Genomic DNA, 56,101 nt, shown 5'->3' with positions numbered 1-56,101 from the left:
GGTGCGATGAAACAGCCGCGTCCAGTGCAACGGGATCGGCGCGATCAGCGTATCGGGGCGCAGCAGATCGCCCGCCGCACGCTCCAGCCAGCCCGCTGCAGCGCGCGCCACTTCCATCCGGCCGCCGTGCTTCAGCGCAAGCACCATGCGCCGTGCGCCGTCCTGATACAGCAAGGCCGCGCGGCCCGCTTTCCAGGGGCGCGGCATCTCCATGCAGTCGTCGCATTGCACGGTCTGACCATCGGATGACCCGTGCAGCGGCAGACCGCACCCGTCACAGACCAGCCCCGTGATGAACGGCGTCTGCACCCAGCAGGACCCGCAGAGCTGGAAATCCGTATCCACAAGCGATCCGCACCCAACACAGCGGGGTGGGAAGATCACGCTTAACGCCGTTTGAAACTTGCCCTGCATCGCCTTAGGTTGCGCCCATGTCTGAACCGCCAAAACTGATTGATCGCGCAGCCCTGCGACTGCACCGCGCACGCGCGAACACGCAGGACCTGTTCCTCCACAAGGCCGCGCTGGATGAGGTGCAGGATCGTCTGGCGATGGTTAAGAAGACGTTTACCGACATCGCAATTGTCACACCCTTCCCGCAGATCTGGGAGCAGGCCTTCCCGAAGGCGGTGATTGTCGCTGATGACGACACCCTTGCGCTGAACGAAGGCGCCTTCGATCTGGTGATCCATGCCATGTGCCTGCATTGGGCGAATGATCCGGTGGGTCAGCTGATCCAATGCCGCCGCGCCCTGCGACCCGACGGGCTTTGCCTGGCCGTCAGCCTGGGCGGACAGACCCTGAACGAACTGCGCGCCGCCCTCTCTCAGGCCGAGATCGATCAGACAGGCGGGCTGTCGCCCCGTATTCTGCCCATGCCGGAAATCCGCGATCTGGGTGCTTTGCTGCAACGCGCGGGGTTTGCGTTACCAGTGGCCGATAATGCCGTGCTGAACGCCGAATACCGCGACATCTTTCACCTGATGCAGGATCTGCGCGCCATGGGCGAAACGAACGCCCTGACCGACCGGCTGCGCCATCCCACCCGGCGCAGTGTTTTTGCGCAGGCCGCCGCGCTTTATCAAAGCCACTATGCAACCTCCTCGGGCAAGACTAGGGCCAGCTTCGAACTGATCTCTCTCACCGGCTGGGCACCGTCCGAAAGTCAGCCGAAACCGCTGCGCCCGGGATCGGCCCAAGCCCGTCTGGCCGACGCACTGGGCACACATGAAACCAAGTTGCCGGATTGACCCCCGGGCAAAAGCGTTTATCTGAACGCTCAAGCAACCAATCGGAAGCCATGATGCTGGATACGACAAAGAAAGCTGTGTGCCCTGTGCATGCGCCGGAAGACCACCCACCGGTTCCGGCCGCCAAGATTGGCATTCTTCTTGCGAATCTGGGGACACCGGACAACTACGACTATTGGTCGATGCGCCGCTATCTGAATGAATTCCTGTCAGACAAGCGCGTCATCGACTATTCCGCCTGGATCTGGCAGCCGCTGCTGCAGCTGGTCATTCTGACGAAACGCCCCTTCAGCTCGGGCGCGGCCTATAAGTCGATCTGGAATGAAGAGGCGGGCGAAAGCCCTCTGATGACGATTACCAAGCAGCAAACGGCCAAGATCAAGAAAACCATGCATGACCGTCACGGCGATCAGGTCATGGTCGATTTCTGTATGCGCTATGGCAACCCGTCGACCAAGTCGAAGGTGCGCGAGATGGTCGAAGCCGGGTGCACGAAGATCCTGTTCTTCCCGCTTTACCCGCATTACGCCGGCGCAACATCAGCCACCGCGAATGACCAGTTCTTCCGCGCGCTGATGGAAGAGAAATGGCAGCCGACCACGCGCACGGTTGAACCCTATTTCGAACATCCGCTTTATATCGAAGCCTTGGCGCAGTCGATCGAACGCGCGTATGCGGACCTTGAGACGCGGCCCGATATCCTGGTGTGTTCCTATCACGGTGTGCCGAAACGGTACCTGATGGAAGGTGATCCCTACCACTGCCAGTGCCAGAAAACGACACGCCTGCTGAAAGAGCGGCTTGGCTGGGACGACACCGAAATCACCACGACCTTCCAGTCCCGCTTTGGGCCGGAAGAATGGCTGAAACCCTATACGGTGGAAGAAGTCGCCCGGCTGGCCGAAACCGGCAAGAAGAACATTGCCGTCTGCGCGCCAGCGTTCTCAGCCGATTGCATCGAAACGCTGGAAGAGATCAACGAAGAGATCAAGGAAAGCTTCGAGGAAGCCGGCGGTGAAACCTTCACCTATATTCCCTGCCTCAACGACGACGATGCACATATCGAGGCCCTGTCGGCAGTGATTGATGACAACCTGAAAGGTTGGACAGGCTAAGTCAGCCTCCAGGCAGCAGAAACAACAAAAAAAGGCGGTGGAAACCCACCGCCTTTTTCTTAAGCGTTGTGCCGTAGATTAGTCGGCTGCAACTGCAGCTGCGACCAGCAGAAGCAGGATCAGCGGCAGCAGGATGCCTTGCGACGAACCGCCGGTTTCTTCGACGATCACGGGTGCTTCAACAACCGGCTCCGACAGGTTGCCAGCATAGGCGGTCGAAGCAGCAGCAGTCATAGCAGCGGCGAGAACGAGTTTCTTCATGTTAACCTCCAAATTGGCACGGTTTGACAGAACAAACCATGCACCCAAGACTTACCTCGTACCAAGTTTGTAATCAGCATTCCCGCGCGAATGCAATTGCTTGTTCGCGATTCTCTGCGCAGCAGCGTTAAAATGTCGTCAAATTAGCAACACTTGCGTCCCCACACGGGTCATTGAGAACAATTCAGCGATATGCTCGTTGTAAAGCCCGATGCACCCGTTCGAGGATTTTCTGCCGATTTTGCGCGTATCGTGGGTGCCGTGAATGCGATAATACGTCCAGTTGAGGTAAAGAGCGTGCGTGCCCAAAGGGTTATCCGGCCCCGGCGGGATATAGGAGGGCCATTCCGGGTTGCGCTGCATCATGGACGGTGTCGGACGCCAATCAGGGCCTTCGACCTTACGCACGACACGGGCGCGGCCACGCCGCGTGAGGTCTTCGGTCAGTGGAACGGATGAAGGGTAAAGCCTGTATGTGCGACCATCCGCCCCCCAGAAATGCAGCGCTCGCGAGTCGATATCGACCAGGATCGCGCCACCCTGCAGGGTGCTGAAATACGGCCGCCAATCCAGGATCCTGAAGCCCGAGATGTTGCGCCGCACGCCCGCCACAGCCCCTTGTGCGAATGCAGGCTGGCCCAGAACAGGCGCACCGGCAAGCGCTGCACTGCCCGCCAGAAATGCGCGGCGCGACGGCCGCTTACGGGGAAATCCGCTCATCTGCCTCTCCGTTTTCTGCCGTTTTCGGCATTGTTTTGCGGATGATATGGCCCGAAAGCCTCATTTCCAAACCAAACAGACGCATGGGAACGGATTAACGGATTTGTGGGTTGGACTGGCAACGCTTCACGCGGTATCAGCAAGATCGGAAATTGGCAGAGGTCCACAATATGGTGCGTTTGGTTTCGCTTTTACTGGTTGTTGTCTTGGGTTTGGCTGCATGTACGGCCCCCAATCCTGGCAGCACTGCGGTGGGGGCTGATGGGAAGCCGCTGCCAACAGTTTATCGCATTCGCCCCGGCGACGCGGCCAAGATCCAGTTTCGCATGGTTGATTCCGTCAACGCGCTTCGCTCGGCAAGCGGGTTGACGCCGGTAGAGCTCAACAGTCAGCTGAATGCCGCCGCGGCCACTCATTCCCGCGATATGTCGGTGCAAAACCGTCCGTGGCATTTTGGGTCCGATGGCAGCTCTCCCATCGACCGGGTGCGGCGTGTGGGTTATTCCGGTGCGATGCTGGGCGAAGTGATCTCGGAAACCTACGAGACCGAGCTTGAAACACTTGCTGCCTGGATGGAAGAACCGGGCACGCGCCGCGTGATCATGGACCGGAATGCCCGCGATATCGGGTTTTCGTGGTTCCAGGAATCAAATGGCAAGATCTGGTGGACTCTGGTGATGGGCGGCGGCCAACCGTCTCTGGTAGGTCTCTGAGCCTCGATCAGGGACGGATCGTGATGACCGTCCCGTTTCTGACCATCGCATAGATCTCTTCGATTTCGCGGTTCGTCACTGCGATGCAGCCCCATGTCCAATCATCACCCAGTGATTTGCGGCGTGCCTTGAACGCGTTGGGTTGGCCATGGATGAAGATATCCCCGCCGGGTTTCTTGCCCAGCGCCCGCGCTTCGGCAAAGTCCTGCGCGTTGGGATATGATATGCCAAGCGACAGGTGGAACTGGCTGTTGGGGTTACGTCGGTCGATGATGTAGGTGCCTTCAGGCGTCTTGCCGTCCCCTTCGATCTGCTTGTCGCCGACCGGTGCAAAGCCCAGCTCGAACTCATACTCACGCAGAATTTGTTCGTTGTGCAGCAGATACATCTTGCGCGCGGCCTTGTTCACCACGATCGAGGTGACTTCGGGCCCGTTGTAGGTTTTGAACTTGCTGGGCGAACAGCCCGCGACAATCGCCGCGACAGATGTCGCTGCCAAAAGCCCGAATGTCCGACGGTTCATCATCACTGCCTCATACGCTTTTTTTGCGATCCATAGCGCGACAGGCGCGATCCGCAAAATCACTTTTTATTTTGCTGCGCCGCTAATCTTTCTTCAATGGCTTCCAGCCGAGCCAGAACCTGATCGCGATAGCTGTCTGTCGCGGCGTTGGTTTCCTCGGCATGGGCGTCCTGCATCGAATTAACGATCAGACCTACCAGAAGGTTCACCACGGCGAAGGTCGTGACCATGATGAAGGGCACAAAGAACATCCAGGCATAGGGATACACCTCCATCACCGGGCGGACGATCCCCATGGACCAGCTTTCCAAAGTCATGATCTGGAACAGCGAATAGGCACTGTCACCCAGCGATCCGAACCAGTCGGGGAAGGACTTGGCGAACAGCTTCGTCGCCATAACCGAGGCGATATAGAAAATGATCGCCATCAGAAGAAAAACCGACCCCATGCCGGGCAGTGCCGTCACAAAGCCTTCCACCACGCGCCGCAGTCGTGGTGCCACGGAAATGACGCGGAGCACCCGCAGGATGCGCAGTGCCCGCAGAACCGAAAGGCCATGCCCCGCCGGTACCAGCGCGATGCCCACGATCGCGAAGTCAAAAACATTCCAGCCACTGCGGAAGAACCGTCCGCCATGGGCGATCAGCTTCAGAACAATCTCGACCACGAAGATGCCAAGGCAAATCCGGTCGATCATCAGGATCAGCGGCCCCGCTGCTTCCATCAGGGCCGGAGAGGTCTCCATCCCCAATGTGATCGCGTTGACGATGATGACGGCAACGATCGCGTTGCCAACCCAAGGCTGCGCCAGCCACAGGGCCAGCTTTTCGCGGAAATTCATGGAGTGACTGCTCCTTACTCTTCGTTGAGTGCCATATGGGAAAGGGTGAAGCTGGCGGCAAGTTCCACATGGGCCGACCAGCGGAATTGATCGACCACCTGCACCCAATCCAGGCAATAGCCCGCCGCGATGAGCGTTTTTGCATCACGCGCAAAGGTCACCGGGTTGCAGGACACAAAAGCGATGCGCGGGATCTGCGCGGCGGCAAGCTGTTCAGTCTGCGTCTCGGCCCCGGCGCGTGGCGGGTCGATAACGGCGGCATCAAAGCCAGCCAGGTCTTCGGCAATGATCGGGTTGCGAAACAGATCGCGCGCCTCGACCGTGACGCGTTTCAGACCCGTCGCATGGCGCCAGCCTTTGTCCAGCGCGGCGGTCATGGCGCGGTCACCCTCGACCGCGTGCACTTCGGCGGTCTGCGCCAATGGCAGGGCAAACGTCCCGCAGCCGGCAAACAGATCAATGATCCGTGACGCGCCTTGGGTTGCCTCCTTGACCGCGGAGAGGAGCCGCGCTTCGCTATCCTGGGTTGCTTGCAGAAACGCTCCGGGTGGCGGTGTCACGCGCGCCGCGCCAAAGGTCTGTTCTGGATTGCGACGGGTGACGATCACTTCGTCTTCCCATGTCAGCCGCGCCAGGTCGTGACGATCTGCAATCGCAGCCAAAGTTATCTGCAGCGGTCCGTCCAGCGGCTTGCCGCCCCGCACCAGCAGGTCCAAACCCTGATCCGATTGGGTGACCGTCACAGCCATAGCGCCCTTGCGACTGGCACCAGCCATCGCCAGATCGGCAATGGCCGGTCGCGCCGCCAGAAGGTCTGGTGTCAACAGGTGGCATTCGGGGATTTCCGTGATCGTGTCCGATGCCCGCGCATGAAATCCGACCAGCACGCCCTTTTTCGTCCGCCGCGCCGCCAAGGTGGCCCGCCGCCGCGACCGGGGTGGAGAGGTATGGATGCCGCGGATATCCGCAGCGATCCCCTGCGCGTCAAGCGCCTGCCGGACCACGCCGACCTTGAAGTCTGCCACGAATGCATCCGACGCATGCTGCAACGCGCAGCCCCCGCAGGATTTGTAATGCGGGCAAGGCGGCTTCACCCGATCGTCCGAGGGCATGTCGATCCGTATATCGGTCAGCACCTTGCCGTCAAGCTGGCCCGACACGACCTCACCCGGCAGGGTGCGTGGGGCGAAAACGGGGCCTTCGGCGATCCCGTCGCCCTGATGGCCCAGCCGGATGATGGTGAATTGTTGCATCTGCCCCTTCACGCGGAACGCTGCGCCTATTCCGCAGCCTCGGTCCGGATAAACCCTCCGGACTGGCGGTTCCAGTACTGTGCGTAAAGTCCGCCCTGGGCCAACAGGTTGTCATGCGTGCCTTCTTCGACCACCTGACCCTGATCCATCACGATGATGCGGTCCATCTCGGACAGGGTCGACAGGCGGTGCGCGATGGCCAGAACGGTCTTACCTTCCATGACCCTTTCCAGCGCGGATTGGATCGACGCTTCGACCTCGCTGTCCAGGGCGCTGGTCGCCTCGTCCAGCACAAGGATGGGCGCGTCTTTCAGGATGGCGCGCGCCAGGGCAATCCGCTGGCGCTGCCCACCGGACAGTTTCACACCCCGTTCGCCCAGATGCGCGTCATACCCCTTGCGGCCCATGTGGTCGCGCAGGTCGGTGATAAATTCATGCGCTTCGGCCTTTTCGGCGGCGGCAATGATCTCCTCCTCCGAGGCATCCGGACGGCCATAGCGGATATTTTCCCGGGCCGAGCGATTGAACATCGCTGTTTCCTGCGTGACCATGCCGATATGGCGGCGCAGGCTTTCCTGCGTGACGTCCGACACGTTCTGACCGTCGATGCGAATGGCCCCGGTTTCCGCGTCATAAAGCCGGATCAGCAGGGACACGAGTGTCGACTTCCCAGCCCCCGATGCACCCACGATGCCCAGCTTTTCGCCGGGCTTAATGGTCAGCGTCACATCCTGAATGCCGCCTGCCTGCCGCCCATAGGCAAATCCGGCCGCGTCAAACGTGATTTCACCAGCCGTCACGCGCAGGTCGGTCGCGCCGGGCTTGTCGGTCATCGCATGAGCGGGGCTGAGGGTGCGCATGCCGTCCTCGATCTCGCCCAGATCGCCGTAAATGCCCATCAGCGTCCAGCTAACCCAACCGGTCATCTGCGACAGCCGGATCGACATCGCGCCAACGGCGGCCAGATCGCCGGTTGTCACGGCACCTGCATTCCACCGCAGCAACCCGTATCCCAGCATCGCCACCGGCAAAACACCGGCCAGAACGATCAGCAGAAATCTGAACCACACGGCCAGCGCGGCCCAATCGACCGCCTTCCAGCGGAACCGTTCGATGCTGTCCAGCGCAGCGCGGTCTTCATGTTCGTCATGGGCAAACAGTTTTACCGTCTTGATATTGGTGATCGTATCCACGATCTGCCCTGTCACACCGGCGCGCGCCGCAGCCCTTGCGGCCGACCGCACACGGATGCGTGGCAGGTAATAGCGCAGCAGGAAGACATAGCCCGCAAGCCACAGCAGCAGGATCGCGACCATCCCGTAATCGACCAGCCCGCTCAGAACCAGCATCCCCAGCACGGCCGAGACGGCAAAGGTGATGGCGTTCACCGTCTCCTGCGTGACCGACACGATGCTGTTGGCGGTCTGCATCTGTTTCTGCGCGATGCGGCCCGCGAAATCATCGTCAAAGAACGTCACCGACTGACCCAGCGTGTGGCGGTTCAGCCGGCTCATCACCTGGGCAAACAGATTGGGCATCACGGTGATCGACTGAAACGCCGTGGCCAGCGCGAAGAAAACAGGCCGGAACAGAACCAGCGTGGCCGCCGACAGGATCAGCAGCCAGGCGTTTTCGGCCCAGAAGCCCGCCCCGCCCGCAACCGTCGCGTCCACGATCTGGCCCAGCAGATACATGACCAACGCTTCGAAAAACCCGCCGACCGCAAAGCCCAGCGCAGCGAGGCTCAGCGCGGGCCAGCAGCCCTTCAGCGCCCACAGCATGAACCGGCCCAACTGATTGGGCGGCGGGCCATCTGCCGGGGCTTCCGGGTCAATCCGGCCCGCAAACCAATGCTTTACATCCGTCAGGGTCATTCGGCTGCATCCACATCCAGGAACCCGCCCGATTGGCGCGCCCAGAATTGCGAATATAGCCCGCCCTGCGCCAAAAGCGCGGAATGGGTGCCCTCTTCTACGATGTGGCCCTGATCCAGGACCAGAATGCGATCCATATGCGCGATGGTGGACAGGCGGTGGGCAATCGCAATCACGGTCTTACCCTCCATCATGCCATAAAGCGTTTCCTGAATGGCGGCCTCCACCTCACTGTCCAGAGCACTGGTTGCTTCGTCCAAAAGCAGGATCGGCGCATCCTTCAGGATCACGCGGGCAAGGGTCACGCGCTGACGTTGACCGCCCGACAGTTTCACACCGCGTTCGCCCACATGGGCATCGTAACCGGTGCGCCCCTGCGGATCCTCCAGATCCAGGATGAACTCGTGCGCCTGGGCCTGTTTGGCGGCGGCGATCATCATATCTTCGCTCGCATCGGGGCGACCATACAGCAGGTTTTCCCGGACCGACCGGTGAAGCAACGCACTGTCCTGCTGCACCACCCCGATCTGTTGGCGCAGGCTGTCCTGAGTGACCTTGGTGATGTCCTGCCCGTCGATTTCGATCACACCCGTTTCCGGGTCATAGAACCGCAACAGCAGCTTGACCAGGGTCGACTTACCCGCGCCCGACCGACCAATCAGACCGATCTTTTCGCCCGGTTCGATGGTCAGGCTGATCTTGTCGAGCCCACCTGCACCGCGACCGTAATGGTGGCTCAGCCCTTTCAGCTCGATCCGTCCATCGGTCAGGGCCAGCGGCTTCGCGCCCTTGTCATCGACCAGATCGATGGGTTGCGCGATCGTCTCCATCCCTTCGGCGACAACGCCCAGCTGGCGGAAGAATGTCGTCAACGCCCACATGATCCAGCCGGTCATGGCGTTCAGCCGCAGCGTCAGCGCCGTCGCCGCCGCGACAACGCCGACACTCGCCTGCCCTTGCATCCACAAGTAAATCGCCCAGCCGACAACGCCGACGATCAGCAGACCGTTCAGCATCACCAGACACATGTCCATGATGGTATAGATCCGCATTTCTGCCGCGAAGGTCTGGCGCGTGTGTTCGATCGCGTCTTTGGCGTAATCCAACTCGCGGTCGTGATGCGCGAACATCTTGACCGAATGGATGTTGGTATAGCTGTCGACGACACGGCCCGTGACGGTCGACCGCGCATCGGACGCGGCCTGCGATGCGGGGCCAACGCGCTGCACCGTCCAGCCCACCAGAATGCCATATAGGACAAACCACGCGATCAGCGGCAGCAACAGTCGCGGATCGGACGTGGTCAGCAGGATCGCCGCGCCCACCAGATAAGCGACCGAGAAGGTGATCGCGTCGAACACCTGAAACACCACCTCCCCCGCAGCCGGAGGGGTCTGCATGATCCGGTTTGCGATGCGCCCAGCAAAGTCGTTTTCGAACCAGCCAACAGACTGGCGCAGCACATGTTTATGCGACCGCCAGCGGAAAATCGTGCCAAGGTTCGGCATGATCGCGTTGTTCAGCAGCAAGACATCCAAAGCCTGAATGGCAGGCCGCAGGAACAGGATGAACACCGCCAGAATGATCAGCTCGGTCCCATGCGCGGCCCAGACCTGCGCAGGTTCTCCCGACAGCAGGTCAACCACGCGACCCATGTAATAGATCAGACCAACTTCAATCGCGGCGACTGCAACCGACAAGAGCGCCGTCCAGACAAAGAGCCTGTTGAACGGTTGCGTGTAATCCCGAATGAACGGCCACAGGCGCGTCGGCGGCACATCTTTGGCGTCATAGGGCTGATAGGGGTCGATAAGGTTTTCGAAAAAGCGAAACATGAACGGTGCTCCTGATGAGCAGAAATAGGGACAATTGCAGACAAGGGTAGCGCCAGCGCTCCCCCGTCGGTCACGGGGCGTCTGGGCTTAGTAAAACCAGATACCGTGATACATGCAGTGTCCCTCCGTCATGGATGGGGTGGGGATACGCCAGAACGGCGATCAAGTCACCCCTTTTTGTGATCCTCGGCTTTTGCCAGCAGGTCATCGCGGGTCAGGGCGAAGCCCGATGCAATCCATGCGCCTTCAAGATCCTTCAGCGCCGCGCCCAGTGCGGGGCCCTCAAAGTCCGGCATCAGATCACCAGCTTTTACCGGAAAGACCTGGGTTGCGGCGTGCCGGGCCACTTCCAGATCGCTGTCCTCAAGCGGCTGTTGCAGAAGGGCGGCGCGCAGGGCGAGTGCGGCGCAGGCATCCTCTGCCCCCATGCGATAGCCGAGTTCGGCGGGTGTCCCCTCTTCAGCGGCATGGCGCAACGCCTCGGCCCGCCGTGCATCCGCTTTGCTCAGCCGCAGTGCTTCGTCAAACCCCCGGCCCAACGCGGCGAGGCGCAAGGTCGCGTTCGCCTCGGGCCACAGATGCACCAGCGGGCCCAGTGCGGTATCATCCGCCCCCGGCAATATCGCCTGCAACACGCCGGTCTGGCGCATGCTGGCCACCGCCGGTGCAGGATCGGGGGCCGCAAGAAGCTTCATCACCTCGTGGCCGATCCGTTCCTTTGACAGGATCGCCAGCCCCTCAAGATGCTCGGCAATCGCGGCCAACGCATCGGCATCCATCCCGTGCAGCGGGTCGCCATACCACGCATGAAACCGGAAGAACCTGAGCGATCTCAGATGATCCTCGCGAATGCGATCCTCTGCCCGCCCGATGAAACGCACATGCCGCGCCTGCAGGTCTGGCAACCCGCCCAGGGGGTCGATCACCTCCCCCTCCGGGTTGGCGTAAAGCGCGTTCATGGTGAAATCCCGCCGTGCGGCATCCTCGGCCACATCGGTGGAAAAGGCGACCACGGCACGCCGTCCGTCCGTTTCCACATCGCGGCGGAAGGTCGTCACCTCATGCGGCAGACCCCCCGAGACGACCGTGACAGTCCCATGATCAATGCCGGTCGGCACCGCCTTGAGCCCGGCCTTTTCCGCCAAGACCACGACCTGTTCCGGCAGGGCATCTGTGGCAATGTCGATATCGGCCACCGGTGCCTCAAGAAACGCGTTGCGGACACAACCGCCCACAAACAGCGCCTGCGCCCCGGCATCGGTCAGCATACGGCACACGGCTTGCGTTTCGGCCCGTGCGATCCAGTCAGAAGTCAGTTTGGTCATTCACCCATCCGTGCCGCGAACCCGCGCAGGATACGCGCGGTTGCGCCCCAAATGTAATAGGGGCCGTAGGGCACAGTGAAGTAATGTCTGCGGGTTCCGCGCCAGCGACGGGATTCCACCAGATAATTCGCCGGTTCCAGAAGGTGAGAGAGCGGGGTCACAAACACCTCCTCCACCTCTCCGGGTTCTGCGATAATGTGAAACGGCGCGTCGATCAGGGCGATCACGGGTGTGACGGTAAAGCTGGTGACCGTTTCATGGCTGGGCAATGTGCCAATCACGCGCGCCGCGCCATCGGGCAGACCGATCTCTTCCCGCGCTTCGCGCAGGGCGGCGGCGACAACATCTGCGTCGCCCTCATCCTGCTTGCCGCCAGGAAAGGCGATCTGGCCCGGATGGTGTTTCAGCGCGGACGACCGTTTGGTCAGGATCACGCGCGGCTCATCGTCGAATGTGGTAATCCCCATTAACACGCCAGCGGGCCGCAAGCGCCGCCCCTGGGGCAGAACGACGTCCGGATTCAAATCGAAATCCGACGAATCGTCCCCTGGGCGGGCGATAGCGGCCCGCAGCTGTGTTTCCAGATCACTCACCTTTGGGCTGCTCTTCCGCCTCGAAGCCCAGCGTCTTTGGGTCCAGGTCGTAATGCGCGCCGCAGAATTGGCAATCTGCTGTCACGCGGCCCTCGTCAGTGGTCATCTTCTCGATATCCCGCGCGGAATAGATCGACAGGCTTTGGCGCACGCGATCTTCCGAACAGGTGCACCCAAAGCGCACCGCCTGGGCGTCATAGACGCGCGGCTGCTCTTCATGGAACAGACGCACCAGCAGATCCATCGGCGGAACCGACGGTCCGATCAGCTCCATATCCTCGACCGTGTCCAGCAGGATGTTCACACGATTCCAGTTCTCACCATCATCGCCATCCACCAGATCAGACGCCGTCAGGATATCGCCCGTGCCCTGCCCCGACGCCACAAAGGGCGAGGCTTTAGGCATGTGCTGCAACATGATGCCGCCGGCGCGCCAATGCGCGGCCTCTCCGGGTTCCTGCGACAGGCCGAAGGACAGCGAAAACCGCGTGGGCAGCTGTTCAGACTGGGCGAAATACGCTTCGGCACAAGAACTGAGCGAAGCGCCCGCCAAAGGGGTGATCCCCTGGTACGGCGCCATGCCAGTGCCCTGGTCGATCATGATTGCGAAATATCCTTCGCCCACCTGGTCGAACGGCGCGCCGTCGGTCAGCCGATCCGCGTCATAGCTGGCATAGGCGCGGATCTGCGCCGACCGGCCTTCTTCCTGCGGGGCATAATAATCGGTGGCGATCATGCGCACGGGACCCTTTGACTGGACCTGCAGCGACAGTTTCCAGCGCAGCTTGATCGTTTGCCCGATCAGCGCGGTCAGCAGGGCCATTTCCGCAACAAGCGCTTCGACCTGCGGGGGATAGTCGTGCTGTTTCAGAATACCGGACAGCACGCCATCAAGGCGCGCGACGCGGCCGCGCATATCCGACGCATCAAGTTGAAAGGGCAGGACGGTGTCGTCCCACACGATTTGAGATCCACGTGTCATGGGGTTTTCCTAGTGCCTGTGTCTTGGCATACCGCGCCTATATAAGGGCATCAAGCAGGCTGAAAAGGGCAAGGCTGGTATGATCAGACGTTTTGGCTCCCCGCGTGAGGCCGACAGGCGCTATACGCTAAGGCCCGGTGCCTATGCGGTTTTGCCGCGGGACGGGCAACTTTTGCTGACCGTCCAGATGGCGGATATCCCGGATATCCAGCTCCCCGGCGGTGGCATCGATCCCGGAGAGACGCCGATAACCGCACTGCATCGCGAAGTCTATGAGGAAACCGGCTGGCGCATTGCCACGCCGCGCCGTCTTGGGGTGTTCCGCCGCTTTGTGTTCATGCCCGAATACGACATCTGGGCCGAAAAGGTCTGCCATATCTACCTAGCCCATCCCACCCGGCAGCTTGGACCACCGGTCGAACCGGATCACGAAGTGCTTTGGGCCGCGCCGCACACCGCGGCGCAGATCCTGGGCAACGCGGGCGACCGGCATTTCGTGACACGGGCGTTTCTTTAGCTTTCCGGCCCGTGATATTCGAACAGGGTTGCCGAGATATCATCTTCGATCCCGCGATCCGGATGCATCCGCTGTGTCAGCTGCCAATACAGATCTTCCAGAAACTCACGTCCATGCGCGGTTTTGGCACCTTCGATCAAATCCAGAAGGCCATTTTCTTCCAGCATCTTACCATCGCGCATCCGGCAATCCGTCAGACCGTCGGAATAAAGAAGCAGCCGGTCACCGGGTTCCATCTGGAATTCGATCTGCTCAAAGCCTGCGTCGCTCAGAAGACCGATCGGCGCGCCACCATCGCCCAGAAATTCAACGCTCCCGTCATGGCGCAGCAGCAAGGGATGCGGATGACCGGCCTGCACCATTTTCACTCGCCCGGTTGCCAGATCAGCAACCGCATAGGCCATGGTAAAGTATTCCTCGATCCCGGTGTCGGCATCCAGACGGGTGTTCAGCCGCGCGGCCACATCCACCGGGTCGCGCAGCGCGAAACTGCCATCCGCGCCACGTTCGACACCCACATTCTGTTCCAGATGCGTACCAGAGAGATAGCTTCCCAGCCGGGCCGTCATCATGGCCGACGTGATGCCATGGCCCGACACATCCAGACTGTAAAACCCAAGGCTGTTGCGCGCCGGGGAAAACATGCCGACCAGGTCACCGCCGATATGGCCGCAAGGTTCAAACAGAAGGCTGACATGGTTCGGACCAAAATCATGGTCCAGATGCGGCACGAGTGAATTCTGAATGTTCCGCGCCTGCATCAGATCGGCGTCGATCTTGTCGTACACCTCCTGCAAACGCTCCAGCGTTTCGCGCACAACGCGGTTCGATTCGCTCAGCTCCCGCTGCATTTTCAGGATGCGATCCCCCGCCGCGATCCGGGCGCGCAACTCCTGCGGGCTGACGGGTTTTGTAAGGAAATCATCAGCCCCGGCGTTCAGACCATGCGCAACCTCATTCGATTCGCTTTTCGAGGTCAGAAGGATGAAATACCCGTAATCCCCTTCGGACATATCGCGGAAGGCCTGGCAGAATTCAGGCCCCGAAAGCCCCGGCATCATCCAATCGCTTAGCACCAGATCGGGGAACTGATGCTGACACATCGACAGCGCGGATTGCGCATCGGACGCTTCCATCACCTCATATCCCCATTTCCGAAGGGAGGCGGCGACGATCCGACGCTCCAACAAACTGTCATCGACCAGAAGCACCCGCCGCACCGACCGTGTGGAGCCCTGACCGCCCCAATATCCTTGCTGTGAACTTTTGTTTACCGACACTGTCTTCTCGCCGTTCTGCAATCAATTTGGTCAACCGTGGCAGGTAGCCCTTAAGCAGAAGTGAAGCCGCGAATTTGAATGTCTAAAATCCGCGCCTTAGCGAAGAGGTAAGGCTTTGGCCCGATCATTTCGGGCACGTGACACAAGGCCGATTGGACATGATTGACTGGGACCGGGTGAAAGACCTCCGTAACGATGTTGGCGCGGAAGACTTCGACGATATCGTCGAAATCTTCCTCGATGAGGTGGCGGATACCGCCGCAAAACTGCGCGACGCCGATACCGCTGACCTCGAAATGCTGGCGCATGCCCTGAAGAACAATGCGTTGAATCTGGGCCTGTCGCAACTGGCGGGCCTTTGCCAGGAAGGCGAAACACTGGCGCGGTCAGGTCAAGCGGTGGATACCCCCCGCATCATCGACGTCCTGGATACGTCCCTGACCGAATTCAAGGCCAGGCTGCCCGCCATGCTGGCTGATTAAGCGTTACATCAGCTTGTAAAACTCGGTCAGCTTCAGCTCGCCGAATTCACGCAGCGCCTTGGCACGCAATCCGCGCATGCCTTGCAACCACCGCTCCCGATCCATGGCGCGCATGTTGACGAATTGGGCAACCTCTTCGTGCGGCAGGATCAGAAACCGTTCCTCGGCAATGCCTTCCATCACGGTCTGCGCCACCTGCTCCGGCGTGCGCAAAGCGGGCGTATTGGCGGCGTCTTCGGCACTCAGGCCGATCAGGGGCGTCGCCACATATTGCGGGCAGATCACCGACACTTTCACCCCGTCCGGCCCGTGCGCGATCGCCAGCGATTCGGCAAAGCTGACCGCGGCATGTTTGGTTGCAGAATAGGCCGCGTCGCCAATCTGGCTTAGCAATCCGGCGGCCGAGGCCATGTTAACCAGATACCCATCCCCGCGTTCGATCATCGCAGGCAACACCGCGCGCGCAGCATAGACGTGGCTCATCACATGCACGTCCCAATTCAATTGCCAGACCTTATCGCTGGCCGAGGCCGCATGCGACGGTTCCCCGCGTCCAAGCCCGGCGTTTGACACAAAAACATCCACGGGGCCGAACCGCTTTTCCGTTTCGGCGACAACCGCCTGAATGTCAGCTTCCTGCGTCACATTGCATGCAAGGCCCAGCCCACCGACCTCATCCGCCAAAGCCTGCGCGGCATCACCATTCAGATCGGCAATCACGACCTGCGCCCCGGCAGCGGCCATGGCACGGACCAAGGCCTCCCCAATCCCGCTGGCACCGCCGGTGATGATCGCCGTTTTTCCTGACACATCCATGTCGCCCCTCCCTTAGATCACGAACTGGGCAACTGTCTCATCATTCGTGATATCGGTATAGGTGAACCCTGCGTCATCCAGATGCGCAAATAGCCGGTCAAAGTTTTCCGGGGCCGAGGTTTCGATCCCGATCAGAACCGACCCGAAATTGCGCGCGGATTTCTTCAGATATTCGAACCGCGCGATGTCGTCATCGGGGCCCAGGATGTTCAAAAATTCCTTCAGCGCACCGGGCCGCTGAGGCAGGCGCAGAATGAAGTATTTCTTGGTACCGGAGTATCGCTGCGCACGTTCCTTCACTTCGGGCAGGCGTTCGAAATCGAAATTCCCGCCCGAGGTCACGGCCACAACCGTCTTGCCCCGCACCTGCCGGGCGATGTCGCCCAGCGCCTCGATCGCCAGGGCGCCTGCGGGCTCGAGAACGATGCCTTCGACATTCAGCATCTCGATAATGGTGGTGCAAATGCGATCCTCGCTCAGAACCAGCGCATCGCGAATGGGCGTGTTCTTCAGCAATTCAAACGTCCGTTCCCCGATCCGGCCTACTGCGGCACCATCAACGAAGGTATCGACCTTCTCAAGCTGGACCGGATGGCCCGCTGCCAAAGCTGCGCGCAGGCAGGCACCGCCTTTCGGCTCCACAAAAAAGGGATATGTCCGGTCCCCGAAATAGGTCGCCACACCCGACGACATGCCGCCCCCACCCACGGGCAATACGATGTAGTCAGGCGCGCGGCCCAATTGCTCTTCAATCTCCACCGCGACCGAAGCCTGCCCTTCGATCACATCCGGATCATCGAACGGCGAAAGGAAGTGCCCACCCTTGTCCGCCGCATAGGCCTGGGCCGAGGCCAGCGTGTCATCAAAGTAATCGCCCGTCAGAATGATCTCGACCTGATCGCCACCGAACATCCGTGTTTTCTGGATCTTCTGCTGGGGCGTTGTCACCGGCATGAAGATCACACCATGCACACTGAAATGCTTGCACATGTAAGCAACGCCCTGGGCATGATTGCCAGCACTGGCGCAGACAAACAGCTTTTGGTCCGGCAGCTTGCGCATCGCATTGAACGCCCCGCGCAGCTTGTAGGATCGGACCGGGCTCAGATCCTCGCGTTTCAGCCAGATGTCGGCACCGAACCGTTCCGACAGATGCGCATTCAGCTGCAGCGGCGTCGGGTCGAACACAGCGCGCATTTCCTGTGTGGCCGCACGGGCCTTGTCGCGAAAATCAGTCATCCATCTTCTGTGGCGCAGCCAGCGCATCAAAGCAAGCCACGCATATCTTGTTCACCGCCGCAAAACCCGGTAACAGCCAGCCGTCATATGCCAAGAAGGAACCATCCCATGTCCGCGCCCAAGAAAGTTGTCCTCGCCTATTCCGGTGGTCTGGATACCTCGATCATTCTGAAATGGCTGCAGACGGAATATGGCTGCGAGGTGGTCACCTTCACCGCAGATCTGGGCCAGGGGGAAGAGCTTGAGCCAGCGCGCGAAAAGGCCCTGATGCTCGGCATCCCGGCCGAGAACATTTATATCGAAGATGTACGCGAGGAATTCGTCCGCGACTTCGTGTTCCCGATGTTCCGCGCCAACGCGGTTTACGAGGGGCTCTATCTTCTGGGCACCTCCATCGCGCGGCCGCTAATCTCCAAACGCTTGGTTGAGATCGCGGCAGAAACCGGGGCCGACGCTGTCGCCCACGGCGCGACCGGGAAAGGCAACGATCAGGTGCGCTTCGAACTGTCAGCCTATGCGCTGAACCCCGAGATCAAGGTGATCGCGCCTTGGCGGGAATGGGATCTGACCTCCCGCACGAAGCTGATCGACTTCGCCGAAAAGAACCAAATCCCGATCGCCAAAGACAAGCGTGGCGAAGCACCGTTTTCGGTCGATGCTAACCTTCTGCACACCTCGTCTGAGGGTAAGGTTCTGGAAGACCCGGCCGAGATGGCGCCAGACTATGTCTACCAGCGCACCGTGCACCCGGAGGATGCGCCCGACACGCCGGAATACGTAGAAATCGGTTTCGAAAAAGGCGACGCCGTGTCAATCAATGGCGAGGCGATGTCGCCCGCCACGATCCTGACCAAGCTGAACGAACTGGGCGGCAAACACGGCTGTGGCCGGTTGGACCTGGTCGAAGGTCGTTTCGTCGGCATGAAATCCCGCGGCATCTATGAAACCCCTGGCGGCACCCTGCTGCTGGAAGCGCATCGCGGTATCGAATCCATCACGCTGGACCGCGGCGCGGCGCATCTGAAAGACGAACTGATGCCGCGCTATGCCGAACTGATCTATAACGGCTTCTGGTACTCCCCCGAACGCGAAATGCTGCAGGCCGCGATTGACGCGAGCCAGACCCACGTGACCGGCACTGTGCGTCTGAAGCTTTACAAAGGCAGCGCGCGCTGTGTGGGTCGCTGGTCCGATCACAGCCTCTATTCCGAAGCGCATGTGACGTTTGAGGAAGATGCAGGCGCATATGACCAGAAGGACGCCGCCGGGTTTATCCAACTGAACGCCCTTCGCCTGAAACTTCTGGCCGCGCGAAATCGGCGGCTGGGGTGATGGGATCGCGCCGCCGCATCGTCTGGCCGACGGTCGCTGGCGCGCTCTTTAGTCTTGCGATCGGGGGCAGTTTTTTCGCTTTCGGCGTGTGGCAGGTTTGGACGACACAGAACTTCCTGAACGACGCGCAGGAAGTTCGTGCAACTGTGATCGAAAACGGCGAAAGCTGTGACGACGACGGCTGCACCTATTGGCCGACCCTGTCGGTGGATGCGGGCTCCGACCAACCGCAGGAAATGAGGACGCAGTTCGGATCATCCATGTACCAAACATCCGATGGTCAAACGATCGACGTTCTCTACAACCCGGCATATTCCTATGTTCGCATGCCGGGCGGGGAGGAGCTTTGGTTGCTTGGCCTCGCCGCGATCTTCTTCGGCGGGCTTGGATTATTGATCTGCGCCGTCGCCGTCTGGTCCGGTTTAACCGAACGGGTCAAAGACGACGACTGACCTCACAGGCGCAAACAATGCCTGCGCAGGGCGTCGTAAAAAGGCATGGCCTGAACGCATAACGCGGCCATATCAGGCTCTAACTTGGGCAAATCGCCCTCTGCCTCGGCAAAACCGGTCGATCGGTGCACAGCGCCATACCAATGCGCGGCCCAGACACCGTCAAAAGATTTCGGCCCGGCCTCCCATCGCAACATCGCGGGATCCCACGGCAGGTCAATCGCTTCACATAACTTGCGCAACGCAGCCTCGGGGTTCTGGCGTATATCAAAACTGTCGATCACAGGGCCAGGAAGCGTTTCGTAGAACTCCACCTGCTGGCGAAATCCAATATCATCCAGCGTGGGCTGTTCGCGTTTCGCGGCATAGCTGGCGATCACGCGGGCCGGATGGCGGATCAGGTGCACGTTCACGCAGTCCTTCGCCCAGTCCAAAGGGAAGCCGTCCAGCATGTGAAGCGGCATGTGCTTCATATAGAAATGCGGTTTTTCCTGCGGAATAGAGCCTGAAATCGCCCGCGCAACCACATGAGGATCCGTTTCATGCGCGGCAATGATCTCATCCCGCATCGGATGATCCAAACCGCTGTGTTTCAGGTAAGCCGCGTAAAACGGCTCGTCCCAAACGGCGAAATCATCCCGTGCCGCAAAGGCATACATCATCGCCGTCGACAGATTGCGCGGCCCGGACCACATCGCGATGCGCATCAGGCGCATTCCCGTTCGATCAGGTCCTTATACAGCGCCCGGATGCGTTTGGTCATCGGGCCCATCTGCCCATCCCCGATCTGCCGTCCATCAATCTCACCCACAGGGGTCTGCGCGCCGAACGTGCCGGTCAGAAAAGCTTCATCCGCGCTGTAGGTATCGACCAGCGAATAGTTCCGTTCGAAAACCGGGATGTCGTTCGCGCGGCACAGGTCGATCACCTTTTGTCGGGTGATCCCGTTCATGCAGTAATCCCCGGTCGAGGTCCAAACCTCCCCCTTTTTCACGACAAAGAAGTTACAGGCATTGGTCGTGTTCACGAACCCATGCACGTCCAGCATCAGCGCCTCGTCCGCGCCGGCTTTTTCCGCCGCGATGCAGGCTAGGATGCAGTTCAGCTTTGAATGAGAGTTCAGCTTGGGATCCTGGGTCATTGGCAAGCCACGCAGATGCGGCACCGTTGCCAAACGGATCGGCCGGGGGATCGAGGGCTTGGAATGCTCCATGATGATCACGAAAGTCGGTCCCGACTGGCTGAGCGCCGGATGCTGGAAGGGTCGCACCTTCACACCCCGCGTCACCATCAATCGCGCATGAGCATCGGTGGTCATGCCATTGGCATTTTGCGTCTCTAACAAGGCAGAAATCACGCCGTCGCGGTCCAGACCGATATCCAGATCAATGGCTTTCGCGGCCTCGAACAGCCGGTCGATATGTTCGTCCAGAAAGGCCCAGCGCCCGTTATAAAGCCGCAGCCCCTCCCAAACGCCATCGCCCAACATGAAGCCGCTATCATAAACACTGACCGTCGCCTGCGCCTTGGGCACAACCCGGCCATTCACGTAAATCAGGATGTCTTCGTTGCGCGCATCCTCTTCCGCCTGATGTGTGGTGACGTGATCTGTCATGGCCCCCTCCGTTTCGCGACGAACGCTAGGCCCGGCGCGCGGAAAGGCCAAGCAGTAAAATCCGGTCACCAGCGCGTGACAATCCATGTCAGGTAATTGCGCGACTCGGATTACGGGTTCACCGTCAACGCATGATGGAGGTGATGCCATGCGCCTGTGCAACATGTTCAAACCGATCACTTTAAGCCTGCTGATCGTTGTTGGCCTTTTTCTGAAATCTCACGAAGCCAAAGCGGCCGAAATTGAAACGCTGACCGTCGCGGGTGGCTGTTTCTGGTGTGTTGAGGCGGATTTCGAAAAGGTACCCGGCGTGACCGAGGTTGTTTCCGGCTTTACCGGCGGTGAGGTGGCCAATCCGACCTATAAACAGGTCGTGCGTGGCGGCACCGGCCATGTGGAGGCGGTGCAGATCCGGTTTGATCCCCACATCGTCTCGCGTCAGGAGCTTTTGAGCAAATTCGTCCGGTCGATTGATCCGACCGACGCAGGCGGTCAATTCTGCGATCGCGGATTCAGCTATTCCACGGCGATTTTCGTCTCTAACCCGCAGGAAAGAGAGCTGGCGCAAGCGGTTCTGGCCAAGGCGCAAAAGCAACTGGGCGAAAAGATCGTTACCCCGATCCGCGATGAATCCCCGTTTTATGAGGCCGAGGCCTATCATCAGGATTATTACAAAAGCAGTGGGCTGGTGATTACGCGCGCCGGTCCGAAGACCAAGGCCAGCGCATATGAGTTCTATCGTCAAGCCTGCGGTCGTGATCAGCGCGTGCGCCAGCTTTGGGGCGATGCAGCACCGTTTGCGGGCGGTTAAAGCATCAGATCCTGGATATCCTTCAGATCCGGGATCACGTCCGCCGTACCATGCCGCGTCACCATGATCGACGCCGCAAGCATGGCCTGAGAGATCGCCTGCGCCATTGGCATCCCGCGATCCAGCCCGGCCAACACGTATCCTGTGAACGTATCCCCCGCGCCCGTCGTATCCACGGCCTGCACTTTTCGCGCGGGAAACGCTTGATTAGAGCCTGTTTCGGTGCAGATCCACTCGGCTCCATCCGCGCCCTTGGTGACGATGATGTCGCGCACCGGCAGGTCCGATATCGCGGTTCCCAGCGCGGTTTGAAGCTGCTGCGCCTCGACCGCGTTCAGAATCAGGAAATCAAGGAAAGGCAGAACCGCTTTGACCGCATCCGCATCGAACGGGGCGGCGGCATAGCAGACGCGCAATCCCAGCTCTTTTCCCATCTGGGCGGTTTCGACCTGGGCGTTGGTTTCATTCTGCAGGATCAGGATGTCGCCAGTCTGCGCCTCGGCCAGCGCATTCGACACTAATTCAGGGGGAATCGCCCTGTTTGCACCAGAAAAGATGATGATCTGGTTTTCGCCTGCAACCTCGACTGCAACGATGGCGTGGCCCGTGGGCGAGTCGATCTGCGCGATATGGCGGGTGTCAACGCCATATTCCAGCAACCGATCCTTCGCCCAGCGCCCATCAGGACCAACAGCGCCGATATGACAGACCCGCGCCGCCGCCCGTGCGGCAGCCACGGACATATTCGTGCCCTTCCCGCCCAGAAATTCCGCCTTGGACGTGGCTGCAACGGTTTCACCGCGTCCCGGCAGGCGATCCATCCCATAGATCAGATCCAGATTGATCGACCCAAGGTTCCAGATTGTCATCAGCCAATCTCGCAAGAGGCCAGAACGGCCATGTTCAGGATGTCATTCGCCGTGGATACGGTCGAGGCGATCTGGATTGGTTTGTCGACACCGGCCAGAATGGGGCCAATCACGGTGGCGCCGCCCATTTCCTGCATCAGTTTCACTGAGATGCTGGCAGAATGGCGCGCGGGCACGACAAGGATGTTGGCGGGCCCGGTGAGGCGGCTGAACGGATATTGCGCCTGCGCCTGAGTGTTCAGGGCGACATCCACGGTCATTTCCCCTTCGAATTCGAAATCGACACCACGCCGCTCCAGAACTTTGGGGGCCATATGCATTTTCGTGGCGCGCTCCGACACGGGATAGCCGAAGGTCGAGAAGCTGACGAACGCCACGCGAGGTTCCAGACCCATGTGGCGCGCGACATCGGCCGCGCGTTCGGCGATGGTGGCGAGATCCTCGTCGCTGGGCCATTCATGCACCAACGTATCGGCGATCAGGACGATCCGGCCCTTGTGCAACAGCGCCGTGATACCGGCAGCCCCATGCGCGGCGTCGGCGTCAAACACGTGGTTGATCCGGTCCAGCACATGCGCCGATTTGCGCGTGGCCCCGGTAACCAGCCCGTCGCCATGGCCATGGGCCAGCATCAGCGCGGCAAAGACATGGCGATCGCGGGCGGCTAGGCGGTGAATATCCTGCCGGTCAAATCCTTTCCGCTGCAGGCGGTTGAACAGGAATTCCTTATAAGTGCTCAGATGGGAGGTGTTGGCGGCGTTGATCACTTCCAGCTCGCGCGCGGCATCGCCTAGGCCTGCCTTCTCAAGCTTGGCTTTCACGTCATCCGACCGCCCGACCACAAGCGCCTTGCCCAGACCCGAGCGTTGATAGGTGACAGCGGCACGCAACACACGCGGATCGTCACCTTCGGCAAAGATCATCCGCGCCTGAGCGGCACGCGCCCGCGCATTCAGACCGCGCAGGATCGACGCGGTCGGGTCCATGCGGGATTTCAGGCCGATCTCATAAGCCTCCATATCGATGATCGGGCGGCGGGCAGCCCCTGTGTCCATCCCTGCCTTGGCAACGGCCGGCGGAATCCTGTGGATCAGCCGGGGATCAAACGGCGTTGGGATAATGTAATCACGTCCAAATGACAGGCTTTTGCCATAGGCCAGCGCAACTTCGTCTGGCACATCTTCGCGGGCCAGCGCAGCCAGAGCATGAGCGCAAGCAATCTTCATCTCGTCATTGATGGCGCGGGCGTTGATGTCCAAAGCGCCCCGGAACAGATAGGGAAAGCCCAAAACGTTGTTCACCTGGTTGGGATAATCGCTGCGCCCGGTGGCAACGATGGCGTCCATACGCACTTCGCGCGCTTCTTCCGGTGTGATCTCAGGGTCAGGGTTGGCCATGGCAAAGATCACCGGGTTGTCGGCCATCGACGCCACCATCTCCTGTGTCACTGCACCTTTGACGCTGACACCCAGGAAAACATCCGCGCCCTTCATCGCATCCTCCAGCGACCGGCAATCGGTTTTCACCGCATGGGCCGATTTCCATTGGTTCATGCCTTCGGTCCGGCCCTGATAAATAACGCCCTTGGTGTCACACATGATGCAATTGTCATGCCGCGCACCCATCGCTTTCAACAGCTCAAGGCAGGCGATCCCGGCGGCCCCAGCCCCGTTCAGGACGATCTTCACATCCTCGATCTTCTTGCCCGAGATATGCAGCGCATTGATCAGACCCGCCGCACAGATCACAGCCGTGCCGTGCTGATCATCGTGGAACACGGGGATATCCATCTCTTCCTTCAGGCGCTGTTCGATGATGAAACACTCGGGCGCCTTGATGTCTTCCAGATTGATCCCGCCAAAGGTCGGCCCCATCAGGCGCACGGCCTTGCAGAATTCATCCGGATCTTCGGTATCAAGCTCGATATCGATGGAATTCACATCGGCAAAGCGCTTGAACAGCACCGCCTTGCCTTCCATCACCGGCTTCGATCCTAGCGCGCCCAGATTGCCCAGCCCCAGCACAGCCGTACCATTGGAAATCACCGCCACAAGGTTGCCCTTGTTGGTGTAATCATAGGCCGTTTCCGGATTTTCTGCGATCGCCACGCACGGCACCGCGACCCCCGGCGAATAGGCCAAAGACAAGTCACGCTGCGTCGTCATGGGCACGGTCGCCGTCACCTCGAACTTGCCGGGCGTGGGTTCCAGATGGAACGCCAGCGCCTCTTCGTCGGTGATCTTGTTATTGGCCATTGCGGCGTCCTCCCTGATCCGGTTCATGCGTTCTAGCGCAGGCGCAAGAACGCCTCAACGACAATGCGTTTTCACCTTTCGTCACAGGGGCACGATTTGTAAGGTCATGCAAACCGAAACCGGGGGGTCAGCGGTGAGCAGTGTCACGCCCATGATGGCGCAATATCTCGAGATCAAAGAGGCGCATAAAGACGCGCTTCTTTTTTATCGGATGGGCGACTTTTACGAGATGTTCTTCGACGATGCCGTCGCCGCGGCCGAGGCTTTGGACATCGCCCTGACCAAACGCGGCAAGCATGAAGGCGACGATATCCCCATGTGCGGCGTCCCGGTACACGCGGCGGAGGGCTATCTGCTGACGCTGATCCGCAAAGGGTTCCGCGTGGCGGTCTGCGAACAGATGGAAAGCCCGGCGGAAGCGAAAAAGCGCGGGTCGAAGTCCGTGGTCAAACGCGATGTGGTGCGGCTGGTCACACCCGGAACACTGACCGAAGATGCGCTGCTAGAAGCGCGCCGCCACAATTTCCTGGCCGCGTATATGGATATTCGGGGCGATGCGGCTTTGGCGTGGTCGGATATCTCAACCGGCGCGTTCCACGTGATGCCGATAAAACCCGCGCGATTGGGTCCGGAACTGGCCCGCCTTGCCCCATCGGAACTGATTGTCTCGGAGGCGGTGGAACATGACCTGTCCGAGATCACATCCGATTTGGGTGTGCCTGTTACCGCGCTGGGTCGCGCCAGTTTCGACAGCACAAATGCCGAAAAGCGTCTGTGTAGTCTCTTTTCTGTGGGCACCTTGGAAGCGTTCGCCCCCTTCACCCGCCCCGAAGTATCGGCCATGGGTGCCCTGGTCGATTACCTGGACATCACGCAAAAGGGCAAACTCCCGCTCCTTCAGCCCCCTGCGCGTGAATTTCAGGACCGTGTTGTTCAGATCGACGCCGCGACGCGCCGCAATCTGGAACTGACGCATGCCTTGTCCGGCGGGCGTGCGGGATCGCTCTTGTCAGTGATGGACCGCACCGTGACCGCAGGCGGCGCACGGCTGTTGGAGCAACGCCTGTCCAGCCCCTCCCGCGATCTGGAAACCGTTCAAAGACGTCTGGATGCAGTGACATTCTGTGTCGAAAACGGCTCTAACACGGGCCAAATCCGCGAAGCGCTGCGCAAAGTGCCAGACCTGGACCGCGCCCTGTCGCGCCTGTCGCTCGGCCGTGGTGGCCCGCGCGATCTGGCCGCCATTCGTAACGCTCTGACCCAGGCCGAAGCCATCGCCGATCAGACTGGTGCGATGGATCTGCCGGATCTTCTGACCTCTGCCGCGAAGGACCTGACCGGCCATGGCGATCTGATCGACCTTCTGGACGCATCCCTGATCGCTGATCCGCCCTTGTTGGCGCGCGATGGGGGGTTCATTGCCACCGGGTATGACGGAGAATTGGACGAGGCGCGCAAATTGCGCGACGAAGGGCGTTCTGTCATCGCTGGGATGCAGCAGGAATATATCGGCGCAACCGGCATTCAATCGTTGAAGATCAAGCACAACAATGTGCTGGGCTATTTCATCGAAACCACGGCGACCCATGCCGAAAAGATGATGTCGCCGCCCCTGTCCGACACCTTCATTCACCGTCAGACCACCGCCAACCAAGTCCGGTTCACAACGGTCCCACTTTCCGAGATGGAGACCAAGATCCTCAATGCAGGGGGGCGAGCTCTGGAGATCGAAAAGCGGCTCTATGAAACGCTTTCGGGCGCTGTGTTGGAGAGGGCCGCACAGATCAACACGACTGCCCGCGCGCTGGCGGAGTTCGATCTGGCGACCGCTTTGGCCGATCTGGCGCGCGGCGAAGACTGGTGCCTGCCGCAGGTCGACAGCTCTCGCAGCTTCGACATCGTGGGTGGTCGCCATCCGGTTGTGGAATACGCGCTGCGCAAACAATCGGGCGACAGTTTTGTGGCCAATGACTGCACCCTGACGGCCGAGGATGGCGCCGCGATCTGGCTGCTGACCGGGCCCAACATGGCCGGTAAATCGACTTTCCTGCGCCAGAACGCCCTGATCGCCCTTCTGGCGCAAATGGGCAGCTATGTGCCCGCAGACAGCGCCCATATCGGTCTGGTCAGCCAGATTTTCAGCCGCGTAGGCGCGTCAGACGATCTGGCGCGCGGGCGGTCGACCTTCATGGTGGAAATGGTCGAAACCGCCGCGATCCTGAACCAGGCCGATGATCGCGCTTTGGTCATCCTCGATGAAATCGGGCGCGGCACCGCCACTTATGACGGGTTGTCCATCGCCTGGGCCACACTGGAACATCTGCACGAGGTCAACCAATCCCGCGCGCTGTTCGCCACCCATTACCACGAAATGACCGCCCTCGCCGGGAAGCTGGACGGCGTCGAAAACGCCACTGTTGCGGTAAAGGAATGGGAAGGCGAGGTCATTTTCCTGCACGAGGTCCGCAAAGGTGCTGCCGACCGCAGCTATGGTGTGCAGGTGGCGCAATTGGCGGGCCTGCCAAAGTCGGTGGTCGAGCGCGCCCGTGTTGTGCTGGACGCTTTGGAAAAGGGTGAACGTGAAGGCGGTGCCGCGCAAAAGGCCATCGTGGACGACCTGCCGCTTTTTTCCGTCAGCGCAACGCCACCGCCACAGCCAACGAAACCGTCACCGTTGGACGCAATGATCCACGACATTCACCCCGATGAGTTGACCCCGAAAGAGGCGCTCGACCTGATCTACAAATTGAAAGAGGCAGCCAAAACCTGACCGCCCCCCTGCTTCTTCTCTTCCCAAATACGGAAAACCGACAACCGCCAAAAGCGCGCGATCAGCCAGGATTGGACGACACGCCAACTTGCGCCGGGCGCAACAGCCGGTCGTGCAGCATAAAACCTTCCGCCGAGACCTGGATGATTTCCCCGGCCTTGGTTCCGGGCAAGGGCGCTTCGAACATCGCCTCATGCAGCTGCGGATCGAACTTGTCGCCCACTTGCGGCGCAATCACCTCGATCCCGTGTTTTTTGAACACATTCGTCAGCTCGCGCATGGTCAGCTCGATCCCTTCGATCAGGGCAGACGCTGCAGCGCGCTGTTCCTCTCCGGCCGCGTCCAGCGCGCGTTTCATGTTGTCATAGACCGGCAGCATGTCGCGGGCCAGTTTCGACCCGCCATATTGCTCCGCCTCGCGACGCGCCTTTTCAGACCGTTTGCGCGCGTTCTCGGTCTCGGCCAGGGCGCGCATGAACTTGTCTTTGTAGTCATCCCGCTCGGCACGCAGCGCGTCCAGCTCGGCGGCTTCGTCCGAAATCTCGGCCATGTCGTCGGCCATCGCTTCGGCCTCTGCCTCGCTCACATCATCCAGAAAATCGTCTTCTTTTGGCTCTGCCATTGCTTAACCTCTATTTCCGGTCGGAAATCAGTTTCCCAACCAGCTGAGCCGTGTAATCCACGATCGGAACGATCCGTCCGTAATTCAGACGAGTCGGCCCGATCACGCCCACGGCACCAATAATCTTTCGATCCGCGTTCATATATGGAGAGACAACCAGAGAGGAACCCGAAAGTGAAAAAAGTTTGTTCTCTGACCCGATAAAAATGCGCACACCTTCACCTTCTTCGGTCAGTTCCAGGAAATCGGCGATATCGCGTTTCCGCTCCAGATCGTCGAACAGGCTTCGGATGCGCTCAAGCTCCTCCTCAGCCCCATCGGCCTCAAGCAAATTGGACCGGCCGCGCACGATAAGCCGCGCGGCTTCCGATGAATCGCCGTCCCAGCTGGCCAGACCCGATTCGACCAACGCCTGGGCCAAGGCGTCAATTTCCTGCCGCCGCCTAGAGATCTCTGTCTGAATGACGCCGCGCAGTTCACTCAGGGTGCGGCCTTCGATCAGCGCGTTCAGGAAATTGGCCGCTTCGCGCATGGATGACGGTGTCGATCCCGGCGGCGGGGTGAACAGCCGGTTTTCCACATGCCCGTCGGTAAACACCAGCACAACCAAAGCCCGGTCATGGGCCAAAGACACGAATTCGATATGTTTCAGCGCCGCTTCCCGCTTGGGCGTCAGCACCACCGACGCCCCGCGCGTCACCCCGGACAGAGCAGATCCCACGCGATCCAGCATGGAACTGACATCCTGCGAATTGCTGGTCACCGTCGCGTCGATCTTTTCGCGGTCTTCATCATCCAGATCGCTGACTTCCAGCAACCCGTCCACGAACATCCGCAGCCCCAATTGCGTTGGCACGCGCCCGGCACTCACATGCGGGCTGTCCAGAAGGCCCAGATATTCCAGATCCTGCATGACGTTGCGAATTGTCGCTGCGCTGACCTTCTCACTCAGCGTGCGGGTCAGCGTGCGTGAGCCTACAGGATCACCGCTTTCCAGATAGGATTCGACCACGCGGCGAAACACCTCGCGCGAGCGGTCGTTCATCTCTTCCAGAATTTGCGGCGTATCAGGCATGGGGCTTCCTTGATCCGAACGTCATTAAATTCGTGCCACGGCAAAGGTCAATCGGGGTTGCATCAACTGTCTGGGGGGCGATATCCCGGCTGTGAACAGATAAAGGATGTCTCATGCGACCCTCAGGACGAGATTTAAGTGAAATGCGCGCCGTTTCAATCGAAACGGGCTTCACCAAACATGCCGAAGGGTCTTGCCTGATCAAGATGGGCGATACCCATGTGCTGTGCACCGCGACCATCGAAGACCGCGTGCCACCCTTCATCAAGGGCTCGGGCCTGGGCTGGGTGACGGCGGAATATGGCATGCTTCCGCGCGCGACGAACACCCGGATGCGACGCGAAGCCGCTTCCGGCAAGCAAGGCGGGCGCACTGTTGAAATTCAGCGCCTGATTGGCCGCAGCCTGCGGGCCGGTGTGGACCGGGTCGCCCTGGGCGAACGGCAGATCACGGTCGATTGCGATGTGCTGCAAGCCGATGGCGGGACGCGCTGCGCGTCGATCACAGGCGGCTGGGTCGCGTTAAGGCTGGCAGTGAACAAGCTGATGAAGGCAGGCGATGTCATCAGCGATCCGTTGCTTGATCCGGTCGCGGCGGTCAGCTGCGGGATCTATGCGGGTCAGGCGGTGCTGGATCTGGATTACCCCGAGGATTCCGAAGCCGGCGTGGACGGCAATTTCATCATGACGGGATCCAAGCAACTGATCGAAGTTCAGATGAGCGCAGAGGGCGCCACCTATTCCCGCGATCAGATGAACATGATGCTGGATCTGGCCGAAAAGGGCGTGGAAGAGCTGGTCGCCGCGCAAAAGGCCGCCACCGCATGACACGCAAGTTCACCGGCGACCGGCTTCTGGTCGCCACCCACAACCAGGGCAAACTGGAAGAGATCGCGCATCTTCTGGAGCCGTACGGCGTTGCCGTCGTTGGCGCGGCCGAGATGAATTTGCCCGAACCGGAAGAAACCGAAACAACCTTCGTCGGCAACGCCCGGATCAAGGCGCATGCGGCGGCGAAGGCAACCGGCCTGCCTGCATTGTCCGACGATTCCGGGATCGAGATTGACGCGCTGGACGGTGCGCCCGGTGTTTACACCGCCGATTGGGCCGAAACGCCGAACGGCCGGGATTTCGTGATGGCAATGACACGTGCGCATGACGAATTGGAGGCGAAAGACGCCCCCCACCCCCGCACTGCGCGGTTCTGCTGCACTTTGGTTCTGGCCTGGCCGGATGGCCATGACGAGGTTTTCCCCGGCGTGATGGAAGGGGAAATCGTCTGGCCCATGCGTGGCGATCAGGGTCATGGATATGATCCGATCTTCCAGCCCAAAGGCTACGCTCAGACTTTTGGCGAAATGGATCGCTGGGAAAAGAACAGGATCAGCCACCGCGCCGATGCGTTCCGCAAACTTGTCGCCGGTTGTTTTGACTGACGATTGGAAGAACGCGGGCTTTGGCCTTTATATCCATTGGCCCTTTTGTCAGGCCAAATGCCCGTATTGCGATTTCAACAGCCATGTTGTGGCTCATATCGACCAAAAGGCCTGGGCACGCGCCTATGTCGCTGAATTGGATCGCGTGGCGGCCGAATTGCCGGGACGCACCCTGAACACGATCTTTTTCGGCGGCGGCACGCCCAGCCTGATGCATCCCGATACGGTCGCTGCAGTTCTGGATCATGTCAGAAAACTGTGGCCCATGGCCAATGATCCCGAAATCACGCTTGAAGCCAATCCCGGATCCGTCGAGGCCGGCAAGTTCCGCGGATTTCGCGACGCGGGGGTCAACCGCATCTCCATGGGGATACAGGCGTTGAACGACCGTGACCTCAAGCGGCTGGGCCGCATTCATTCCGTGGCCGAGGCGATGGCCGCTTTTGATATCGCGCGGGATTGCTTTGACCGTGTCAGCTTCGATCTGATCTATGCCCGGCAGGACCAGACGGTTTCGGCCTGGGAGGATGAGCTGAAACAGGCTCTGACACTGGCGATTGACCATCTTTCACTTTACCAGCTGACGATCGAGGATGGGACCGCTTTCGGCGACAGGTACCAGGTCGGCAAGTTGCGCGGGTTGCCGGATGATGATGCGGCTGCGGATATGTACGCGCTGACACAGGACATCTGCGCGGATGCCGGATTTCTGAATTACGAAGTGTCGAACCACGCCCGTCCCGGTTCGGAATCGCGGCACAATCTGATCTATTGGCGCTATGGAGATTACGCGGGCATCGGACCAGGTGCGCATGGGCGGGTCACAATCGACGGGCAGAGATATGCCACCGAATGTCTGCGCGCGCCGGGTGCCTGGTTGTCGGCGGTAGAAACCGGTCGGGCGGAACATATCCGCGACGCGATCTCGCATGAAGAACAGGCGCAGGAATACCTGCTGATGGGCCTGCGCATTCGCGAGGGGATCGACCGCGCGCGTTACGAGGCGCTGGCCGGGCATCCACTGGATCAGGCGACACTGGATCATCTGACCGATATCGGCATGATCCGCGCGAATAGAAAGAAAATAATTGTTTCAGATCAAGGGTTTATGGTTTTGAACAGCGTGATTGCCGCGCTGGCCAATGCCTAACCCCGGCTCAGCAACTGGCAGAGCGTATCCAGATCGTCCAGTGATCCGTACTTGATCGAAAGCGTACCGGATTCCTTGCCCGGCGTATGGTCGATCTGAACCTTCATACCCACGGCCGCCGACAGATCCCCTTCCAACGCTTTGGTATCCGCGTCCTTTTCCGGGGCCGCGACCTTCGGTTTGTCGGGCGTTGTGGTCGCAGGCTTCTGCTTGGCGAGCTTTTCGGTTTCGCGCACGGAAAGACCGCGCTGAACCACCTGCTGCGCCAGAGCAAGCGGATCATCCGCGGTGATCAATGCCCGCGCGTGACCTGCGGTCAGCTTGCCTTCGCGCAACATCGTCTGCACCTGATCCGGCAGGGTCAGCAACCGCATCAGGTTGGCGATGTGGCTGCGGCTTTTGCCCATGGCTTCAGCCAGTTTTTCCTGCGTGTGACCAAAGCGTTCCATCAGCTGCTTGTACCCTGCGGCCTCTTCCACCGGGTTCAGATCGGCGCGCTGGATGTTTTCGATGATGGCGACTTCCAGCACCTCGGTATCGGTGAAGTCGCGCACGATCACCGGAATTTCATGCAGTTGAGCCCTTTGCGCAGCGCGCCAGCGGCGTTCGCCGGCAACAATTTCGAAGCCGGACCCTTTCTTCCGTACAATCAGAGGCTGGATGATGCCTTTTTCCTGGATCGACGATGCAAGCTCCTGCAACGCCTCCTCTGCGAAAGACTGCCGTGGCTGGTCCGGGTTGGGCTGAATCTTTTCGATCGGGACAAGTTGATCAGCTGCGCGAGGCGCGGTGGATTGAGTGTCGGATGACTCCACAGGAACATCTGCCATCAACGCCGACAATCCCCGGCCCAGGCCGCGCGATTTTTTCTTTTCTGCCACGTCTCGTTCCTCTGTTGCTTATGCTGCTTGCTGTGTTGCGTTCTGCAGGATCTCTTGCGCCAGCGCGCGATAGGCCTGCGCCCCCTGCGAATGCGGGTCATAGGACAAAACCGGCATGGCGAAGGACGGCGCTTCGCTTACCCGGACATTGCGCGGGATAATGGTCTGAAACACCAGATCGCCCAGATTGTCGCGCGCGTCCTGCTCGACCTGTTGCGACAGGTTGTTGCGCCTGTCGAACATGGTCAGCACCACGCCTTCCAGTCGTAGGTTCGGGTTGGCCGTCTGGCGCACCTCGCGCACGGTCAGCATCAGCTGCGACAACCCTTCCAAAGCAAAGAATTCAGATTGCAACGGCACCAGCACAGAATGTGCCGCCACCATTGCGTTGACGGTCAAAAGGTTCAGCGAAGGTGGGCAATCAATCAATATGTAGTGGAAACCATAAGCATCCATCGCAACCTGTCGTAGCGCATCGTGTAAAAGATAGCTGCGCTTTTCGTTCGATATCAGTTCGATATCAGCGGAACTCAGATCCACGGTTGCAGGAATAATGGCCAGGTTTTCGACGTCAGTTTCCTGAATCACATCCTCGAGCGGAGCATCGTCGACCAGCAGGTCATAGGTCGTTGCATCCCGCTGTGCGGCTTCGATGCCCAGTCCGGTTGACGCATTGCCTTGCGGATCAAGATCAACCACCAGCACTTTCCGCCCCGCTTCTGCCAGGGCCGCAGCAAGGTTGATCGCTGTTGTGGTTTTTCCAACCCCCCCTTTCTGGTTGGCAACGGCAATAATCCGGGGTCCGGCCGGGCGAGACAGGTCAGTCACGCGACACTCCTTCGATCTTCAATATTACGGCAGAGTCGTGAGTATGACTTTTAACTGCTTCGCATTTGAAACGCCATGATTTGCGGGCGTCCTCGACCTCTTTTTGCCAGGACTCGCCCTTTTGAAACAAAGCAAATCCGGCAGTGCTTAAATGACGATCAGCAAAGCCAAGAAGCGTATCAAGGTCTGCCAGTGCCCGCGCAGACAGAATATCCGCGTTCTGTGGGGGCGCCTCTTCTATGCGCTGGGATAGAACAGTGACGTTCAGATCAAGCTCGCGAATGGAAGTGCGCAGGAATGTGCACTTCCTTTGGTCGCTTTCAATCAGGGTGAAACGGGTCTTTGGCCAGTATTCCCTGGCATAAACAGCCAGGACAATGCCAGGGAACCCGCCGCCTGACCCAATATCGACCCAATGATCGCAGGGCTCCCCACACTCTGCCACCTGCAGAGAATCCAGAATGTGTCGCCCCCAAATGTCTGCCTGATCCTTCTTGGAAATCAGATTGATCTTTGGTGTCCACTTCAGGACAAGCGCTTCGAACGCCTTCAGCCGATCCAGTGTTTCACGTGAAACATCCAGCATCACGCGGTTTTCTTCTGTCCGTCACGCTTGATCCGAGCCAATAGCAAAGCCAAGGCTGCGGGGGTCATACCATCAATCCGGGACGCCTGCAGCAGATTCGCCGGGCGCGCTTGATGCAGCTTTGCTTTCAGTTCATTCGAAAGGCTATCAATAGCGTAGTAATCGAAATCCGCCGGTATTGCCTGCCCTTCATCTTTCTTCAGGGTTTCCACATCTTTTTTCTGACGTTCGATGTAGTTGGCATAAAGCGCATCACGTTCTATCTGACGCCGTGTCGGTTCGTCCGTATCCTTCAGGGCAGGATTCAAAGCGATCAGATCTTCGAAAGTCACATCGGGAAAGGCCAAAACCGCCAGCCCAGTGCGGCGTGTGCCATCCTGATTGATCGAAATACCCGCGGCTTGAATTTGCTTTGGTGTGTAAGTGGTTTCAGTCAACTGATCCCGCACGTGATCCAGCGCTTCCATTTTGTGTTCGAAGGCCCGCTGACGCACCTGACCGACGCAACCAATCTGAATGCCCAATGGCGTCAGACGTTGATCTGCATTGTCCGCGCGCAGGGAAAGCCGGAACTCCGCGCGCGACGTGAACATGCGATACGGCTCGGAAACGCCGCGTGTGGTCAGATCATCGATCATTACGCCGATATAACTGTTTGATCGACTGAACGTAATTGGATCTTGGTCCGCAACCGCACGTGCGGCGTTCAAACCCGCCACCATGCCTTGCGCCGCTGCCTCCTCATATCCTGTGGTTCCATTGATTTGTCCCGCAAGATAAAGGCCAGGAACGTCCTTCAAAGCCAATTGCGGCGTCAGTGCGCGTGGATCGACATAGTCATACTCGATCGCATAACCAGGCTGCAGGATGACTGCCCGCTCAAGCCCCTTAATCGAATGGACATAGGCCTCCTGCACCGACTCCGGCAGGGATGTTGAAATGCCGTTCGGGTAAATCGTGTGATCATCCGCACCTTCCGGCTCAAGAAAGATCTGGTGGGATTCCTTGTCTGCAAAGCGGACAATCTTGTCTTCGATCGAAGGGCAATACCTCGGGCCAACACCCTCGATGTGTCCACCATACATCGCAGATTTCTCCAGGTTTTCCTGAATAATCTCATGTGTCTGCGGGTTTGTATGCGTAATCCCGCAGGAAATCTGCGGTGCCGAAACAGTTTTCGACAGGAACGAGAACAGCGTCGGATCGTCGTCACCCGGCTGCATCTCAAGACCAACCCAATTGATCGTTCGCCCATCCAGACGCGGCGGCGTTCCCGTTTTCAGGCGCCCAAGAGGAAGGCCAAAAGAATCGATGCGCTCTGCCAGTTTGATGGAGGGTTTATCTCCCATCCGCCCACCCGGCCGCGCTACATCGCCGATATGAATGACACCACGAAGGAACGTACCCGTTGTCAGAATAACGGCCCGTGCCGGTATGCAAGATCCATCTTGCAGAACAACACCACACACCTTGGCGCCATCCATGATGAAATCGACGGCTTCCCCCTCCACGATCGTCAGGTTCTGCTGCGCTTCGATTTCTGCCAACATGGTTTCGCGATAGATCTTGCGATCCGCCTGCGCCCTCGGGCCTTGAACTGCAGGCCCTTTCCGGCGATTCAACAAACGAAACTGTATCCCGGCGCGGTCTGCCACACGCCCCATGACACCATCCAGGGCGTCGATCTCGCGCACAAGATGGCCTTTCCCCAGCCCACCAATTGCCGGGTTGCAGGACATCACACCGATTCCAGAACGGGTCAGCGTGATCAACGCCGTCTGCGCGCCCATTCGCGCTGCAGCATGAGCAGCTTCTGCGCCCGCGTGGCCTCCGCCAATCACAACGACATCAAAATGTTTCACGTGAAACACTCCTCATTTTCCCAAGCAAAAACTGGCAAAGATCTCGTCCAGAAGGTTTTCCGCATCAATCCGACCCACCAGGGATTCAAGGGCACGAATCGCCGTTCTCAGTTCTTCCGCCGCTATATCATAGTGATCGGGACCAAGGGACAGTTGGTCTTGGGCTGCCGCAAGGCTTGCCAGGGCTTTTTCCATCGCATCCTTGTGGCGTTGCCGGGTTGCAAGGCCCGCGGATTGCGACCGTGTCTGCAAGACGTCCGAAATCCGTTTCACAAGATTGGCCACGCCCTGCCCCGTCAAACCCGAAACGGCATTAGGCTCATCGGCCAGCTGGTCCGCTTTTGGGCGCAGAACGATATCATCAGCCAATGGCTGTAATGGCAGCGCCCCATCCTCGGTCAGGAACACGCGCAGGTCAGCATCCCGCGCGCGGCGCAAGGCTCGGTCGATACCAATACCCTCAACCACGTCATCCGTTTCCCGCAATCCGGCTGTATCCAGGAGAGTGACAGGCAAACCCGCAAGATCCATGCGCACTTCGATGATATCCCGTGTCGTCCCGGCATATTCCGAGGTTATCGCCGCGTCACGACCAGCTAAGTAATTGAGAAGAGTAGATTTTCCGACGTTTGGAGGGCCAACAATCGCCACTTCGAACCCTTCGCGAATACGCTCCGCCATCGCAACGCCAGTGGTTTGTTCCGACAGCTCCGCCATCACTCCGGAAAGCAGCTTGTTCACTTCAGGTGTGACGTCTGTCGGCACTTCTTCGTCTGCGAAATCGATGGTCGCTTCGATCAGAGCGGCCGCGCGGATCAAGTCCTTGCGCCAGCGTTCGGCAAGACCGCCAAAGGCACCGGCAAAGATTTTTTGGGCTTGCCGCCTTTGCGCTTCGGTTTCTGCATCGATCAGATCCGCAAGCCCCTCCACCTGCGCCAGATCCAGGCGGCCATTTTCCAACGCACGGCGCGTGAACTCACCCGGCTCAGCCAGGCGAAGACCCTCTTGTTCGCCCAACACTGAAAGAACGGCTGATGTAATGGCGGTGCTGCCATGCAGATGCAGCTCGACCACGTCTTCTCCTGTGAAGCTGGCCGGCGCATCGAAACGGAGGATCAGCGCGTGATCCAGAACGTCCCCTTCCCTGTCGCGCAGGACAGACACACGCGTGGCGCGGGCGGCAGGCAGATTGGCGCCCAGGGCACGCGCTGCTCCGTGCGCCAGAGGACCCGAGATGCGGATAACCGCAACCCCGGCTTTTCCCTGCGCCGTGGCCAGTGCGAAAATCGTGTCCATCGCTTGTGTACCCCTGATGAAAACGCATGCGCCCCGGACGTGATCCGGGGCCCTGATCGTTTTGCAAAAGACCCCGGCACATCAGCCGGGATACAAACCCTTAGGTATTCATCGAGTCGAAGAATTCCGAGTTTGTCTTGGTCTGCTTCAACTTCGACAACAGGAACTCGATCGCGTCGGTGGTGCCCATCGGATTGAGGATCCGCCGCAGAACGAAGGTTTTCTGCAGATCAACTTTGTCGACCAACAGATCTTCCTTCCGCGTGCCGGATTTCAGAATGTCGATGGCCGGGAAGACGCGCTTGTCGGCGATCTTGCGATCCAGAACGATTTCCGAGTTACCGGTGCCTTTGAATTCTTCGAAGATCACCTCGTCCATCCGGCTGCCCGTGTCTATCAGCGCTGTGGCGATGATGGTGAGCGATCCGCCCTCTTCGATATTCCGAGCTGCGCCAAAGAACCGCTTGGGCCGTTGCAGCGCGTTCGCATCCACACCACCAGTCAGAACCTTACCCGAAGACGGGACAACGGTGTTAAAAGCCCTACCAAGTCTTGTGATCGAATCGAGAAGGATAACAACATCTCGTTTATGCTCGACCAGACGCTTGGCTTTTTCGATCACCATTTCCGACACCGCCACGTGACGTGTGGCCGGTTCGTCGAAGGTGGATGAAATCACCTCCCCTTTCACCGAACGCTGCATGTCTGTCACCTCTTCCGGGCGTTCGTCGATCAGCAGAACGATCAGGTAACATTCCGGGTGGTTCACTTCGATCGATCGGGCGATGTTCTGCAGGATCACCGTTTTACCCGTCCGCGGTGGCGCCACGATCAGCGACCGCTGGCCTTTCCCGATTGGTGCCACCAGATCGATCACGCGGGCAGAGCGGTCTTTGATCGTCGGATCTTCAATTTCCATCTTCAGACGCTCATCCGGGTAAAGCGGCGTGAGGTTGTCGAAGGCGATCTTGTGTTTCGCCTTTTCGGGATCGGCGAAGTTGATCTGCGTGACATTGGTCAGCGCAAAGTAACGTTCGTTGTCGTTCGGTGCCTTGATCACGCCTTCAATCGTGTCGCCAGTGCGCAGCGAATGCTGGCGGATCATCTCGGGCGAGACATAGATGTCATCGGGACCGGGAAGATAGTTCGCCTCGGGTGAGCGGAGGAAGCCGAAGCCATCCTGCAGCACCTCAAGCACGCCATCGCCCGAGACTTCCCATCCCTCGTCCGCGCGCTCGCGCAGGATCTGGAACATCATCTCGCCCTTGCGCATGGTCGAGGCGTTTTCGATCTCAAGATCTTCAGCCATGGCCAAAAGGTCTTTGGGGCTTTTCGCCTTGAGATCGGACAGGTTCAATTTGTCAGTCATGTCGGGATACCTGAAAGCAGCCGCGCGGAATGGGCGGCTGGTGTGATGTGTCATTTGGAAAAACACTTAACCCGGACGGGTCAGTTGCCGCCTAGATACGCGCGGCAGGGCTTGGAGTCAAATCTCTCAGAATTTGAAGATGACGGAGAAGACGATGACCAGCATCAAAACCGTCGGCACTTCGTTCATCATCCGGTACTGGCGGCCGGTCACGGTGTTTTCACCATTCATGAAATCCTTGCGCCGACGAGCCAGCCAATGGTGAAACCATGTCATGCCCAATACCGACGCTGCCTTGGTCCAGGGCCAGATCAAACCCCAATCGACCACACCGGGTGTAAAGACTAATGCCAGGCCAAAGATCCATGTGCCAATCATGGCCGGATTCATGATGGCCCTGAGAAGCCTTCGTTCCATCACCTCGAACAATGGCGGAAGGCCTGCAATCTCATCGCCCTTTTCTACGTGATAGACGTACAGACGGGGCAAGTAGAACAAGCCAGCCATCCAGGCGATCACGGAAACGATGTGAAGTGACTTCATCCATGGATAGGCATTGATCAGGAATTCGGTCATTTGGCTCTCTTCTGGGTGAGCCTCTCTTTAATAATAAATAAAGATATAAAGAAAGGATGATGATTTTGTTGGGGAGTGCCCGGCTTGTGGATTACACGGTTTTGACTGGGTTTTCCACGATGTTCATAACTGGTGTCCATATTCGCTGACAGCCTTTGGAAAAGATTTTTTACACATATAAATCAAATGCTTAATCGAATTATGGCAATTTTGTGTCAGTGGATAAATCTGGGACATATTGTGACAAACCGGGTTTTCCACGACACCGGATTTATCCCGTCCCGAACTGGAGGAAAAAAGGAAATCGAACGATCTGTCCCAGTCATCAAAGCGGACTTGCATCGAGGCGATGTTTTCCGGCACATCATGCCCATTCGATATGCAGACCAACCCCCATGGTTATCCACATGAACACCCCCATCACACTCGCCTCCGGCTCCGAGATCCGGGCGCAGTTGTTGCGCAATGCAGGTGTCGCATTCGACGTCACTGTGGCCCGTGTTGATGAAGAAATGATTAAGGCGGCCCTGCTGGCCGAGGATGCCAGCCCCCGTGATATCGCCGATGCTTTGGCTGAGGCGAAGGCGCGGCGCGTCAGTGACAAGGTTGGCGGTTTGGTTCTGGGTTGCGATCAGGTTCTTGATTTCCAGGGGCGGCTTTTGTCGAAACCCGCAACGGCCGAAGATGCGTTGGCCCAGCTGAAAGAGATGCGCGGCCAGCGGCACATGCTGTTGTCGGCTGCTGTGATCTATGACGATGGTAAACCGGTTTGGCGTCATGTGGGCCAGGTTCGGCTGTTGATGCGCGATGCGTCGGACGAATATCTGGCCGATTACGTCGACCGCAACTGGGACAGTATCCGCCATTCCGTTGGCGCATATAAGCTTGAGGAAGAGGGCGTCCGCCTCTTTACCCGGATTGACGGCGACTATTTTAACGTTTTGGGTATGCCCCTGCTGGAGCTTTTGGCATATCTGACGTTACGGGGGGTGCTGCCACGATGAGTGATGAGAAAATACCGCTGGCGGCGGTGATCGGATCGCCGATTGCGCATTCACGTTCCCCGAAACTGCACAATTACTGGCTGAGCGTGTACGGCTTGCGCGGTCACTATATCCCAATGGATATCGCACCCGAGGATCTGGAGCGTGTGATCCGGATAATGCCAACCATGGGCTTTGTCGGATGCAACATCACCATTCCATACAAGGAAAAGGTGATGGCGCTGGCCGATCAGATTACGGATCGCGCCACGCTCATCGGCGCGGCCAATACGCTGATCTTTCGGCGCGACGGGCGGATCATGGCGGATAACACCGATGGGTACGGCTTTATCGAAAATCTGCGGCAGGGTGCGCCGACCTGGAAGGCCTCTCAGGGAAAAGCAGTTGTTTTTGGAGCGGGCGGTGCAGCACGTGCGGTTGTCGCGGCGCTGGCAGATGCTGGCGTTCCTGAGATTGTGATTACCAATCGCACCCGCGTCCGGGCAGATAAGCTGAAGGAAGACTTCGGAAAGCGCGTGTCCGTCGTGGATTGGGTGCAAGCGGGGAACATCCTGGAAGAAGCAGCTTTGGTCGTGAACACAACATCGCTTGGCATGACCGGCAAACCCGAAATGCGCGTACCGCTGGATGGGTTGCAGAAGGGTACTGTTGTCACCGATCTGGTCTATGAACCGCTGCAAACCCGCCTTCTGCGCGAAGCTGAAGATGCGGGCTGCATCACCTTGGATGGCTTGGGCATGTTGCTGCATCAGGCGGTGCCTTGCTTTGAGCGCTGGTTCGGACAACGGCCCGAAGTGGATACGGGTACGCGGGCCGCGGCGCTGAGATGACTGTGAAGCTTGGGCTGACCGGCTCCATCGGGATGGGCAAAAGCACGACCGCGACCATGTTTGTCGAGGAAGGGTGCGATCTGTGGGATGCCGATGCGGCTGTGCATCGGCTGTATTCCAAAGGCGGCGCAGCGGTGGAGCCGATGCGCGCGGTGTTTCCCGAAGCAATCGTGGACGGGGCCGTTTCGCGGGACGTGTTGAAGACGATCATTGCTGAAAAGCCCGACGCATTGCGTCAGATCGAACAGATCGTGCATCCACTGGTCGGCCAGGACCGCGCGCTTTTCGTGGCGCAAAGCACTGCCGATATTCTGGTGTTCGACATCCCGCTTCTGTTTGAAACAGGCGGTGACGCGACGATGGATGTGACTGTCGTTGTCTCTGCCCCCGAGAATGTTCAGAAAGCCCGCGTTCTCGAACGCGGAACGATGACCGAGGCGCAGTTCGAACAGATCCGCGCCAAGCAGATGCCCGATGACGAAAAACGTAAACGGGCCGATCATGTGATCGTCACCGATACGGTTGAACACGCACGCGCCCAGGTGCAGTCTGTGGTCAGGCAGATCCGAGGGCAGGCAGATGCGTGAAATCGTTCTTGATACCGAAACCACGGGGTTCGACCCGGAAACAGGTGACCGGATTGTCGAGATCGGCGCGGTCGAGCTTTACAATCACGTCGCGACCGGCCGGACCTATCATCAATATATCAACCCCGAACGCGCCATGCCCCAGGAAGCGTTCGAGGTGCACGGGCTGGGCGATGATTTTTTGCGCGACAAGCCGAAATTCGCCGAGATCGGTCATGCGTTCCTGGAATTCGTTGGCGATGCCAAACTGGTGATCCACAACGCTGCCTTCGACATGAAATTCCTGAATGCCGAACTGGGCTGGATCGGGTTGCCCCAATTGCCGTTCGACCGGGCGATCGACACGCTGATGATTGCGCGGCAGAAATTTCCGGGATCGCCAGCGTCTTTGGATGCGCTGTGCCGGCGCTTTGCTATCGATAACTCGGCCCGAACGCTGCACGGCGCGCTTCTGGACAGTGAAATCCTGGCCGAAGTGTATCTTGAGCTGATCGGCGGCCGTCAGCCGGATTTCGGATTGGCGCGTTCAACCGCCGACACCAGCACCGGCGCGGAAGAGGTCTGGCGACCGCGCCCACGGCAAACACCTTTGCCGCCCCGCATCACGGCAGAGGAAGAAGCAGCGCATCGCGCCTTTGTCGAAGAACTGGGGGATGCCGCGCTTTGGTCGCGTGGCGGCTGACCACATGCGCGCGCCCCGGGCCTGACCCAAGGCGCGCATCTTTAAATCAGGCGTCTGTCTTGCCGTTTTGCGTGGCTTGTTGCGCGGCCTGCTGGCGCGCGATTTCGTTGCGATAGATCGAAACGAAATCGATGTTTTCCAGGTTCAGCGCCGGGTATCCGCCGTCGCGCGTCACGTCGCTCACGATCCGGCGCAGGAACGGGAACAGCATGCGCGGGCATTCGATCAGAAGGAAGGGATGCATCTGCGCTTCGGGCACGCCTTCGATATGGAAGATGCCCGTGTATTCCAGTTCGATCAGGAACATCTCTTCGCCGCCGGCTTTGGTTTTCGAAGTGATGTTCAGCTTGATCGACACTTCGTACTGATGCTCAGTCGGCCGCTTCTTGGCATCCAGATTGACGTGGACGCTTACATCCGGCTGCACCTCGCCCGAGATACCTTTTTGCGCCATGATGTTTTCGAAGGACAGGTCGCGAATGAACTGGCCCAGAACCTTCATCTGCGGCTGAATAAGTTGCTGTTGCGGTGCTGCGGCACCTGCGTCTTGATCGGTCATCACTGTCTCCTTGAAGATCGGGTTGGCGGTGCTGTACCAGCTTGCGCCGCGGTCCTCAATCCTTGCCGATATTCTGTTGCGTCCAGCCGGAGGGACCCGCGTTGGGATCGCGGGGTTTGACCTCTTCGAACTCGCCTTCGATGATGTCATCGCGGCCCGGCGGGTATTGCGGGCCGGGGCCCATTTCGAAATGCTGGACATCCACCCGTGCCCGGACATAGCGGTAAACCGCCAAGCGCACAGGTGGGGTCAGCAGCAAAAAGCCGATGGCATCCGTGAAAAACCCGGGTGTCAAAAGCAACGCGCCGGCAATCAGGATCATTGCCCCATGGGCCAGCGGTTCGGATGGATCACGCAGTTCGGAAAACGAACTTCGCAGATGACCCATGGCCATAAGCCCCTGCGTGCGCACCAGCCACGTCCCCAAAATGGCCGTCAGGATCACGATGGCCAGCGTTGGCCAAAGACCAATTGCGCCGCCAATTTGAATGAACAGGGCAATCTCGATCAGCGGAACCAGCAAAAAGGCCAGAAAAAGATACATAAAGCCACGGACTCCTTTACCGTCGGGCGGTAGACTTATGCCTACCTGCCCCCTACATAAGAGCCAACGATGGCCTTACAAAGCCCCTTGCCTGAAAAGAGGTTCTGAATGAATTCGCCTTTGATCCAGCTTCTTGTGCTGGCCGGTATCGCAATTTTCCTGATTTTGCGCCTGAGAAGCGTGTTGGGCACCCGTGAAGGGTTCGAAAAGCCGCCCGTGCCGCGCCAGTCTTCTGCCGCGCCGCGCCCTGACTTCGAGGTGATCGAAGGCGGGCCGGACCGCGATATCGTGGATTACGTCGAAGAGGACAGCGCGTCTGCCGAAGCGCTTGCCGAAATGAAGCGGGTCGAGCCGTCGTTTTCCGTGGCGGATTTCGTGCAGGGCTCGCGCGGTGCTTATGAAATGATCGTGATGGGTTTCGAACGCGGGGAGCTGAATGAGATTCAGCCCTTCATCGCCGAAGACGTCTTTGAAACCTTTGTCGAGGTCGTGGCCGCCCGTGAAGATCAGGGCCTGACAATCGAGGCCGAATTTATCGGTGTGCGCGAAGTCCGCGTCGAAAATGTCGACTATGATCAGGATACGGCCGAAGCGCAGATTACCATGCGCTTTGTGTCGGAACTGACGTCGGTGGTGCGCAATGCCGAAGGCGAGATCGTGGAGGGAGATCCCAAAGCTGTCAAACGCCAGAAAGACACCTGGGTCTTTGCCCGGAAGATGGGCACCGATGATCCGAACTGGTTGCTTGTTGCCACGGACGCATGATCCGGACGCTTTGGGCGATCTTGTGTGTGGTCTGCATGGCCACGTCTGACGCTCGGGCGGAAACCACCTATTCTATTCTGTCCTTTGACGATCTGGACGGCTGGGCGGCGGATGATCATTCTGCCGCCTTGTCTGTTTTTCTGAATACCTGCATGGATCTGGATGATCCCGATTGGCAATCGCTGTGCGCCTTGGCGCAGAACGAGAAACCTGAAAACGCGCGGGCGTTCTTTGAATTGTTCTTTCGGCCTGTGCTGATCGAGGATGGCGATGACATGCTGTTCACGGGGTATTTTGAACCGGAACTGAATGGCTCCCGTTATCCGACATCCCGCTTCCGGTTTCCGCTGTACAAAATGCCGCCCGAGGCGCGTGTGTCCAACCCCTGGCTGACGCGCCGTGATATTCTGACCAGCGGCGTGATGGATAATCGTGGATTGGAAATCGCCTGGGTCGATGATCCGGTCGAGCTGTTTTTCCTCCAGATCCAGGGATCGGGGCGGATCAGGTTGCCGGATGGGCGGTATCTACGCGTCGGATATGGTGGCGCGAACGGGCATGAATACCGGTCTATTGGCGTCGAACTGGTGCGGCGCGGGATTTATCAGCCGCATCAGGTCAGTGCTCAGGTCATCCAGAATTGGGTGCGGCGAAACCCCGAAGCGGGGGAAGAGCTGCTGCTTCACAACGATTCCTATGTCTTTTTCCGGGAGGTCAGCCGCGTGCCCGCAGACCGGGGGCCGCTGGGTGCGATGAACCGGTCGATCACCGCGCTGCGGTCGATTGCGGTGGATCCGGCCTATCATCCGCTGGGCGCTCCGGTCTGGATTGAGAAGGATGGGGAAGGCCCGATGCGGCGGCTGATGATCGCGCAGGATACCGGTTCGGCGATCAAAGGGGCGCAACGGGCCGATATCTTCTTTGGCACCGGCGATGCGGCGGGCGAAGCGGCCGGTCGGTTGCGAGATCCTGGTCGGATCGTGACGCTTCTGCCCATTCAGCGCGCCTATGCCCTTTTGCCTGAGGGGCAGTCATGACCCGTCGCCGCCTGCGCCCGGATGAGGTTGAGCTGTGGCAGAAAGTGGCCGAACGGACCGAGCGACTTCACCCCGAACGCAAGGCGGAATCACCGCGTGCGACGCGGCCGAAACCCAAGCCGGAAAAGCGCGTCTTCAACGCGTCAGAACCTTTCACGCTGGGATCTCGGGCGCCAGCATCTGCTGCCCCGCATAAATTGCAGCCCAGTTTAAGCGAACGCCTGTCTTCGGCGCCCGTCCAGATGGACAAGAAATCCTTCGGTAAGCTGAAGCGCGGCAAATTGAAACCCGAAGGGCGGATCGACCTGCACGGCATGACGCTGGACCGTGCACACCCGGCGCTGGTGCGGTTCATCCTGACGGCCCATGCCTCGGGCAAAAGGCTGGTTCTGGTGATTACCGGAAAAGGGAAACGGTCTGACGATGATGGTCCGATCCCGCGACCACGCGGTGTGTTGCGCCATCAGGTGCCGGGGTGGCTGGCCTCACCCCCGCTGGCGCAGGCGGTTCTTCAGGTCACAACGGCGCATATCAGCCACGGGGGCGAGGGGGCCTATTACGTGTATCTGCGCCGTCAGCGATAGACCGACACCCGAACCCTACAGCACGTAACGGCTCAGATCGGCGGATTTCGCCAATTCGCCCAGGTGTTTTTCCACGAATGCGGCATCAATTTCGATCGTTTCGCCACCCCGGTCGGGTGCGGTGAAGGACAGATCTTCGAACACACGCTCCAACACGGTGTAAAGCCGCCGCGCACCGATGTTTTCAACGCTTTGGTTCACCTCGGCTGCGATGCGGGCCAGGGCTTTGATCCCATCTTCGGTAAAGGTGACGGTCAAATCTTCGGTTCCCATCAAGGCGGTGTATTGCAGTGTCAGCGCATTGTCGGTTTCCGTCAGGATGCGCACGAAATCTTCTTCCGTCAGCGCGCGGAGTTCGACGCGGATAGGCAGACGGCCCTGAAGTTCCGGCAACAAGTCCGACGGTTTGGCGATGTGGAACGCACCTGATGCAATGAACAGAATATGGTCGGTTTTCACCGGGCCGTGCTTTGTCGACACGGTCGTACCTTCGATCAGAGGCAGGAGGTCACGCTGCACGCCTTCGCGGCTGACATCGCCGCCGCGCGCATCGGACCGCGCGCAGACCTTGTCGATTTCGTCCAGAAAGACGATGCCGTTTTCTTCTACTGCAGTCAGGGCGGCGCGGGTGACGGTTTCATCGTCCAGCAGTTTGTCCGCCTCTTCCCCGATCAGCACATCATAGCTGTCGGCGACGGTCATCCGTTTGCGAACAGTGCGCCCGCCAAAAGCTTTGCCGAACAGATCGCCGATATTCATCATGCCCATATTGGCGCCGGGCTGGCCGGGAATTTCCATCATGCCCATCGGGTTCGATGTGTCGGTGATATCCAGTTCGATGACTGTATCGTCCAGTTCCCCGGATTTCAGTTTCTTGCGGAACATCTCGCGTGTGGCTTCGCGGGCGTCTTCGCCGGCAATCGCGGTGATCACGCGCTCTTCCGCGGCGGCATGGGCCTTGGCTTTGACATCTTCGCGCATGTGTTCGCGCGTCATGGCGATGGCGGCATCAACCAGATCGCGGACGATCTGTTCCACGTCGCGTCCGACATAGCCGACTTCGGTGAACTTGGTCGCCTCGACCTTGATGAAGGGCGCGCGGGCCAGTTTTGCCAGTCGGCGGCTGATTTCGGTTTTGCCCACACCGGTGGGCCCGATCATCAGGATGTTCTTCGGATAGACCTCGTCGCGCAGATCGTCGGTCAGCTGCTTGCGCCGCCAGCGGTTGCGCAGGGCCACGGCCACGGCGCGCTTGGCGTCCTTCTGGCCGATGATGAAACGATCCAGTTCCGAGACGATTTCGCGGGGGGTGAGGTCGGTCATGAGTTCTCCTCAGACAGAGGGTGGAAGACGATCGAGGGGCAGGACCGGGCGGAACAGGCGCAACAGTGTTGCGCGCAACCGTTCCCAGGCCGCGCCCAGAATGACAAGGGAAGCACCCAGGATCAGGATGCTGTAACCGCCGCCCTCGCCGCCAAAGACCGCGCTGGACAAGGCCACGCAATATCCGACGGCGGCAATCAGGAATGACCGGCGGTCGATGATAATGGCGATCAGGGCAAAGATCAGAAGGACAATGGCCAACAGAAGATAGGCCGTGTTGGTCCCTGCGGTGAAAAGCGTCAGAGCCACCGTATTCACCAGCGCCGGCGCTGCAACGACATGCAGCCAGAAGCCGTTCTTCGACCGGCGCGTGACGCGGTGCGGGTCTGACATGTCAAACACCATCGCGGCGGCAAAAACGGCGACCCCGATCAGCAGGGTGACCAGCGCGAAAGGCCCGTCGCTTGACAGAAGGAAGATATCCTCGGCCGATTGTGGCGTTCCCGCACCCGCCGCTGTCCAGACCAGCGCGACGATGAAAGCGCCCAGCGCGATCATGGCCATGGCAAAGGGCACGCGGAAGCGCAGCCAGAAGACAAAAATCGCGACAGTGGCCAGCGCGGCGGGCAGGGGAAGGCTTTGATAATCTTCCTGGCCGATCATGAAGGGTTCGGCAAAAGCGGCCGTGAACCCTGCCAAGGCATTGCCCGCCCAGAAGATCGACAGCGCAATGGCCGGAGCGATCATCCGGCGGCGGCGGATGAAGTATTCGCCCATGATCCAGATCAGCACCGCCCCGGCAATAGCCACATGCACGGCCTTTTGAATCAATCCGCCCTGCGCCGGATTGGCATAAACCGTCGCCACCGCAAACCAGCCCATCGCCAGGATCACCATCCCGACGACGATGAACACCTCGTTGAAGCCCTTGAAAAGCTCGAACGGTTCATCGCCGGGCTTGAGGTTTTCGCGGGCACCCCGGCGGCTATCGGCCAGGCTGGCGATTGAAGCCGCCTGTGCCTCTGTCACGATCCCGGCGGCGACAGCGGCGCGAAGATCGTCCTGTTCAATCATTTGCGGATCGTTTCCACCGTCAGATTGCCGTTTGTGTAGACGCAGATATCCGCCGCAATCGCCATCGCGTCGCGGGCGATCTGTTCGGCGGACCGGTCGCTGTCCATCATCCCGCGTGCAGCGGCCAGGGCATAGTTTCCGCCCGATCCGATGGCGGTGACGTCATGTTCGGGTTCCAGAACGTCGCCTGCGCCGGTGATGACCAGCAGTTCAGACCCGTCGCTGACGATCAGCATTGCTTCCAGCTTTTGCAGGTATTTGTCGGTGCGCCAGTCCTTGGCCAGCTCGACCGAGGCGCGGGCCAATTGGCCCGGCGTCGCCTCAAGCTTGGCTTCCAGCCGTTCCAGCAGGGTGAAGGCATCTGCCGTCGATCCGGCAAAGCCCGCGACCACGTCATATCCGCCGGGCGACAGGCGGCGCACCTTGCGCGCTGTTCCCTTGATGACGGTCTGGCCAAGCGACACTTGCCCATCCCCGGCAATCACAACCTCACCGCCCTTTTTGACGCCGATGATTGTTGTGCCGTGCCAGCCGGGAAAATCTTGCTTTGCCATGCGCGGGCTCCTTCTTGCGTTGCCGCTCTATATGGACGGGCAGGGGGATGGGTACAAGGGTTGCGGGGGTCAGGGCGGCGGCATAGCTATGGCGCATGAACCCCTCCGATCCCGTTCAGATTTTCCTGGAAGACAGCCTGTTGGACAGCGCCCGTAAGGGCGAGCACAACTTCATTCGCCTGATGCAGGAGGTTTTGCAGGCTTCGGGCTTGCGCGTGGAGTTTCTGCATGAAGATGACAGGCCCAGGGATCACGAGGGCCTGTCGCTTGTTCACATGAAGCCACCCCTGGGGCGGAAGGGTCTGACGTTTCGGCGGGTCTATCACTACCCGTTCTGGCAGATCGATCAGACCGAACGGCGCTGGGCCTGGGATGTGGCGCGCGTCCGGTTTGATCCGAACAGTGTTCCTGACGCGCCCGCGCGGAAGTTTCAGACCTTTTGGCGCAAGCGGCTTTATGGCGTTGGGGAGGTTGAACACAATCCGGACGGTCCGGTGTATGTGCCCTTGCAAGGCAAACTGACCGAACAGCGGTCGTTCCAGACAGCAAGCCCGGTCGAGATGTTGGAAACCACCCTTCGACTGGAGCATGAGCGAAACGTGATCGCCACGCTGCATCCAAAGGAAACCTACACCAATGCCGATCACACCGCATTGGATCGGCTGCAACGCACCAATCCCCGGCTGACCGTGACCAATGGTCATCCCGGGGAGTTTCTTTTGCGTTGCGCCTATGTGGTGACGCAGAATTCCGGTGTGGCGTTTGACGGGTTCTTCTTTGACAGGCCCGCGATCTTGTTTGCGAAGATCGACTTTCACCACATCGGCCAAAGCCTGACGCGGATGACTGCGGAAGAGGCTTTTGCGCGCGTTCTGTCAGATCGGCCCGATTTCGCGAAATATGTGCATTGGTTCTGGCAGCAGAACTGCATCAATGCCGGGCGCGACGATGCGAAGGGCAAGATCCGCGCGCGGTTTCAGCGGCTGGGCTGGCTCATATGAACAGGGCGCCCGCTGGGGACGCCCTTTCGAAATCAGTATTATCCGAGGATCAGATCGAGTCTTCGATCCAGCCCTGCAGGGCAGCTTTGGGTGCCGCGCCCGCGCGGTTCGAAACAACCTGACCGTCCTTGAAGATGAACAGCGCCGGGATGCCGCGCACGCCCATCTGGGCGGGGGAATTCGGGTTTTCGTCCACGTTCACTTTGACGATCTTGACCTTGCCGGCCATTTCTTCGGACAGCTCTTCCAGAGCGGGGCCGATCTGTTTGCAGGGGCCACACCACTCGGCCCAGAAATCCACCACAACGGGGATGTCGGAATTTTTCACTTCGGCGTCGAACGAGTCGTCGGTAACGGCAACGGTGGACATGTCTGTCTCCTCAGACGGGTTGGGTTGGGTGCGGAAAGTAAGAAGCCCGTCAGGCATCGTCAAGATTGAGTACCCGCTTTCCCGCGTCTGTCACGATATCGTGCGGCAGATGCATCAATTGCGCGGTTCGTGTCCAAAGGATCGCCGTGTCGATGCGATGATCGGGGAAGGTTTGCGCCAGCCCATGGGCATAGGCGGCCATCTGGCGCAGCAGACCTTCGGGGGTGTCTTCCGGTTTGGCAGGAACCGTGGCGTTGGTTTTGAAATCGACGGCCAGGATGTGGTTTTCGGTGATGATCAGCCGGTCAATCGTGCCGTGAATGCGGATTTCGCCCATATCCGCTGTGATCGACACTTCGGCCAGGGTGGTCGGGTCAAACAGGTGCTTCAGCTGATCGTTTTGCAGAACGCCAGCGGCTTCAGTCAGAAGAGGCTTTGCCGCGGGTTCAGGCAGCGAAAGGATCTGTGCCGCCTTCTCGGACCACTGCGCGGGATCAATTCTGGGCAAATGCTCAAGCAGCAGGTGAATTTGGGTGCCGCGAAGCTTGGCGGCCTCTTCCTCCAGACCTGCATCGCCGGGCAGTGCTTTTGCGCCGCCAAGGTCTGACGGGCTTTTCGTTTCCTGTCTTGCAGACGGGGCTGGCGCGGGGGCGCGGAAATGCGCGGGCAAGCTGGGTGTATCGTCGGTCGTTTCGGGCAGGGGCGTCGCCGCAAGCCCGGCCCATTCCCCGGTTTCGATGCGCTTGCCGTCGCCAATTGGAAACGCGTGATCCACGGCGCCACTGCCCAGCATTGCGGCCTCAACCCGCTGGTACCAGGTATTGCCGTTTTTCTCGTCCAGCTCTCCGGCGGCGGCGACGATCAGCCACTTTTCCGCCCGTGTTAGAGCCACATAGAGAAGACGAAGGCGTTCTTCCTCCTCCCTCTGTTCTTCGGCGCTTGTGGCGGTGGAGATCAGGTCCGGCGCATCCTCCTTGCGCAGCCGCCACAGCGGTATGTCGCCTGCCATCACCAGATTACCCTTCTGGCCCGCCCGGCGTTTTGCGGTATCCGGCAGAATGACGATAGGCGCCTCAAGGCCTTTCGCGCCATGCACCGTCATGACGCGGATCATGTTGCCCTCGCTGTCGATCTGGCGGCGGATTTCCAGATCGTCTGTCTGCATCCAGACCAGAAACCCGGTGAGCGAAGGCACCTCGGACCGTTCATAAGCCAGTGCCTGCGAAAGAAGGGCGTTGATGCCGTCTTCGGCCTCGTGACCCAGGCGACCCAGCAGCAGCTGTCGGCCCCCATGGCGGATCAGGATATGTTCGATCAGATCATAGGGGCGCAGGAAATCCGCCTGATTGCGCAAATCGTTCAGAACGGCCAGCGTGTCGGGAAATTCTGCCGCGCGGTCGCGCAGCGTCTGCCACAGAAACGCTTTCGGCGCGCGGCGATGGGCCAGATCGAACAGCTGCTGTTCCGACCAGCCAAAAAGCGGCGATTTCAGCGCGGTGGCCAGCGACAGGTCGTCTTCCGGCGTGGCAAGGAACGACAAAAGCGCGGCCAGATCCTTCACCGCCAGTTCCGCGCCCACTTTCAGGCGATCAGACCCGGCGATGGGCAGGCCTTGCGCTTTGCAGGCGCGGATGATCTCGGCAAAAAGGGCTGATCGTCGTTGCACAAGGATCAGGAAGTCACCGGACCGAACAGGCCGTGCCGTGCCTTCATCTTCGGGGATCAGGGTGCCGGTGTCGATCATCCGCTTGATTTCGGCGGCGATCTGTTCGGCAAGTTCCACCGTGTGATGTTTCGGGCTGGGCCGGTCCAGCGGCGTGTACCATGGCGTTTCGGTGTCATCCTTGGCCGGGGGCAGCGCGGGCCACAGATCGACGCGGCCGGGCAGGGCGGATTTGAAGGCGATGTGGTTTTCGCTGTCAAAACCTGCATCCACCTGCCCTTCGAACAAGGTGTCGACCATCGCCAGGATCGCGTGCGAAGACCGGAAGGAAAACTGCAGTGTCCGGTTACTGAGATGCTGTCCGACGACCTGCAGGCGTTCCGCGAAATAGTCGCGCATGCGGTCGAACCCACCGGGATCCGCGCCCTGGAAGGAATAAATCGACTGCTTTTTGTCCCCGACCACAAAGATCGACCGCGCCTGTGACCGTGCGCCCAGACCGCTGGTGAACTCCTGCGAGAGTTTCTCGACAACGTCCCATTGTGCCGGACTGGTGTCCTGCGCTTCGTCCACCAGAATATGGTCGATACCGCCATCCAGACGATACAGCACCCATTGCGCCACTTTCTGGTCATTCAGAAGCTGGCGGGACTTGATGATCAGATCATCGAAATCCAGCCACCCGTGCAGCAGTTTGCGCCGGTCATATTCCTGCAGGAACACGGCCGAGAACTGGTGCAGATCATGGGCCATCCCGGCGGCCTTCAGTGCGATGCGCCGGGCGCGGGTGGCTTCGATCCGGTCCATGAAACGGTCTGTTTCTTCATGCAGATCGGGTGGTGCTTTTGCACCTTTGGCCGGGATCTTGCCCAGTTTAGCGGTGAACGGGTCTTTCGCACTGGCCCCGGTCAAGAAGATGCTCTCAAGCTCTTCCATGGAAGAAGCGCTAACCGGCACCAGGGCTTTCAGTCGCGCAGCAAGTTTTTGATCCGTGACGCCGCTTTGTTCCATAACCGGGATCAGGCGTCGGATCAGGTCATCCTCACCGCCCAGAAACAGTTCGGTGGTCAGGTCTTCCTGCGTCAGATCCGGGGGCAGCCCAAAGGCCGCCATCAGACCGGCGCGCGATTGCGGCTGATCGAACGCTTCCCTGCGGGAGGCGATGGCGTGGGTCAGATGATCCAGATCACTGCCGCCCAGATGGCGCGCGACATTGGCCACCAGTGCGGCGTGGTCGCCCTCGGCCAGGTCATCGACGATTTCGCCGCGCAACAGGGTCGCCGCGCGGTCTTCGATTTCGGTGAATTGCGGGCTGACACCCGCCTCAAGCGGGAAGCGCCGCAAAAGGCCCGCGCAGAAAGAGTGGATCGTCTGGATTTTCAGACCGCCCGGCGTTTCGATGGCGCGGGCAAACAGCGTGCGCGCCTGCCGCAGGGCCCCGGCATCCAGCCGGTGTTCCACGCCCAATTCGTCCAGTGCGCGCGCCAGTTGAGCATCGGGCAGCATCGCCCAGCCGCCAAGGCGCTGGAACAGGCGGTTCTGCATCTCGCTTGCGGCAGCTTTGGTATAGGTCAGGCACAGAACCTTCTGCGGCTCGACCCCGTTTAGCAGCAGCCGCGCCACCCGGTCGGTCAGAACGCGGGTCTTTCCGGAACCGGCATTCGCCGCCAACCAGGTCGAGGCGTTGGGATCGGCGGCCTGCACTTGCGCTTCGGTGGCGTCGTTGCGGATCATGTCAGATCCTCCGGCGTGGGCGTATGGGTGTCGTCCCATTCGCCATATCGCGCCAGCTGGTCGTAATCGCCGGTATCGGTGTCCTTCTCAAGCATCCGGCGCGAGGTGTATCCGGTGCTCTCTTGCAGATAGGCCGCGATCAGTTCGCAGAATTCGTCCCAGACCTTTGCGGGCGGATCGTCTTCCAATGGCGCGGGAGAGATTTTGCCAGCCCCAAGCCCGATGAACACGGCCTGCGCCACGGGGGCGGCGGGGATATCCCGGAACGCGCCGGCTTCGGCCATTGCGGCCTCAAGCAGAAGCTGTTTGTCGAATTTCTGCTGTTGCGGTTTTGTCGGCGGCTGGCCGGTTTTGTAATCGTAAAGGATCAGATCACCGTCATCGGTCTGGTCGATCCGGTCGGCCCGCGCGGTCAGGGTAAAGGCCAGCGCGGGGATCTCGCGGCCTGCGGTCACCTCTGATGCAAGGCATTGGGCGGTTTTGCGGCGTTCGGCCTCTCCTGCCAGGAACCAGTCGGCGCTTCGGGCCAGTTGGCCCAACCACAACAGCCGCGCGGTGGGCCAGGGGATGTCTTGTTCCAACGCCTCCAACGCCATCGCAAGGAAACTGTCGCGATCCAGGGTCGCCGTCCCGTCATCCAGCGCTTTGATGTACCGTTCCAGAACATCATGCACGACGATACCCTTGATGCGCGGATCGGGCAGCCTGACCAGCGGATCCAGAGGTTTCAGCCGCAGAACATGTCGCGCATAGATCGCATAGGGATCACGGATCAGACGCTTGATGTCGGTGACGGACAATTGCCTTGGCCGCGCCGCAACCGGCGGCCGGGGGGAGGGGCGCGGGGCAGGGGCGATAGCTGGCGCATGCTCCAGCGCTTGCGACCAGCGCAGCCAGGTTTCACCACGCGCCCGCATGTCGGCCAGCACCTGCGTGCCTTGCGCCTGCGGCAATCCTTCCAGCAGGTTTGTCAGCCGGTTGATCCAGCGCGACGGAACGGTTTGCGCATCCTCGGACCGGATCGCGCGGGTCAGCCAGACCTCGGGCGCGCCGATGGCCTGTTGGAAATCATGGGCCGAAAGGCCGATGCGCCGGTCAGGCATCAACAGCCCGGCGCGGGCGCGCATCTGTCGGTTCAGCCACGGATCGGGCTTGGCCGCTTCGGGCCAGGTGCCTTCGTTCAGACCGCCAAGGATCAGAAGGTCGGCGCCTTGCACGCGCGCCTCCAGCGTGCCCCAGATCATGATGTCGGGATGGGGCGCGTCGCGATCACGCACTTCGCCGCGCGACAGAAGCGCACCCACCAGATCGCCGAAATCCGACGCGCCCATGTCGCCGCCATGGGCGGCCTGCGCGATCAGGTCGTCGATGACGGCGCGCGCTTCCCTTCCGGCTTTCTGTTGCCACAGTTCACCAGCGCCGATGCCCGCGCCAGCGATCTGTTCCGCTTGGCGTTCAAGCGCATTGGCCCATTCGGAGAGGGGCCGTTCCATTTGCCCCCTTGCCAACAGGATGCTGTCGATCACCCAATCGGCCCAGCCGGGCAGGGGGTTTTGCTGGGTGGCCTCCCAGGCGCGGATCATTGGGGCGTCTGGAAACGGGTTTCCGGTCTTGCGCAGGTAAAGCTCAAGCTCGCGCGTCATCAGAAGATGTTTGCCGCGATCGCCGGTGGACCGGGTCAGCGGGTGTTTCAGAAGCGTCAGCAGCTGGTCGGTGGTAACCCGGCGCTGGAACAGATGCGCCACATGGCGCAGGAACCGGCCCGGCGGCGACAGCTGCAAGGGTGTGCCCGCGCTGTCGTCCGGCAGGATGCCCCAGCGGTTCAGCGCGGCGGTGACCTGTCGGGTCAGCATCCGGTCGGGCGTGATCAGCGCAGCCTTGATGCCATCTTCGGCGGCTTGCCGCAGGCGCAGGGCAATCGCCAATGCTTCGGCCCGCGGCGATGGGGCTTCGACCAGCGTGACATCGGCGAAACCCTTGTCCAGATCGCGCAGGCCGGGCCCTTCGCCGAGCCACGCGTCGGTGACAGGCGCTGGGCGCAGGGCCAGCGATACGGCCGCGTTGCGCGCCGGGCTGGGGGCAGGCACGTCATGCCAGGGCGCAATATGCTCGGGCGACGTGCCCAGATCGGTGATCAGCTTGTGAAAGCGGTATTGCGGGTGGTCTTCGACCGCGGGGGGATGGTCGTCTGCCTGCACCGCCATATCGAAATGAGACCAGACAGAATCCGGCAGATCGAAGTCGAACCCTGGCAGAATGACCGCCCCCTGGGGCAGTCGCGCAATCGCCTTCATCAGTAGCAATGTCGTGCCCCGCGACCCTGTCGATCCTGCAAGGATCACCGGGTGGCCGGGCGGAGCGACTTGCCAGCGCGCGGTCAAATCGT

General features: G+C 59.8%; 55 protein-coding genes (1 of these 55 cut by a window edge). 20 read left to right on the top strand and 35 right to left on the bottom strand.

Going from position 1 to position 56,101, the window contains the following annotated elements; all coding sequences use genetic code 11:
- On the bottom strand, positions 1–414 hold the 5' portion of the coding sequence (locus TR61_RS05635; protein ID WP_050928899.1) for a double zinc ribbon domain-containing protein. 315 nt of this gene lie to the left of the window's left edge; the window shows 414 of its 729 coding nt (coding positions 1–414); its start codon is at positions 412–414; its stop codon lies off the left edge, out of view.
- A 17-nt stretch (positions 415–431) separates the two neighbouring features.
- Here TR61_RS05635 and TR61_RS05630 point away from each other — a divergent pair, with 17 nt between their 5' ends.
- The gene (locus TR61_RS05630; protein ID WP_050928897.1) at positions 432–1,250 is read left to right on the top strand and encodes a methyltransferase domain-containing protein; all 819 of its coding nucleotides are present in this window, start codon (positions 432–434) and stop codon (positions 1,248–1,250) included.
- A gap of 53 nt (positions 1,251–1,303) precedes the next feature.
- Positions 1,304–2,365 (top strand): ferrochelatase, encoded by a 1,062-nt coding sequence (gene hemH, locus TR61_RS05625; protein ID WP_050928972.1) that lies wholly within the window; start codon positions 1,304–1,306, stop codon positions 2,363–2,365.
- A gap of 78 nt (positions 2,366–2,443) precedes the next feature.
- Here hemH and TR61_RS05620 read toward each other — a convergent pair whose 3' ends face one another.
- A complete protein-coding gene (locus tag TR61_RS05620; RefSeq protein ID WP_050928895.1) occupies positions 2,444–2,626 on the bottom strand; it encodes a hypothetical protein in 183 nt (60 codons plus the stop codon).
- Positions 2,627–2,764: 138 nt separating this feature from the next.
- Positions 2,765–3,346, bottom strand: a complete 582-nt coding sequence (locus tag TR61_RS05615; RefSeq protein WP_050928892.1) for a L,D-transpeptidase — start codon at positions 3,344–3,346, stop codon at positions 2,765–2,767.
- Between the two features lie 170 nt (positions 3,347–3,516).
- On the opposite strand from TR61_RS05615, the gene dalA reads away from it, so the two are divergent.
- Positions 3,517–4,059: a divisome-associated lipoprotein DalA gene (gene dalA / locus TR61_RS05610; protein WP_050928890.1), complete on the top strand. Its 543-nt coding sequence runs from the start codon at positions 3,517–3,519 to the stop codon at positions 4,057–4,059.
- Between the two features lie 7 nt (positions 4,060–4,066).
- Here dalA and TR61_RS05605 read toward each other — a convergent pair whose 3' ends face one another.
- From TR61_RS05605 to hslO, 8 genes are all read right to left on the bottom strand, one after another.
- Entirely contained in the window at positions 4,067–4,582 is a 516-nt protein-coding gene (locus TR61_RS05605) for a L,D-transpeptidase family protein (RefSeq protein ID WP_050928971.1), read from the bottom strand.
- A gap of 59 nt (positions 4,583–4,641) precedes the next feature.
- Complete coding sequence (locus tag TR61_RS05600; RefSeq protein ID WP_050928888.1) at positions 4,642–5,424, bottom strand: ion transporter; 783 nt, start codon at positions 5,422–5,424, stop codon at positions 4,642–4,644.
- A gap of 14 nt (positions 5,425–5,438) precedes the next feature.
- Positions 5,439–6,677 carry a class I SAM-dependent RNA methyltransferase gene (locus TR61_RS05595; protein ID WP_050928885.1) on the bottom strand — a complete coding sequence of 413 codons (1,239 nt, stop codon included), beginning with the start codon at positions 6,675–6,677 and terminating at the stop codon, positions 5,439–5,441.
- Between the two features lie 26 nt (positions 6,678–6,703).
- On the bottom strand, positions 6,704–8,551 hold the full coding sequence (locus TR61_RS05590; protein WP_050928882.1) for an ABC transporter ATP-binding protein: 1,848 nt from the start codon (positions 8,549–8,551) through the stop codon (positions 6,704–6,706).
- Positions 8,548–10,386, bottom strand: a complete 1,839-nt coding sequence (locus tag TR61_RS05585; protein ID WP_050928879.1) for an ABC transporter ATP-binding protein — start codon at positions 10,384–10,386, stop codon at positions 8,548–8,550. The genes TR61_RS05590 and TR61_RS05585 overlap by 4 nt, the downstream gene beginning before the upstream one ends.
- A 167-nt stretch (positions 10,387–10,553) precedes the next feature.
- A complete protein-coding gene (locus TR61_RS05580) occupies positions 10,554–11,711 on the bottom strand; it encodes a CCA tRNA nucleotidyltransferase (protein WP_050928876.1) in 1,158 nt (385 codons plus the stop codon).
- The gene (locus TR61_RS05575) at positions 11,708–12,304 is read right to left on the bottom strand and encodes a CoA pyrophosphatase (RefSeq protein WP_050928874.1); all 597 of its coding nucleotides are present in this window, start codon (positions 12,302–12,304) and stop codon (positions 11,708–11,710) included. The genes TR61_RS05580 and TR61_RS05575 overlap by 4 nt, the downstream gene beginning before the upstream one ends.
- On the bottom strand, positions 12,297–13,286 hold the full coding sequence (gene hslO, locus TR61_RS05570) for an Hsp33 family molecular chaperone HslO (protein WP_050928872.1): 990 nt from the start codon (positions 13,284–13,286) through the stop codon (positions 12,297–12,299). The genes TR61_RS05575 and hslO overlap by 8 nt, the downstream gene beginning before the upstream one ends.
- A gap of 79 nt (positions 13,287–13,365) precedes the next feature.
- On the opposite strand from hslO, the gene TR61_RS05565 reads away from it, so the two are divergent.
- Complete coding sequence (locus tag TR61_RS05565) at positions 13,366–13,803, top strand: NUDIX hydrolase (protein WP_050928870.1); 438 nt, start codon at positions 13,366–13,368, stop codon at positions 13,801–13,803.
- On the opposite strand, the gene TR61_RS05560 is transcribed toward TR61_RS05565, so the two are convergent.
- A complete protein-coding gene (locus TR61_RS05560) occupies positions 13,800–15,083 on the bottom strand; it encodes a PP2C family protein-serine/threonine phosphatase (protein ID WP_050928868.1) in 1,284 nt (427 codons plus the stop codon). The two genes, TR61_RS05565 and TR61_RS05560, sit on opposite strands and share 4 nt — an antisense overlap.
- A 158-nt stretch (positions 15,084–15,241) precedes the next feature.
- Here TR61_RS05560 and TR61_RS05555 point away from each other — a divergent pair, with 158 nt between their 5' ends.
- Complete coding sequence (locus TR61_RS05555; RefSeq protein ID WP_050928865.1) at positions 15,242–15,565, top strand: Hpt domain-containing protein; 324 nt, start codon at positions 15,242–15,244, stop codon at positions 15,563–15,565.
- 3 nt (positions 15,566–15,568) lie between these two features.
- Here the strand turns inward: TR61_RS05555 and TR61_RS05550 are convergent, their stop codons facing one another.
- Together TR61_RS05550 and ilvA are read right to left on the bottom strand one after the other, a co-directional pair.
- Positions 15,569–16,381, bottom strand: coding sequence for an SDR family oxidoreductase (locus TR61_RS05550; RefSeq protein ID WP_050928863.1), 813 nt, complete (start codon positions 16,379–16,381; stop codon positions 15,569–15,571).
- Between the two features lie 12 nt (positions 16,382–16,393).
- The gene (ilvA, locus tag TR61_RS05545; RefSeq protein ID WP_050928861.1) at positions 16,394–17,620 is read right to left on the bottom strand and encodes a threonine ammonia-lyase IlvA; all 1,227 of its coding nucleotides are present in this window, start codon (positions 17,618–17,620) and stop codon (positions 16,394–16,396) included.
- Between the two features lie 108 nt (positions 17,621–17,728).
- On the opposite strand from ilvA, the gene TR61_RS05540 reads away from it, so the two are divergent.
- Positions 17,729–18,952: an argininosuccinate synthase gene (locus TR61_RS05540; RefSeq protein WP_050928859.1), complete on the top strand. Its 1,224-nt coding sequence runs from the start codon at positions 17,729–17,731 to the stop codon at positions 18,950–18,952.
- Positions 18,952–19,404, top strand: coding sequence for a DUF3592 domain-containing protein (locus tag TR61_RS05535; RefSeq protein ID WP_050928856.1), 453 nt, complete (start codon positions 18,952–18,954; stop codon positions 19,402–19,404). The genes TR61_RS05540 and TR61_RS05535 overlap by 1 nt, the downstream gene beginning before the upstream one ends.
- A 2-nt stretch (positions 19,405–19,406) precedes the next feature.
- Here TR61_RS05535 and TR61_RS05530 read toward each other — a convergent pair whose 3' ends face one another.
- Together TR61_RS05530 and TR61_RS05525 are read right to left on the bottom strand one after the other, a co-directional pair.
- Positions 19,407–20,111, bottom strand: coding sequence for a sulfotransferase-like domain-containing protein (locus TR61_RS05530; RefSeq protein ID WP_050928970.1), 705 nt, complete (start codon positions 20,109–20,111; stop codon positions 19,407–19,409).
- Positions 20,111–21,019 carry a D-amino acid aminotransferase gene (locus TR61_RS05525; protein WP_050928854.1) on the bottom strand — a complete coding sequence of 303 codons (909 nt, stop codon included), beginning with the start codon at positions 21,017–21,019 and terminating at the stop codon, positions 20,111–20,113. Before TR61_RS05525 ends, TR61_RS05530 begins: the two co-directional genes overlap by 1 nt.
- A 148-nt stretch (positions 21,020–21,167) precedes the next feature.
- Between TR61_RS05525 and msrA the strand changes: the two genes are divergently transcribed.
- The gene (gene msrA / locus TR61_RS05520; RefSeq protein ID WP_050928852.1) at positions 21,168–21,830 is read left to right on the top strand and encodes a peptide-methionine (S)-S-oxide reductase MsrA; all 663 of its coding nucleotides are present in this window, start codon (positions 21,168–21,170) and stop codon (positions 21,828–21,830) included.
- Here msrA and TR61_RS05515 read toward each other — a convergent pair.
- Together TR61_RS05515 and TR61_RS05510 are read right to left on the bottom strand one after the other, a co-directional pair.
- Positions 21,827–22,699 (bottom strand): ribokinase, encoded by an 873-nt coding sequence (locus tag TR61_RS05515; RefSeq protein WP_050928849.1) that lies wholly within the window; start codon positions 22,697–22,699, stop codon positions 21,827–21,829. The genes msrA and TR61_RS05515 overlap by 4 nt on opposite strands.
- A complete protein-coding gene (locus TR61_RS05510) occupies positions 22,699–24,954 on the bottom strand; it encodes an NADP-dependent malic enzyme (protein WP_050928846.1) in 2,256 nt (751 codons plus the stop codon). The genes TR61_RS05515 and TR61_RS05510 overlap by 1 nt, the downstream gene beginning before the upstream one ends.
- 151 nt (positions 24,955–25,105) lie before the next feature.
- Between TR61_RS05510 and mutS the strand changes: the two genes are divergently transcribed.
- Entirely contained in the window at positions 25,106–27,724 is a 2,619-nt protein-coding gene (gene mutS, locus TR61_RS05505) for a DNA mismatch repair protein MutS (protein ID WP_050928969.1), read from the top strand.
- 61 nt (positions 27,725–27,785) lie between these two features.
- On the opposite strand, the gene TR61_RS05500 is transcribed toward mutS, so the two are convergent.
- Together TR61_RS05500 and hrcA are read right to left on the bottom strand one after the other, a co-directional pair.
- Positions 27,786–28,346, bottom strand: a complete 561-nt coding sequence (locus TR61_RS05500; RefSeq protein ID WP_050928844.1) for a nucleotide exchange factor GrpE — start codon at positions 28,344–28,346, stop codon at positions 27,786–27,788.
- 10 nt (positions 28,347–28,356) lie between these two features.
- Positions 28,357–29,421, bottom strand: coding sequence for a heat-inducible transcriptional repressor HrcA (hrcA, locus tag TR61_RS05495; RefSeq protein WP_050928842.1), 1,065 nt, complete (start codon positions 29,419–29,421; stop codon positions 28,357–28,359).
- Positions 29,422–29,534: 113 nt separating this feature from the next.
- On the opposite strand from hrcA, the gene rph reads away from it, so the two are divergent.
- Genes rph through hemW form a run of 3 tightly spaced genes read left to right on the top strand, consistent with a single transcriptional unit; the run spans position 29,535 to position 32,006 of the window.
- Complete coding sequence (gene rph / locus TR61_RS05490) at positions 29,535–30,248, top strand: ribonuclease PH (protein ID WP_050928840.1); 714 nt, start codon at positions 29,535–29,537, stop codon at positions 30,246–30,248.
- Complete coding sequence (rdgB, locus tag TR61_RS05485; RefSeq protein ID WP_050928838.1) at positions 30,245–30,856, top strand: RdgB/HAM1 family non-canonical purine NTP pyrophosphatase; 612 nt, start codon at positions 30,245–30,247, stop codon at positions 30,854–30,856. Before rph ends, rdgB begins: the two co-directional genes overlap by 4 nt.
- Positions 30,819–32,006: a radical SAM family heme chaperone HemW gene (gene hemW, locus TR61_RS05480; protein ID WP_050928836.1), complete on the top strand. Its 1,188-nt coding sequence runs from the start codon at positions 30,819–30,821 to the stop codon at positions 32,004–32,006. The genes rdgB and hemW overlap by 38 nt, the downstream gene beginning before the upstream one ends.
- Here hemW and TR61_RS05475 read toward each other — a convergent pair.
- The 7 genes from TR61_RS05475 to hemJ all read right to left on the bottom strand — a co-directional run bounded on the left by TR61_RS05475 (position 32,003) and on the right by hemJ (position 39,404).
- Complete coding sequence (locus TR61_RS05475) at positions 32,003–32,887, bottom strand: ParB/RepB/Spo0J family partition protein (RefSeq protein WP_245626825.1); 885 nt, start codon at positions 32,885–32,887, stop codon at positions 32,003–32,005. The genes hemW and TR61_RS05475 overlap by 4 nt on opposite strands.
- 18 nt (positions 32,888–32,905) lie before the next feature.
- The gene (locus TR61_RS05470; protein ID WP_050928834.1) at positions 32,906–33,715 is read right to left on the bottom strand and encodes a ParA family protein; all 810 of its coding nucleotides are present in this window, start codon (positions 33,713–33,715) and stop codon (positions 32,906–32,908) included.
- Positions 33,708–34,301 carry a 16S rRNA (guanine(527)-N(7))-methyltransferase RsmG gene (rsmG, locus tag TR61_RS05465; RefSeq protein WP_050928832.1) on the bottom strand — a complete coding sequence of 198 codons (594 nt, stop codon included), beginning with the start codon at positions 34,299–34,301 and terminating at the stop codon, positions 33,708–33,710. Before rsmG ends, TR61_RS05470 begins: the two co-directional genes overlap by 8 nt.
- Positions 34,301–36,163 carry a tRNA uridine-5-carboxymethylaminomethyl(34) synthesis enzyme MnmG gene (gene mnmG / locus TR61_RS05460; RefSeq protein ID WP_050928967.1) on the bottom strand — a complete coding sequence of 621 codons (1,863 nt, stop codon included), beginning with the start codon at positions 36,161–36,163 and terminating at the stop codon, positions 34,301–34,303. The genes rsmG and mnmG overlap by 1 nt, the downstream gene beginning before the upstream one ends.
- A 12-nt stretch (positions 36,164–36,175) precedes the next feature.
- Positions 36,176–37,459 (bottom strand): tRNA uridine-5-carboxymethylaminomethyl(34) synthesis GTPase MnmE, encoded by a 1,284-nt coding sequence (mnmE, locus tag TR61_RS05455; protein WP_050928830.1) that lies wholly within the window; start codon positions 37,457–37,459, stop codon positions 36,176–36,178.
- A gap of 100 nt (positions 37,460–37,559) precedes the next feature.
- A complete protein-coding gene (gene rho / locus TR61_RS05450) occupies positions 37,560–38,828 on the bottom strand; it encodes a transcription termination factor Rho (protein WP_050928828.1) in 1,269 nt (422 codons plus the stop codon).
- Positions 38,829–38,954: 126 nt separating this feature from the next.
- Positions 38,955–39,404: a protoporphyrinogen oxidase HemJ gene (hemJ, locus tag TR61_RS05445; protein WP_050928825.1), complete on the bottom strand. Its 450-nt coding sequence runs from the start codon at positions 39,402–39,404 to the stop codon at positions 38,955–38,957.
- Between the two features lie 407 nt (positions 39,405–39,811).
- On the opposite strand from hemJ, the gene TR61_RS05440 reads away from it, so the two are divergent.
- Genes TR61_RS05440 through dnaQ form a run of 4 tightly spaced genes read left to right on the top strand, consistent with a single transcriptional unit; the run spans position 39,812 to position 42,507 of the window.
- Positions 39,812–40,408, top strand: coding sequence for a Maf family protein (locus TR61_RS05440; RefSeq protein WP_050928966.1), 597 nt, complete (start codon positions 39,812–39,814; stop codon positions 40,406–40,408).
- A complete protein-coding gene (locus tag TR61_RS05435) occupies positions 40,405–41,238 on the top strand; it encodes a shikimate dehydrogenase (RefSeq protein WP_050928823.1) in 834 nt (277 codons plus the stop codon). Before TR61_RS05440 ends, TR61_RS05435 begins: the two co-directional genes overlap by 4 nt.
- Positions 41,235–41,825, top strand: coding sequence for a dephospho-CoA kinase (coaE, locus tag TR61_RS05430; RefSeq protein ID WP_050928820.1), 591 nt, complete (start codon positions 41,235–41,237; stop codon positions 41,823–41,825). The genes TR61_RS05435 and coaE overlap by 4 nt, the downstream gene beginning before the upstream one ends.
- Positions 41,818–42,507, top strand: a complete 690-nt coding sequence (gene dnaQ, locus TR61_RS05425; protein ID WP_050928817.1) for a DNA polymerase III subunit epsilon — start codon at positions 41,818–41,820, stop codon at positions 42,505–42,507. Before coaE ends, dnaQ begins: the two co-directional genes overlap by 8 nt.
- A 46-nt stretch (positions 42,508–42,553) precedes the next feature.
- Here the strand turns inward: dnaQ and secB are convergent, their stop codons facing one another.
- Both secB and TR61_RS05415 read right to left on the bottom strand, forming a co-directional pair.
- The gene (secB, locus tag TR61_RS05420) at positions 42,554–43,066 is read right to left on the bottom strand and encodes a protein-export chaperone SecB (RefSeq protein WP_050928815.1); all 513 of its coding nucleotides are present in this window, start codon (positions 43,064–43,066) and stop codon (positions 42,554–42,556) included.
- A gap of 55 nt (positions 43,067–43,121) precedes the next feature.
- A complete protein-coding gene (locus TR61_RS05415) occupies positions 43,122–43,610 on the bottom strand; it encodes an FxsA family protein (RefSeq protein WP_050928813.1) in 489 nt (162 codons plus the stop codon).
- Between the two features lie 108 nt (positions 43,611–43,718).
- Between TR61_RS05415 and TR61_RS05410 the strand changes: the two genes are divergently transcribed.
- Genes TR61_RS05410 through TR61_RS05400 form a run of 3 tightly spaced genes read left to right on the top strand, consistent with a single transcriptional unit; the run spans position 43,719 to position 45,996 of the window.
- Entirely contained in the window at positions 43,719–44,375 is a 657-nt protein-coding gene (locus TR61_RS05410) for a Tim44/TimA family putative adaptor protein (protein WP_050928811.1), read from the top strand.
- Complete coding sequence (gene mltA / locus TR61_RS05405; RefSeq protein ID WP_050928808.1) at positions 44,372–45,412, top strand: murein transglycosylase A; 1,041 nt, start codon at positions 44,372–44,374, stop codon at positions 45,410–45,412. Before TR61_RS05410 ends, mltA begins: the two co-directional genes overlap by 4 nt.
- On the top strand, positions 45,409–45,996 hold the full coding sequence (locus TR61_RS05400) for a Smr/MutS family protein (RefSeq protein WP_050928805.1): 588 nt from the start codon (positions 45,409–45,411) through the stop codon (positions 45,994–45,996). Before mltA ends, TR61_RS05400 begins: the two co-directional genes overlap by 4 nt.
- Before the next feature lie 15 nt (positions 45,997–46,011).
- On the opposite strand, the gene hslU is transcribed toward TR61_RS05400, so the two are convergent.
- The 3 genes from hslU to hslV are packed head-to-tail and all read right to left on the bottom strand — an operon-like array spanning position 46,012 to position 48,947.
- Complete coding sequence (gene hslU / locus TR61_RS05395; protein ID WP_050928802.1) at positions 46,012–47,319, bottom strand: ATP-dependent protease ATPase subunit HslU; 1,308 nt, start codon at positions 47,317–47,319, stop codon at positions 46,012–46,014.
- 9 nt (positions 47,320–47,328) lie between these two features.
- Positions 47,329–48,393, bottom strand: a complete 1,065-nt coding sequence (locus tag TR61_RS05390) for a hypothetical protein (protein ID WP_050928799.1) — start codon at positions 48,391–48,393, stop codon at positions 47,329–47,331.
- Complete coding sequence (gene hslV, locus TR61_RS05385) at positions 48,390–48,947, bottom strand: ATP-dependent protease subunit HslV (protein ID WP_050928797.1); 558 nt, start codon at positions 48,945–48,947, stop codon at positions 48,390–48,392. The genes TR61_RS05390 and hslV overlap by 4 nt, the downstream gene beginning before the upstream one ends.
- A 95-nt stretch (positions 48,948–49,042) precedes the next feature.
- Here hslV and TR61_RS05380 point away from each other — a divergent pair, with 95 nt between their 5' ends.
- Positions 49,043–49,948, top strand: a complete 906-nt coding sequence (locus TR61_RS05380; RefSeq protein WP_050928794.1) for a hypothetical protein — start codon at positions 49,043–49,045, stop codon at positions 49,946–49,948.
- 49 nt (positions 49,949–49,997) lie between these two features.
- Here TR61_RS05380 and trxA read toward each other — a convergent pair whose 3' ends face one another.
- The 3 genes from trxA to addB all read right to left on the bottom strand — a co-directional run.
- Positions 49,998–50,318, bottom strand: coding sequence for a thioredoxin (trxA, locus tag TR61_RS05375; RefSeq protein WP_050928792.1), 321 nt, complete (start codon positions 50,316–50,318; stop codon positions 49,998–50,000).
- 49 nt (positions 50,319–50,367) lie between these two features.
- A complete protein-coding gene (gene addA, locus TR61_RS05370; protein ID WP_050928789.1) occupies positions 50,368–53,715 on the bottom strand; it encodes a double-strand break repair helicase AddA in 3,348 nt (1,115 codons plus the stop codon).
- Positions 53,712–56,101, bottom strand: a 2,390-nt coding sequence (addB, locus tag TR61_RS05365; RefSeq protein WP_050928787.1) for a double-strand break repair protein AddB, incomplete at its 5' end; no start/stop codon positions are given. The genes addA and addB, both read right to left, overlap by 4 nt.

Source organism: Aestuariivita boseongensis (assembly GCF_001262635.1).
GTDB lineage: Bacteria > Pseudomonadota > Alphaproteobacteria > Rhodobacterales > Rhodobacteraceae > Aestuariivita > Aestuariivita boseongensis.
This window is presented reverse-complemented; position numbering and strand designations above follow the sequence as displayed.

Excerpts from the sequence above, each read along its gene's own strand:
- TR61_RS05620 (WP_050928895.1), bottom strand. The coding sequence starts at position 2,626 with ATGAAGAAACTCGTTCTCGCCGCTGCTATGACTGCTGCTGCTTCGACC.
- TR61_RS05605 (WP_050928971.1), bottom strand. The coding sequence starts at position 4,582 with ATGAACCGTCGGACATTCGGGCTTTTGGCAGCGACATCTGTCGCGGCG.
- hemH (WP_050928972.1), top strand. The coding sequence starts at position 1,304 with ATGCTGGATACGACAAAGAAAGCTGTGTGCCCTGTGCATGCGCCGGAA.
- dalA (WP_050928890.1), top strand. The coding sequence starts at position 3,517 with ATGGTGCGTTTGGTTTCGCTTTTACTGGTTGTTGTCTTGGGTTTGGCT.
- TR61_RS05600 (WP_050928888.1), bottom strand. The coding sequence starts at position 5,424 with ATGAATTTCCGCGAAAAGCTGGCCCTGTGGCTGGCGCAGCCTTGGGTT.
- TR61_RS05415 (WP_050928813.1), bottom strand. The coding sequence starts at position 43,610 with ATGTATCTTTTTCTGGCCTTTTTGCTGGTTCCGCTGATCGAGATTGCC.
- TR61_RS05410 (WP_050928811.1), top strand. The coding sequence starts at position 43,719 with ATGAATTCGCCTTTGATCCAGCTTCTTGTGCTGGCCGGTATCGCAATT.
- hslO (WP_050928872.1), bottom strand. The coding sequence starts at position 13,286 with ATGACACGTGGATCTCAAATCGTGTGGGACGACACCGTCCTGCCCTTT.
- TR61_RS05440 (WP_050928966.1), top strand. The coding sequence starts at position 39,812 with ATGAACACCCCCATCACACTCGCCTCCGGCTCCGAGATCCGGGCGCAG.
- rph (WP_050928840.1), top strand. The coding sequence starts at position 29,535 with ATGCGACCCTCAGGACGAGATTTAAGTGAAATGCGCGCCGTTTCAATC.
- rdgB (WP_050928838.1), top strand. The coding sequence starts at position 30,245 with ATGACACGCAAGTTCACCGGCGACCGGCTTCTGGTCGCCACCCACAAC.
- TR61_RS05585 (WP_050928879.1), bottom strand. The coding sequence starts at position 10,386 with ATGTTTCGCTTTTTCGAAAACCTTATCGACCCCTATCAGCCCTATGAC.
- TR61_RS05540 (WP_050928859.1), top strand. The coding sequence starts at position 17,729 with ATGTCCGCGCCCAAGAAAGTTGTCCTCGCCTATTCCGGTGGTCTGGAT.
- TR61_RS05595 (WP_050928885.1), bottom strand. The coding sequence starts at position 6,677 with ATGCAACAATTCACCATCATCCGGCTGGGCCATCAGGGCGACGGGATC.
- TR61_RS05535 (WP_050928856.1), top strand. The coding sequence starts at position 18,952 with ATGGGATCGCGCCGCCGCATCGTCTGGCCGACGGTCGCTGGCGCGCTC.
- TR61_RS05525 (WP_050928854.1), bottom strand. The coding sequence starts at position 21,019 with ATGACAGATCACGTCACCACACATCAGGCGGAAGAGGATGCGCGCAAC.
- hslV (WP_050928797.1), bottom strand. The coding sequence starts at position 48,947 with ATGGCAAAGCAAGATTTTCCCGGCTGGCACGGCACAACAATCATCGGC.
- trxA (WP_050928792.1), bottom strand. The coding sequence starts at position 50,318 with ATGTCCACCGTTGCCGTTACCGACGACTCGTTCGACGCCGAAGTGAAA.
- TR61_RS05555 (WP_050928865.1), top strand. The coding sequence starts at position 15,242 with ATGATTGACTGGGACCGGGTGAAAGACCTCCGTAACGATGTTGGCGCG.
- TR61_RS05565 (WP_050928870.1), top strand. The coding sequence starts at position 13,366 with ATGATCAGACGTTTTGGCTCCCCGCGTGAGGCCGACAGGCGCTATACG.
- TR61_RS05515 (WP_050928849.1), bottom strand. The coding sequence starts at position 22,699 with ATGACAATCTGGAACCTTGGGTCGATCAATCTGGATCTGATCTATGGG.
- mnmE (WP_050928830.1), bottom strand. The coding sequence starts at position 37,459 with ATGGACACGATTTTCGCACTGGCCACGGCGCAGGGAAAAGCCGGGGTT.
- TR61_RS05550 (WP_050928863.1), bottom strand. The coding sequence starts at position 16,381 with ATGGATGTGTCAGGAAAAACGGCGATCATCACCGGCGGTGCCAGCGGG.
- TR61_RS05400 (WP_050928805.1), top strand. The coding sequence starts at position 45,409 with ATGACCCGTCGCCGCCTGCGCCCGGATGAGGTTGAGCTGTGGCAGAAA.
- addA (WP_050928789.1), bottom strand. The coding sequence starts at position 53,715 with ATGATCCGCAACGACGCCACCGAAGCGCAAGTGCAGGCCGCCGATCCC.
- coaE (WP_050928820.1), top strand. The coding sequence starts at position 41,235 with ATGACTGTGAAGCTTGGGCTGACCGGCTCCATCGGGATGGGCAAAAGC.
- TR61_RS05580 (WP_050928876.1), bottom strand. The coding sequence starts at position 11,711 with ATGACCAAACTGACTTCTGACTGGATCGCACGGGCCGAAACGCAAGCC.
- hrcA (WP_050928842.1), bottom strand. The coding sequence starts at position 29,421 with ATGCCTGATACGCCGCAAATTCTGGAAGAGATGAACGACCGCTCGCGC.
- mltA (WP_050928808.1), top strand. The coding sequence starts at position 44,372 with ATGATCCGGACGCTTTGGGCGATCTTGTGTGTGGTCTGCATGGCCACG.
- mutS (WP_050928969.1), top strand. The coding sequence starts at position 25,106 with ATGATGGCGCAATATCTCGAGATCAAAGAGGCGCATAAAGACGCGCTT.
- msrA (WP_050928852.1), top strand. The coding sequence starts at position 21,168 with ATGCGCCTGTGCAACATGTTCAAACCGATCACTTTAAGCCTGCTGATC.
- TR61_RS05530 (WP_050928970.1), bottom strand. The coding sequence starts at position 20,111 with ATGCGCATCGCGATGTGGTCCGGGCCGCGCAATCTGTCGACGGCGATG.
- ilvA (WP_050928861.1), bottom strand. The coding sequence starts at position 17,620 with ATGACTGATTTTCGCGACAAGGCCCGTGCGGCCACACAGGAAATGCGC.
- TR61_RS05615 (WP_050928892.1), bottom strand. The coding sequence starts at position 3,346 with ATGAGCGGATTTCCCCGTAAGCGGCCGTCGCGCCGCGCATTTCTGGCG.
- rsmG (WP_050928832.1), bottom strand. The coding sequence starts at position 34,301 with ATGCTGGATGTTTCACGTGAAACACTGGATCGGCTGAAGGCGTTCGAA.
- hemJ (WP_050928825.1), bottom strand. The coding sequence starts at position 39,404 with ATGACCGAATTCCTGATCAATGCCTATCCATGGATGAAGTCACTTCAC.
- TR61_RS05590 (WP_050928882.1), bottom strand. The coding sequence starts at position 8,551 with ATGACCCTGACGGATGTAAAGCATTGGTTTGCGGGCCGGATTGACCCG.
- TR61_RS05435 (WP_050928823.1), top strand. The coding sequence starts at position 40,405 with ATGAGTGATGAGAAAATACCGCTGGCGGCGGTGATCGGATCGCCGATT.
- secB (WP_050928815.1), bottom strand. The coding sequence starts at position 43,066 with ATGACCGATCAAGACGCAGGTGCCGCAGCACCGCAACAGCAACTTATT.
- rho (WP_050928828.1), bottom strand. The coding sequence starts at position 38,828 with ATGACTGACAAATTGAACCTGTCCGATCTCAAGGCGAAAAGCCCCAAA.
- TR61_RS05510 (WP_050928846.1), bottom strand. The coding sequence starts at position 24,954 with ATGGCCAATAACAAGATCACCGACGAAGAGGCGCTGGCGTTCCATCTG.
- hslU (WP_050928802.1), bottom strand. The coding sequence starts at position 47,319 with ATGACCGACCTCACCCCCCGCGAAATCGTCTCGGAACTGGATCGTTTC.
- hemW (WP_050928836.1), top strand. The coding sequence starts at position 30,819 with ATGCGTTCCGCAAACTTGTCGCCGGTTGTTTTGACTGACGATTGGAAG.
- dnaQ (WP_050928817.1), top strand. The coding sequence starts at position 41,818 with ATGCGTGAAATCGTTCTTGATACCGAAACCACGGGGTTCGACCCGGAA.
- TR61_RS05390 (WP_050928799.1), bottom strand. The coding sequence starts at position 48,393 with ATGATTGAACAGGACGATCTTCGCGCCGCTGTCGCCGCCGGGATCGTG.
- TR61_RS05630 (WP_050928897.1), top strand. The coding sequence starts at position 432 with ATGTCTGAACCGCCAAAACTGATTGATCGCGCAGCCCTGCGACTGCAC.
- TR61_RS05500 (WP_050928844.1), bottom strand. The coding sequence starts at position 28,346 with ATGGCAGAGCCAAAAGAAGACGATTTTCTGGATGATGTGAGCGAGGCA.
- TR61_RS05380 (WP_050928794.1), top strand. The coding sequence starts at position 49,043 with ATGAACCCCTCCGATCCCGTTCAGATTTTCCTGGAAGACAGCCTGTTG.